The sequence below is a fragment of the Meridianimarinicoccus marinus genome (assembly GCF_040689105.1).
GTDB lineage: Bacteria > Pseudomonadota > Alphaproteobacteria > Rhodobacterales > Rhodobacteraceae > Meridianimarinicoccus > Meridianimarinicoccus marinus.
The window spans coordinates 220,620-269,227 of sequence record NZ_JBFBVU010000003.1 but is presented as its reverse complement, the minus strand read 5'-3'; the positions used below and the strand labels follow the sequence as shown (position 1 = coordinate 269,227).

The window sequence follows — 48,608 nt, the reverse complement described above, 5'->3', positions numbered from 1 at the left end:
GGGATGGCGGGATCCGCGAGTTCCTCTGCGACGAGCAATGTGACGCCGACCTCATCGAACGCATCATGGCCGACGAGTAATACCGGTGAGGCAAGACGGCCCTCGGCGTAGCTTTACGTTGAAACAGGCAATGGGACGCGAGGGCGATCTTTGGCAAACGGTTGACCCCCAGGGGCCACGGGCAGGGGCGCGGCAACTTTTTCTTGTCAAAAATACTCAACCCGGCGCAACCGCATCCACCAACACCATGCGCATTCAATATCGCGATGCACAGGCCAAGGGCTGTTTGCACCCGGACACCCGCAGCGTAAGACGCGCGGGTGTCCGGCCCGGATCAATCCGCGCGAGTGCTCAGCGCGGCCAGACCGTTCAGAACGTCGATGGCATAGGCCAGCTGATAGTCCCGCTTACGCAGGTCGGCGGCGGCCTTGGCGCGGGCCTCGTCCTCTTCCAACTGGCGCATCTCGTCGTCGCTGATCGAGTCGTTGCCGAGCGAGCCGCGCAGGTCGGCCTCGCTGCGGGTGTGCGCATCGTCCTCGGTCTGATCGTCCAGCTCTTCCGTACGCGGCGGCTGTTCCACGATGATGTCGGGCGACACGCCAAGCGCCTGGATCGACCGGCCGGACGGCGTGTAATAGCGCGCGGTGGTCAGGCGCATGGCGCCGTCGCCGCGCAGGGGCATGACCGTCTGGACCGAACCCTTGCCGAAGCTCTTGGTGCCGACGACGATGGCGCGGCGGTGATCCTGCAGGGCGCCGGCGACGATCTCGGACGCCGAAGCCGAACCGCCGTTGATCAGCACCACAAGGGGCTTGCCTTCGGCCAGATCGCCTTCGGTGGCGTTGTAGCGCTCGCTGTCCTGAATATCGCGGCCACGGGTCGAGACGATCTCGCCCGCGTCGAGGAAGGCGTCGGACACGCGGATTGCCTGGGTCAGCAGACCGCCGGGGTTGTTGCGCAGGTCCAGCACGATGCCCGAGACATTCTCGATCCCGCCCAGCTCCTCGACCGAATTTTTCAGGCCTTCCTGCAGATTCGGGAAGGTCTGGTCGTTGAAGGTGGTGATGCGCAGCACCACCGCGTCGCCCTCGGTGCGGGCGCGGACGGCGGTCAGCTTGATGGTGTCGCGGGTGATCGACACGTCGAAGGCCTCGTCCAGCCCTTCGCGCACCACGGTGATGATGATCTCGGACCCGACCGGCCCGCGCATCAGCTCCACTGCCTCGTCAAGGTTCAGACCCAGCACACTTTCGCCATCCACATGGGTGATGAAATCGCCGGCTTCGATGCCCGCCTCGTCGGCAGGGGTGTCATCTATGGGCGAGACCACCTTGACAAAGCCGTTTTCCTGCGTGACCTCGATGCCCAGCCCGCCAAACTGGCCGCGGGTCTGCACGCGCATGTCATCGGCATCCTTGGGCGACAGATAGGAGGAATGGGGATCGAGCGAGGTGAGCATGCCGTTGATCGCCGCTTCGATCAGATCGGTCTCGTCCACTTCCTCGACGTATTGCGCGCGGATGCGTTCGAAAATATCGCCGAACAGGTCGAGTTGTTCATAGACCGTGCGCGCCTCACTTTGTTCCTGCGCCAGAAGCGGGCCGGCCACCTGCGTGGTCAGAACGGCCCCGGCAAGGGTGCCTCCGATCGCGGCCATCACGAAAGATCTCATCTGCGGGCGGTCCTTTCCTGTCCGGATCCCAGCGGGACCCCTTTGGGATCATATAATGCCTATTCCAAAAGGGGGCGCCAGTTCCAACCGCGCCTCCGGTCACAATTCCGTGGATTTCCGCCTCTCTAGCGGCGGATCAGGCTTTGACCGGTCATTTCCTCGGGCTGGGGCAGGCCCATCAACTCCAGCAGAGTGGGGGCCAAATCGGCCAGGCGGCCGTTTTCCAGCCGCGCGCCCACCGGGCCGCCGACCAGGGCCACGGGCACCGGGTTGATGGTATGGGCGGTGTGCGGGCCGCCGGTTTCCGGGTCCACCATGGTTTCGCAATTGCCGTGATCGGCGGTCACAATCATCGCGCCACCCGCCTTGTCCAGCGCCGCGGTGACGGCAGCCAGGCCCCGGTCCACGGCCTCGCAAGCCTTTTTGGCGGCGTCCAGATCGCCGGTGTGGCCGACCATATCGGGATTGGCGTAATTGGTGACGATCAGGTCATAGCCCGCCTCGATCGCCTCGACGAATTTCGCGGTCACCTCGGCGGCCGACATTTCCGGGGCAAGATCATAGGTGGCCACCTTGGGCGAGGGCGGCATGGACCGGTCTTCGCCCACTTCCGGGGTTTCCTTGCCGCCGTTGAGGAAGAAGGTCACATGGGGGTACTTCTCGGTCTCGGCCAGGCGGAATTGCGTGCGGCCATGCTTGGCGACCCAAGCCCCCAGCGTGTTGATGATGGAGCGTTTGGGAAACACCGTCTTGAACCACGCGTTGTGGTCGTCGGAGTATTCCACCATGCCCAGCAACGCGGCCCAGTCGGGACGGGCGCCGATGTCGAAGTCGGTAAAATCGGGCTGGGCGATGGCGCGCAGGATCTCGCGCGCGCGGTCGCCGCGGAAGTTCAGGCAGAAGAAGCCGTCGCCGTCGCGGGCACCGGCGAAATCGCCGATCACGGTGGCTGGGATGAACTCGTCATTGGCGCCCGTGTCATAGGACTGGGTGACGGCGGTGACCGCATCCGGGGCGGCCTTGCCCGTGGCGAGCACCATGGCGTCATAGGCAGAGGCGACCCGTTCCCACCTGTTGTCGCGGTCCATGGCATAGTAGCGGCCGATGACCGTGGCGATGGTGGCCCCCTCGGGCAGGGCGTCTGACAATTGCGCCATGAAGCCGGCGGCGGATTGTGGTGGCACGTCGCGGCCATCGGTGATGGCATGCAGCGCCACCGGCACCCCCAGATCGGTCAGGGCACAGCAGGCGGCGACCACGTGATCGATGTGGCCATGCACGCCGCCGTCCGAGATCACGCCCATCAGATGCGCGGTGCCGCCGCTGGCCTTCAGGGTCTCGGCAAAGGCGACAAGGGCCGGGGTCTTGGCGAAGGAGCCATCCTCGACCGCCAGATCGATCTGGCCCAGATCCATGGCGACGACCCGGCCCGCCCCGATATTGGTATGGCCAACCTCGGAATTGCCCATCTGGCCGCTGGGCAGGCCCACATCGGGGCCGTGGGTTGTGAGCTGGGCGGTGGGACAGCTGGCCATGATCCGGTCGAAGGTCGGAGTGTCGGCCAGCGCCGGGGCGTTGGCGGTGCTGTCGGGATTTGCGCCCCAGCCATCAAGAATGCACAGGACAACGGGTTTCTGGGTGGACATGGGGGCACTCCTTCGATCGGCACGCGTTGGCCTTCATATAGCGGTCCGGGCTGCATTGTGCGAGGGGCAAGGGGAGGCTCCCGCCGCCTGGACGATCTGGCGATCGCAAGCCGTTGGGCTGGGCAGGCGCGGGCTGCGCCCGCGCCTGCGGGTGCACGGAAGCGGTATGCGGGCTAGGGGACGGCTTGTGTGTGGGGTATTGCTGAGAGGCCGTTTGCGGGCAGGTCTGCCACAAACAGGCCATCGCAAGGATGGGGGCGAGTCGCGCCCGCCTCAAGGCCGCTCGTGCCTCGGGCCTTGACCCGGCCCCGACTCACTGGCCCGGTCAATCGGCGGTATCGGCGGTATCGGCGGTATCGGCGGTATCGGCGGTATCGGCGGTATCGGCGGTATCGGCGGTATCGGCGCGGCCCAGGTGTTTCTCGCCGCGCGCCTTGGCGAGCGCGATCTGCTTCTGGCGTTCGCGGAAGCGGGCCTTGTCGGCCGGGGAGGTTTCCGCGAGGCACTGGTGGCAGGAGACGCCTTCCTCGAATTCAGGCCGGTCGCGATCCTCCGGCAAGATCGGGCGGCGGCAGGCATGGCACAACTGGTGCGGGCCTTCGGCCAGACCGTGGCCGACACTGACCCGCCCGTCGAAGACGAAGCATTCGCCCTGCCAGAGGCTGTCCTCGGCGGGCACTTCTTCAAGGTATTTCAGGATGCCGCCCTTGAGGTGGTAGACGTCGTCCACCCCTTCGCCCAGCAGGTAGTTGGTGGATTTTTCGCAGCGGATACCGCCGGTGCAGAACATGGCGATGCGCTTGTTGTGGAAGCGATCCTTGTTGGCCGCCCACCAGGCCGGAAACTCGCGAAAGCTGGTGGTTTCGGGATCGACGGCATTCTCGAAAGTGCCGATGGCGACCTCATAGTCGTTGCGGGTGTCGATGACCGCCACATCAGGGGCCGAGATCAGCGCGTTCCAGTCCTGTGGGTCCACGTAGTGGCCGGTGCCGGCCAGCGGGTCGACCTGCGGTTGGCCCATGGTCACGATCTCGCGCTTCAGGCGCACCTTCATGCGACCGAAAGGTTGCGCGCTGGCGGTGCTTTCCTTCCACTCCAGATCGGCACATCCGGGCAGGGCGCGGATATGGGCCAGCACCGCGTCAATGCCGTTGCGCGGCCCGGCGATGGTGCCATTGATCCCCTCATGCGCGATCAGCAGCGAGCCTGTGACGTCCTTCTCGGCGCAAAGCGTCCGGAGCGCCGGGCGCAAGGCGTCTGGGTCATCGAAACGGGTGAAGTGATAGAGGGCAGCCACGATATACATGCGCTGCCATCTACGCCTCTGCCACCATGGAAACAAGGGCATCGGTTGACCCATCGCAGCGCGTTCCATAGTCAGGAAGCAGACAAGGAGACCTGCCATGCGGCCAGACAGCGACGCCCTGATCGTGATCGATGTGCAAAACGACTTCTGCGAGGGCGGGGCGCTGGCCGTGCCCGGCGGGTCGGACGTCGTGGCGCCGATCAATGCGCTGATGGCCGAGTTTCCCGTGGTGGTGCTGTCGCAGGACTGGCACCCGGCGGATCATGCGTCTTTCGCCAGCCAGCACCCGGGCCGCACCCCGTTCCAGATGATCGACATGCCCTATGGGCCGCAGGTGTTGTGGCCGGATCATTGTGTGCAGGTGAGCAGGGGCGCGGATTTTCACCCGGATCTGGATGCCGACAGGGCGCAGATGATCGTGCGCAAAGGGTTCCGCCGCGAGATCGACAGCTATTCGGCGTTCTTCGAGAACGATCACGTCACGCCGACCGGTCTGGACGGCTATTTGCGGGCGCGCGGGGTCACCCGGTTGACCTTCGTCGGGCTGGCGCTGGATTTCTGCGTGCAGTTCTCGGCGGTGGATGCGGCGCAGGCGGGTTTCGAAGCCGAGGTGCGGCAGGACCTGTGCCGGGCCATCGATCTGGACGGCTCGCTGGCTGGCGCCCGGGCGGCGATGGCCGCCGCCGGTGTCGCGCTGATCTGAGGCCAAGCGACGCCCCTTGCGCTATCCCCTCAGGATTGCTCTAGTATTTCAGGGACAGGAGGGTCGGCCCATGGTGGATATCGCCACGCGCGTCTACAATCACAAATGGAAGATCGACCCGATCATCCGCTCGTTGATCGACACCGATTTCTACAAGCTGCTGATGTGTCAGTCGGTGTTTCGCAACAAGCCCGACACTCATGTGGAATTCAGCCTGATCAATCGCAGCCGGAATATCCGGCTGGCGGATGTGATCGACGAAGGCGAATTGCGAGAACAGCTGGATCATATTCGCAGCCTGTCGCTGAGCCGGGGCGAAAGCACCTGGCTGCGCGGCAACATGTTCTACGGCAAGCGCCAGATGTTCCGGCCCGATTTCATGGAGTGGTTCGAGAATTTCCGCCTGCCGCCCTATCATCTGGAAAAGCGAGACGGGCAGTACGAACTGACCTTCGAAGGCCGCTGGCCCGAAGTCATGCTGTGGGAAATCCCGGCGCTTTCGGTGTTGATGGAATTGCGCGGACGGGCGGTTCTGAATGCCATGGACCGCTTCGAATTGCAGGTGCTCTATGCGCGGGCCATGACCAAGCTTTGGGAAAAGGTGGAACTGTTGCGGCCTGAGCCGGACCTGCGTATTGCCGATTTCGGAACCCGCCGCCGCCATTCCTTCCTGTGGCAGGATTGGTGCGTGCGGGCCATGCGGGAAGGGCTGGGGGATCGCTTTGTCGGTACCTCGAATTGCTTGATCGCCATGCGCCGCGAATTGGAGGCCATCGGCACCAATGCCCATGAATTGCCCATGGTCTACAGCGCCCTGACCGACACGGACGAGGACTTGCGGCAAGCGCCCTATCGCGTCCTCGCCGATTGGCACGAGGAACACGAAGGCAATCTTCGCATCATCCTGCCCGATACCTATGGCAGTGACGGCTTTCTGAAAGAGGCGCCCGACTGGCTGGCGGGCTGGACCGGGATCCGCATCGACAGCGGCGATCCGGCCAGCGGCGCCGAAACGGCCATCGCCTGGTGGAAGGAACGCGGCGAGGATCCGCGTCAGAAGCTGGTGATCTTCTCGGACGGACTGGACGTCGACAAAATGCTGGAGCTTCAGGCCCGCTTTCGCGGGCGGGTGCGTGTGTCCTTCGGCTGGGGTACCCTGCTGACCAACGATTTCCGGGGACTGGTGGCCGAGGACGCGCTGGCGCCGTTTTCGCTGGTGTGCAAGGCGGTCAGCGCGGATGGCCGCCCAACGGTGAAGCTGAGCGACAATCCAAACAAGGCAATGGGTCCGGCGGATGAGGTGGCGCGTTACAAGCGCGTGTTCGACGTCGGTATCCAGAAGCCGCGCGCGGTCGTGGTCTGACCGCGATCAGGCGATCAGAAGATCGTCGGCCGAGGCGCCGCCTTCGATGGCGTCCTTGAACCATTGCGGCTGGCGGCCACGCCCACTCCACGTCAGGTCCGGGTTTTCCGGGTGTCGGTATTTCGCCGGACGGCTGACGCCGGATTTCTTGGCGTGATCCACGATCTCATTCAGCGAAAAACCGAATTCACGAACCTTGGCTTCCGCCGCGGCCAATGCTTCCTTGCGACGGCGTTCCTCGAAGGTTTCGATCGCCCGCCCGACTTTGGAGCGCAGAGATTTCAGTTCTGTCAGGGAAAGTTCGCTCAGATCGATATCCATGTGTCAGCCTTCTGTTTTCAAGATCACTTCAATTACAGGAGTGGAATAGAGTTTGGCAAGGTTCATTTTCCGTACATTGGAATTGTCTCGCACAAGAAAATGAATCAGTCGTTTATTCAGATTGCCAATTGAATTTACGATGGATCAGGACCTAAAGCTTTGAAAGTAATGCACTTGCAGCCAGAATGCGGGCGCCGGGAGTAGAGTTGTCCAGTGTAGTGTCACATGCGCCCGGTTGAAAAATTTCAACACATTCGCTTATGACGCCGTACAGAATCGCTGCTTTGTCGCTTTCCTTCAGCAAAATTCCGCCACTTTCATAAGATCGGCAGATGGCCTCGAATACCGATTCCAGTCGGTCCGGGTCTTTTTCAAGAGTCAGGAGTCGGCTGAGATCTCGAAGCCGGTCCCCGGTTCCGGCAGTGTCCATATCCGTCAGATAGAGCGTGTGATCAGCTTCGAGCGTTTCGGAAAGCTCAAGCTTGCCAAGACAAACACGGGACTCATCGCAGGACTTCGTCAAAGCCCCGGACAAGCGCGATAACAATTCCGCGATCTCGGTCTGGCCCTTGCTTTCGAAATGCGCGATGGCGGCATTGGGATCGAAATTGCGATCGGGATTCGACCTTGCCGGGAATGGCAACGGGTCAATGGACTCCGCACTCAGGTGGAAATCGGCCAGCAGTGCCGCCAGATCTCCATATGTGGCCAGGGCGGCATCGCGGTTTTCGGGAATTTGCACCGGGTGGCCGTGAATGGCCTGCTCCATCACGGCGACCGATGGGGCCTGTTTCAGGTGGACCACAAGGTCGCCGCTGCGGGTGCGTTGAGGCCAGGGACAGGCAAAGCCGGTGTCGGCCAGCGCCTCTTGCCAGCGGGCGCGGGCGGCGACCCGCTCGGCCTGCGCCTTGGGATAGAACTTCAGCCGGGCAGACAGGCGGGGGGTGAGACGGATTTCGAAGATGCGCCCAGACCCGGGCGAGGTTACGCGCGGTGCCTGTGTGTCGACCTGCCAGGCAGCGGCCACATCCTGTGCGAAAACGGCGTCATACATGGAATTCTCTCCGGTCGTCAGGGCACTGTTTGCGGGCGTCGGCACCGCAGGCAGGTCTTGTCCTACTCATCGGGTGCCACCTTTCCGCGCAGGGATTTCACCTGCCCGCGCTGGGTCTTGGCCTCCAACCGCCGCCGGATCGAGCCTTTCGTCGGCTTGGTCGGGCGCCGCCGTTTGGGCGCAACCAGCGCCTTGCGGACCAGATCGGCCAGCCGTTCGCGGGCAATCTCGCGGTTGCGGGCCTGGCTGCGGGTGTCCTCGACCCGCAGGATCAGCGCACCGTCATCGGTCCAGCGGCGTCCGGCCAGACGGCGCAGGCGGGTCTTGACCGGCGCGGGAAGATGCGGACTGCGGGCGGCTTCGAACCGCAGTTCAACAGCGCTGGACACCTTGTTCACATTCTGCCCCCCCGGCCCCGAGGACCGGGTGAAGTTCTCGGTGAACTCCCAGTCTTGCAGGGTGATGTCGGGCGAAATCTCAATCATGACCTGTGGACCGTTACGAAAAGGGCCGCCCTTGGGCGACCCTTCGAGACTGAAAGGAGGGGGTGAAATGGATCTTCATCCCCGGCCGGTGGGTATACCGCCCTACGACTTACTGTCGGGCTTGCCCCCGAAACCGGAATTCACACCTCTCTCCAATACCTCTCTTGACACTGGATCACCTCCTTCCGTTTGTTTCCGTTGGAGGAAAGCGTGCCACGATCCGGGAAAATGTCAAAGCAAAATCTCGCGAAGTGTCGGGGAAGGTGAACAGGGCAACTCAGGCCGGTTGCGCGGACAGGCGGGCCACGAGGGCGCGGAACGGCACAAGGGCCAGCAGCGCCAGCGCCAGTTTCACCATCCAGTCGGCCACGGCCAGCGACACCCACAGCGGGACCATCGGGCCCGCGCCCAGCAGCGGCAGAGCTTCATTGGCCCAGGACACATCGTTGCCGGGTTCCAGGAACACCAGGCTGGCGGAAAAGGCGAGGGTGAAGAACAACGCGGTATCCAGGCTGGATCCCAGCAGCGACGAGGCCAGCGGCGCGCGCCACCATTTGCCGCCGCGCAGGCGGTCGAAGATGGCCACGTCCAGCAGTTGCGCGGTCAGGAAAGCCGTACCCGACGCCAGCGCGATACGCAGGGTGACCAGCGGTCCGAATTCGCCGTGGATCTGGGTGCCGATCAGCGAACAGGCGATGCCGACAACGAAACCGGCCAGAACCACCTTGCGGGCCGGGCCGGGGCCATAGACGCGATTCATCACGTCGGTCACCAGGAAGGCCAGTGGATAGGTGAAGGCGCCCCATGTCAGCCATTGGCCGAACAGGAATTGCACCAGGATGTTTGAGGCAACGACGATGGCCGCCATGGCCATGATGCCGGGAAGCACGCGAGGGGTCATGTATCTGATCCGTTTTTGCAAGGTAGCGGAGACTTGGATCGCGAAGGCGAACGGGGCCATCTAGCCGCAATTGGTGCGACAATCAAGACCATCTCGCCACTCCGCCGGCAGGCGGTACTCGACGATCTCGGTGCGTTGCACGGATCTGAAGTTGTCGTCCGACACCATGGTCAGGCGAATGTCGCCGGCCTCATCCGCCCAGACCGCGAGGCCTTCCAGATTGTCATGGGTGCCGAAAAACGTCTCGAGCAGAAGCTGTTCGTCGGTCAGGCCGTTGGCTGTGAATGCGAAACTTCGGATGCGGCTGGCAAAACCCAGGATCGGGACATAGTGCCGTTCCAGCAGGTAGAGCCGCCCGTCCGGGCCCAGATCGGCGCCCACGGGCAGGAACTTTCCGTCGCGGCGCAGGGTATAGGGCACGCTCCAGCGCTTGTTTTCGAAACGGAAGACCGGGAACGGACGCTCCCATTCCCCCGACCGCTCGGGGATGGCGATGGGGCGGTTGCGCGGGTCCAATGCCAGCGCCTCGAAGCCCGAGTTTTCCTGCAACACGTCCAGCCAATCGCCGGGAGGCAGATCGCGGGTCACGCCGGTGTCGGCATCCAGAACGCCCACCGTGTGCGAGGCTTCCGAGGAATAATACAGAACCCCGTCCGGCACCTGCGCCAGCCCTTCGGTATCGGCCCCCTGGCTGATCCGGGTGCGCCCCTTGGTGTCGGTCAGGTCGATGGCCGGGGTCACGGTGACGCCTGACAGCTTGCCACCCTCGCGCTGCAACACGCCCCGAAACATCACCGCACGGTCCGAGAGGCTGATGAAGGCGCTGCCGTTCTGATCCAGTTCCAGCGCCGAAAGTCCGCCGAACCGCGGCTCGCTCGGCATGCTGAGCATCAGTTCCCCTGCCGGGATCAGCACCCCTTGCGGCACCGGCGCCACGGCGGGCAACAGGGCGGCGGCGGCCAGCGCAGGCAGGCAGCGTTTCAGAAATGTGCGGCGCGTTCGGGTCATGCGGGGTCCAGGGTCACAGGGATACGTGCAGCCCTGTCTGACCCTTCAGGCGTGCCGAGACAAGCGCTGCGCCCTCAATTTGCTGCCAGGATCCAGCGGCACTGCTTGGGAAGATCGGCGAGGGTGAAATCGCGCACGTTCTTTTTCTTCGGGGCGGGCTTGGCCGGTTTGCTGTCGGGTTTCTTGGTGGGGGCCAGCGCCTCGGTCACCCACCAGTTCAGCGTGTCGTCGCAGCCGCTGCCGCCCTTGGACAGATCTTTCACCGAGGGTTTCTGGGTCACGCAGCCTTTGCTGCCCTTGGGGCATTTCAGCCGCACGTGGAAATGAAAGTCATGGCCCCAGTACGGCCGGATCTTCTGCAACCACTTCTTGTCACTGCGCGAGGACGCCTTGCACAGCTGGATCTTCACAGGCGGGGTCACGAAAATGCGGTCCACCGCCGGATCGCGCGCAGCAGCTTCCAGAATGGCGGCGTGCTGCGGGGTGTAATTGCCGTTGACGCGGCGCTGATCCTTGGTTCGTACCGAGATCGAGCTGATCTTCTCGCGCTGGTTGCGGCTTAGCTTCAGCGATTTCGCCGGCAGCATCCAGATGTCGATATCCAGTCCGATCTGGTGGCTTTGGTGGCCCGAGAGCATCGGCCCACCCCGCGGCTGGCTGATATCCCCGATATACAAGCCCTTCCAGCCGGGCTGTTTCGCGGCCTGAGCGCTGAGCCGTTCGATGAACTCGATGGCTTCGGGATGGCCCCAGTTGCGATTGCGCGACAGGCGCATCGCCTGCCATGTGGGGCCGGTTTCGGGAAGCTGCACCATCCCGGCGGCGCAGCCCTTGGCATAGCTGCCGATGCTGTGCGGCTTGTGCGGAGAGGCCGTCTTGGCCGTTCCGAACATGGCATTCGCTTTCTGCTGGGCGCTGGCGGGGTTGGCCAGCGACAGAAGCGGGATCAGGAAGGCGGTCAGGATGGCCTTGCGGACGACTGTCATGGGTCACTGCTCTCCGTCACTTTTGACCCAGCCTAACACGATCAGCCCGCCGATAAAGAGGGCTAGCAAAGGTGTGATCCCCAGCTGCTGGCTGCCGGTGAGGTCTGTGGTGACCGCCACCAGGATCGGCGCGGCAAAAGAGGTCGCCTTGCCCGCCAGCGCGTACAATCCGAATTCCCGCGTGGCGTGGCCCTTTTCGGCCTGAAACACCATCATCGTCCGCGACGAGGCCTGAAGCGCCCCGCCCGCCGCCCCGATCACCACGCCGACGCCGTAAAAGGCGAGGTCGGGCAGGCGGCTGCTGGCCTCGACCGCGACGCCGAACACCGAGGCGCGCGAGATGAAGATCGCGGCCAGCGTCGCGCCGATCAGGCACAGGATCGACACCACGATCACCGGCATCGGGCCGAAGCGTTCGTCGCACATGCCACCGACCCAGGCCACCACGGTCGCCGAGACCACGGCGAGGATGCCGAACACGCCCACGTCGATCACCGACCAGTTCAGCACCCCGGCTGCATAGACGCCGCCGAAGAAATACAACCCGTTCAGCGCGTCGCGGTACAGCATCGAGGCAATCAGATAGTTCCGCAGGCTGGCCCGATGGCGCAAGCCGCGCAGCATGTCTTTCAGGTCGGGCCATGCGGCGCGCGCGGCTTCCAGAACCGTCGCGATGGGCGGCGGCTTGGGGGCATGTACCCAGGCGAAGAAAGGGACCATGAAGATCATGAACCACAGCGCAGTGAACGGGCCGACCGCGCGGGTGCCCTCGCGCATGCTGGCATCCAGACCGAAGGGCGGGTCCAGCCCGATCAGGGTCTTCCCGGTGCTGGCGCTGTCGGCCAAAAACAGCAGCATGAAGACAAGCGCAAGCAACCCGCCCAGATAGCCGAAGGCCCAGCCATTGCCCGACACCCGCCCGATCTTACCCTTGGGCGCAAGGTCGGGCAGCATCGCGTTGGTGAAAATGGTGGCAAACTCCATCCCCAGAAGCCCCAGGCCGAAGAAGGCCAGCGTCATCCACAGGTTGAAACTGTCGGGGGCCGCGGCCCAAAGGCTCCACGCGCCGATCACGTAACAAGCCGAGAACACCCAGATGAACAGCATCCGCGTGCCTGGACCGGTGCGATCGGCGATGGATCCCAGAAGCGGCGCCAGCAGGGCGATCACCACCCCGGCCGCGCCCACGCCGTACCCCCAGGCGGATTGCGCGGCGGTGCCGTCGCCCACCAGTTCGGTCACATAGGGGCCGAAAATAAAGGTCAGCAACAGGGTGTTATACGGCTGACTGGCCCAATCGAAAAAATACCAGCCCCAGATACGGCGGCTGTTCATCTGAAACTGCATTGCGGTTACCCCTGCACGCCGCGACTATGCCGTGCGGGCGCGGGGGTCGCAATGGTCAGGCGGCGCGTGCCTGCATTTGCGTGGGCGTATCTTGCATCGGCGGCCAAGGCCGCAGGGCGTCGGCCTCGGCCCAGGCGCGCACCCAATCGGGCAGCCTCGGCGCGGGCATCGGGCGGCCGAAGGCGGCCAGCACCCGGTCGGTGCGCACCAGCCCGTTCCGATCAGTGACCGCCATGCGGATCAGCACATGCGAGGTGCAGTCCGCCCCCTTCCACATGGCGTGTTCGAGATAGACGAACTTTTCGTCCCAGCCGACACAGCGCGAGGTCATGCGGAGCCGGTCGAACATCCGCACGCGCTTGCGATAGCGGACCGAGGAGCCGGCCACGGTCAGCATCCAGCCTTCGCGGCGAATGATGCGCACGAACCCGGTGCGCCCGGCCAGCACCAGACGGCCCAGGTCGAACAGGGTCAGCACGCGGCCGTTGTTCATCTCCAACCACATGTCCAGATCCCAGGGCCAGCAGATGTGATGCGAGACATGGGTGTCGAAGATGTCCAGCGGCGGCGCGTTTCTGAACTTCCAGAATTCTTTCGACATGCGCAGGAATGGATACATGGCAGACCTCCTGCCCCGGAATTGGGCGCGGGCGCGGTTGACGTCAACGGAAACGTCGCGGCACAAAGGCGCGCGGCTTGTCCTTTGCGGCCCGATTGCCTACTTCCGGTGCAGGTCCGTACAAAGGAAGTTTCCATGACGTCGATACTGCAAATCCTGCTGCTCATCCTGGATGTGGCCTGGTTCATCATGATCGCGCATATCATCATGAGCTGGCTGATCAGCTTTCAGGTGCTCAATCTGGGGCAGGATCTGGTGCGGCAGATCTGGTACGGGCTGAACCGCCTGCTGGAACCGATCTATGGCCCGATCCGGCGCATCCTGCCCGACATGGGCACGCTGGACCTGGCGCCGCTGGTGGCGCTTCTGGCGGTCTATGCCATTCGCATCGTGCTGATGAACAACGCCGCAATGTTCTACTGATTTCCCGGCCTCTGGCGTCTTGCACCACAAGGGGTGGTGTGGGATTGTGGCGGCAACCACAATCAAAGCGGTCGAGGCATGGCAGACGAGGCAGGCGAGCAGCTTGACGCGCTTTTGGCGCGGGTGTTCGGATTCAACGCGTTCCGACCCGGTCAGCGCGAGATTGTCGAGGCGGTGATCGCCGGGCGTGACACGCTGGCGATCATGCCCACTGGCGGCGGCAAATCCCTGTGTTTCCAGCTTCCTGCCCTGTGCCGCGACGGGGTGACGGTGGTGATCTCGCCGCTGATTGCCCTGATGCGCGACCAGGTTCGCTCGCTGCGCGAGGCGGGCGTTGTGGCCGGGGCGCTGACCTCGGGCAATACCGATGAAGAAACCGAGGCGGTGTTTCAGGCTTTGGACGACGGCTCGCTCAAGTTGCTGTATCTGGCCCCCGAACGGCTGGCCGCCACTGGCACCCAGGCCATGCTGCGCCGCATCGGCGTGTCGATGATCGCCGTGGACGAGGCGCATTGCGTCAGCCAATGGGGCCATGACTTCCGCCCCGACTACCTGCGGATCGGCGAATTGCGCGCCGAACTGGGGGTGCCGGTCGCGGCCTTCACCGCCACCGCCGATGCAGAAACCCGAGCCGAGATCGTCACCCGCCTGTTCGGCGGCGGCACACCGGACAGCTTTTTGCGCGGCTTCGACCGGCCGAACATCCACCTGGCCTTCGCCCCCAAGAACAGCCCGCGCCGCCAGATCATGGAGTTCGCCGCCGCGCGCCGGGGCCAGTCGGGCATTGTCTATTGCGGCACGCGAGCCAAGACCGAAAGCCTCGCCCGCGCGCTGGAGGCTGATGGCCATCTGGCCTGCGCCTATCACGGTGGCATGGCGGCCGAGGATCGCCGGCTGGTCGAAACCCGGTTCCAGCGCGACGACGGGTTGATCGTGGTGGCCACGGTGGCCTTCGGCATGGGCATCGACAAGCCCGATATCCGCTGGGTGGCCCATGCGGATCTGCCGAAATCCATCGAAGCCTACTATCAGGAAATCGGTCGCGCCGGGCGCGATGGCGCGCCCGCCGAAACCCTGACCCTGTTCGGCGCCGATGACATCCGCTTTCGCCGCACCCAGATCGACGAAAGCCCGGCGCCTTCCGACCGCCGCAGCGCCGATCATGGCCGCCTGAACGCGCTTCTGGGGCTGGCCGAGGCGCACGCGTGCCGCCGCAAGACCCTGCTGGGCTACTTCGGCGAGGAGTCCTCCGCCTGCGGGCATTGCGACCTCTGCGACCGTCCGCCGGAACTGATCGACGGCACCGATGCGGTGCGCAAGGCGCTGTCCGCGGCGCTGAGGACCGAGGAACGCTTTGGCGCCGGGCATCTGATCGACATTTTGACCGGCACCGCCACCGATAAAGTGCGCGAGCGCGGCCATGACGGGCTGCCGACCTTCGGGGTGGGCAGGGAGTTCTCGAAATCCCAGTGGCAGGCGCTGTTCCGGCAGATGATGGGGCTGGACCTGATGCGCCCCGACCCCGAACGCTATGGCGCGCTGCGCATGACCGAGGCCGCGCGCCCGGTGCTGAAGGGCGAACAGTCCGTGACCCTGCGCAAGGATGCCATGGCGCGGACGGCCGAGCGGCGCCCGGCGGTCAAGGCGCTGGTGTCCGAGGCCGATGCGCCGCTGCTGTCGGCGCTGAAAGCCAAGCGGCGGGCGCTGGCCGAGGCCGCAAATGTCCCGGCCTATGTGATTTTCCCCGACCGCACCCTGATCGAAATGGCCGAGACCCGCCCGCGCAGTCTGGATGACATGGCGCGGGTCAACGGGGTCGGCGCGAAGAAGCTGGAACGCTATGGCGCGCTGTTCCTAGAGGTGATCGCGGGCGAGGCCCCCACCGAGCAGCACCCGGCGCGGCGCAAGCTGGCGGGCCGCGACTCCGGGCCCCTGTTCGACAAGTTGCAGGAAGCGCAGGCGGCCCTGTTGCGGGGGGCGATGGGCACGGAAAAACCGCTCAGCTGCTCGGCGGGTGAACTGGCCAAGGTCGCCGCGGCGCGGCCTTCGGATGCGGATCGATTGGCGGCGCTGATCGGCCCGGCCAAGACCGAACGCTTTGGCCCGGCCTTTCTGACCCTGCTGCACGCCGCTGAATGACTAGACAAGCGTTGCGAACCGCCTAGGTCCCTGCGCAGAAGGAAAGGAATGCCGATGCTGGTTGTTGTCTCTCCCGCGAAGCGTCTGGACTGGGCAGCGGTCGATGCGCCCGTCGCCACTGCGCCCGATTTTCAGGGTGACGCGACCTATCTGGCCGGGGTCGCCGGGAAGTTGTCGAAACCGCAGCTTGAAAAGCTGATGTCCATCAGCCCCAAGCTGGCCGCATTGAACCATGACCGGTTCCGCGCGTTCCATGCCGCGCCCGAGGCTGACGTCACGCGGCCCGCGATGCACGCCTTTGCCGGGGATACCTATCAGGGGTTGGACGCGGCCAGCCTCGATGCGGATGCGCAGTCCTATGCGCGGGATCACCTGCGGATCCTGTCGGGTTTGTACGGCGTGTTGCGTCCCTTCGACGGCATCCAGCCCTATCGCCTTGAAATGGGATCGCGGCTGAAGACCCGCGCCGGCGGGACGCTTTATGCCTATTGGGGCGACCGGATTGCCGGGGCGCTGGCGGCCCAAGCCGAGGTTACGGGCAGCCGCGTGTTGGTGAATTGCGCCAGTGTCGAGTATTTCTCGGCGGTGGATCTGGCGGCATTGAACCTGCCGGTGGTGACACCGGTTTTCATGGAGACGCGCGGCGGCGCCCCCAGGATCGTCAGCTTCTACGCCAAGAAGGCCCGTGGGGCGATGGCGCGCTTCATCGTGGAAAACCGGTTGCGCGATGCCGAAGCCCTGCGTGATTTCAACACAGGTGGCTATGCCTATGATGCCGGGCGCAGCACCCCCGACAAACCGGTATTTCTGCGCGACGAGGCGGCGGCGCTGGCGGCCTAGCCCGCCGTCACCGACAGGCCGCCCGGTGCAAGTTCTTCGATCTTGTCGCAGATGGCGGTCTTGCGCAGGGGTTTGGTCAGGTAGTGGTCGATACCTGCCGCCATGATCTCATCGGCATCGCCGGCCATGGCGTGGGCGGTCAAGGCACAGATCGGGGTGCGGGGCGCGCCGGTGTTCGCCTCGATCTCGCGGATCTTTTGCGTTGCTTCCTTACCATCCATCTCGGGCATCGAGATGTCCATGAAGATCATGTGCGGGCGGAAATCCTGATAGGCGGCGACGGCTTCACGCCCGTTGTTGGCAAACCGTAGGTCGATGGCCAGATCCTGCACCATCTTGCGGAATACCAGTTGGTTGGTGCGATTGTCCTCGGCGGCCAGCACCCGCAGGAGATCCGCAGATTCGGTCGGCTCGGTCGCGACGGACTCGGGCACCGGCATCACGGGCGCGGGCGGTTCAGGCTCGGGCGTCGCGGCTGGCAGGGTCACCCCAAGGGCGCCGATCTTCTGGAACAGGTCGCGGCGCAACAGCGGCTTTTGCAGGATCGCGGTGACGCCTTGCATCCTTGGATCGCCGTCCAGCTGCCCCGGTTCCGAGCACAGCAACAGGATCGGTCCGCGTTCGCCCCGGTCCCGCAGCGCCTGCACCAGCGCCAGCCCGTCGGTGCCCGGCGGCTTGTGATCGCTGATGATCAGGTCGACACTGTTGGGCGGGTCGGCCAGCGCCTCCTCGGCCGAGCGGCGAGTCGTCACCCGCAAGCCCATCATGGAAAGCTGCCGGTCCAGGATCATGCGGTTGATGTCCTGTGCATCGATGACCAGCGCGGTGCGCAGATCGGTGTTGTGCGGCGGGGAGGGGGTGTCGGCGCCTTCGTCCAGCGGCAGGGTAATGCGAAACCCGAAGCAGGAGCCTTCACCTTCGACCGATTCGACCCAGAGCTCGCCCCCCATCAGCGCCACCAGCTTCTGGGTGATGGCCAGCCCCAGTCCGGTGCCTTCGAACTTGCGATTGCGCTCGTCCTCCACCTGGTTGAACTCGCCGAAGATGTGATCGACCTTGTCCGCGGGAATGCCGATGCCGGTGTCCTCGACCGTGATGTGCAGTCTTTGCTGATCTGACCCGTCCTCGTCACCGATGCCGGTCACGCGGATCATGACGTGGCCTTGGGTGGTGAATTTCACCGCGTTGCCCAGAAGGTTGGTCAGGATCTGCCGGATGCGCCCCGGATCGCCCACATAACGGGTCGGCAGGAACATGTCGAAATCGAGCATCAGCTCGATCCCCTTTTCCTGCACAGAAGGCTTCAGCAGCAGCAGCACCTCGGTGATCGTGCGTTCCAGGTCGAAGGGTTCGGGCTGCAGCGTCAGCTTCTCGGCCTCGATCTTGGAGTAATCCAGCACGTCGTTGATGATCACCAGCAGAGTCTCGCCCGAGCCGCGGATGGTTTCGGCGAACAGGCGCTGTTCCTCGGTCAGGTCGGTGTCGCACAGCAGGTCGGCCATGCCGATGACTCCGTTCATCGGGGTGCGGATCTCGTGGCTCATGTTGGCGAGGAAGGCGGATTTGGCGCGGCTGGCGGATTCGGCGCGGGTGCGTTCCTCCTTCAGCTTTTCCTCGTAGCGGATGGTTTCGGTGATGTTCAGGGCCAGGCTGACCATGTCGCCGTCGCGGGCGCGCCGGTCCAGGAACTTGACATAGCGTTCGTCCCACAGTTTGACCGTCAGTGGTTCGATCCGGTCCTGCTGCCAGCGTCCCGCCATCCGGGCCTGCCACGCCGATGGGTCCTCGAACCCGATATCGACCAGCCCCTCTTCGACAACGATTTCAAGAATATCCTGATAGGTGGCCCCGGGCCGGATGCATTCCAGCCCGTCGAACATGGCCATATAGGCGCGGTTGGCGATCACCAGCTGGTTGCGCGCGTTGAACACGGCAAACCCGTCCTGGATGGTTTCCAGGGCTTCCCACAGCCGCCGTTCGGCCTTGTCCGCCTGCTTGTTGGCTTTCTGAAGATCGGCGCGAACCTGGGTGTTCTCGCCCTTCAGTTCCTCGGCCTCGGTGCGATAGGTCTGCGCCTCGGCGCTTTTGACAACCACCTGGTCGGACAGCTTGCGGGCGTGTTCCGACAACTGGCGGTTGGCCGAGAACAATTCCTTGCTCTTGTGCTCCAGCAGCCGTTCGGCGGCCAGACGGGCGCGCCGTTCCTGCGCCAGAAGCGCGGATAAGTCCGGGCCGCCATGTTCCGTCATGCTTCACTCGTTCCATCAACCAGCGATGATCGTGGAACAGGAAGGTGAACAGACCCTGAACGCGGCCCGGACTCAGAGGGTTTTAGAGGCGTTCGAAGGCGATCGCGATGCCTTGGCCGCCGCCGATGCACATGGTGCACAGCGCGCGTTTGCCGCCGGTGCGCTCAAGCTCGTACAGCGCCTTGACGATCAGGATGGCACCGGTGGCGCCGACCGGGTGACCGAGGGCAATGGCGCCGCCATTGGGGTTCACCTTGGCCGGATCGAAACCGAGACCCTTGTTCACGGCCAGAGCCTGTGCCGCGAAGGCCTCGTTGCTTTCGATCACGTCGAAGTCGTCGGCGGTCAGGCCGGTCTTCTCCAGCAGCTTCTGCACGGCCGGAACCGGGCCGATGCCCATGACCTCGGGACGCACACCGGCGTGCGCATAGCCCAGGATCCTGGCTTTCGGCTTCAGACCGGCGGCCTCGGCGGCGTCGGCACGGGCCAGAACGATGGCAGCAGCCCCGTCGTTGATGCCCGAGGCGTTGCCGGCGGTGACAGATCCGTCCTTCTTGAACACGGCACGCAGTCCGCCCAGTTTTTCAAGCGTGGTGCCCTTGGGGTGTTCGTCGGTGGCGAAATCGACCATGTCGCGCTTCACCTTGACCTGCACCGGCACGATCTGGCTTTCGAAACGGCCCTCGGCGATGGCCTTGGCGGCGCGCTCCTGGCTTTCCAGCGCGAAAGCGTCCTGCTGTTCGCGGGTGATCTGGTTCTGGGCGGCCACGTTTTCGGCGGTGACGCCCATGTGGCCGGTGCCGAAGGGGCAGGTCAGGGTGCCGACCATCATGTCGACGGCGGTGGTGTCGCCCATCTTCTGACCCCAGCGTGCTGCGGGCAGAACATAGGGTCCGCGCGACATATTCTCGGCGCCGCCGGCCAGACCGAAGTCGGCATCTCCCAGCGCCAGCGACTGGATCACCGAAATGGCGGCCTGCATGCCCGAGCCGCACAGGCGGTTCACGTTCAGCGCCGGGGTTTCTTGCGGAATGCCCGCTTCCATCGCGGTGACGCGCGACAGGTACATGTCCCGCGGTTCGGCATTGATGACGTGGCCCATGACCACATGGCCGATCTTCTCGGGTGCAACGCCAGAGCGTTCGATTGCGGCCTTGGCCGCGGTGGCGCCGAGCGTGGTGGCCGGAGTGTTGGCCAGGCTGCCGCCGAAAGTGCCGATGGCGGTACGTGCGCCATCCAGAATTACGATATCGGACATCAGGAATCCCCCCTTGGGTCCATTGGTGAAAATACCTCGATCAGAGTGATCTCGGGTGGCACGCCGAAGCGGAACGGAAAGCCGGAATAACCCAGGCCTGTGGACACGATCATGTGCCGGTCCTCTTCGACAATATGACCGATCGCGTAACGATCGCCATATCTGGAAGGTGTTGCGGGACGTCGCCCGAACACCGTGAACTGGCCGCCATGAGTATGCCCGCTGATCTGCAGCATGGGCCGGGGGTCACCCGCTGCAAAGTAATCGGGCTCATGGGCCAGCAGTATCGAGGGCGCGCCTTGAGGGACTTTTGAAAAGGCGGCCTCGGCATCCGCATACCCCATCCGCCGTTTGCCCCGACCGCGTTGCGTGTCGAGGGAAACCAGCCAGAAAGGATATCCGGAATGGGAAAGCTCGACCGCATCGTTGCGGACAAGCTGCATGTCGTTGTCGGCGAAAGCCTGGATGATGCTGTTGCTCTGGCCGTTGCTGGCGCGGTCCAGCGGGCAGTCCTCGCGGTCATGGTTGCCCATGATCGCATGAACGCCCAGCGGCGCGGTCAGCGGCTTGAACAGCGGCACGATTTCATCGGCCACCAGATGATCGCACATCATCTTGCGATCGGGCAGCAGGTCGCCGGCCAGCACGATCAGATCGGCCTCCAACGTGCTGGTGTAGGCGACGATCTGCGCGATCCGTTCGGGCGAAACCCAGGGCCGGCAGACGTGCGGATCGGCCAGCACCGCGATGCGCAGGGCCGGGGCTTTCCAGTCGGGCAGCGCCAGCCTGTGCAGGGTCAGACCCGGCAAACCCCACAGCCCGACACGGCCCTTGGCGGGCCGGGCGGGCGGCGCCGGGGCCCAGGGGGCCCGCGCCAGCGATGTGGACAGTTTGCACATGCGAAACACGGATCATGTCCGGACGCCTGCCACAAGTCGCGAGTTGCCGCAGAGGCACATGTGACGCACATCAAGGCAGACGCCGCTGCCGGACCCGGGCCGGGCATGTAAAAAGGGCCCTGGAGCTTGCCGGGGCGCTTGTGATCAGGTCGCGGGGGCCTGTGGTCAGGCCGTTGCGAAGTGCAGCGGGCGAACCTGCTGGAACATGCCGGTGGCGGTCAGCTTGTCCAGAACATCGACCGGGGGCTGTTCGTCGAGATACAGCAGCGCGATGGCGTCGCCGCCCGCCTCGGTTCGACCCAGGGTAAAGTTGGCGATGTTGACGTTGTTCTCGCCCAGCGTCTTGCCCAGGGTGCCGATGATCCCGGCCACATCGTTGTTGGTGGTGTAGAGCATGTGCTCGCCCACCTCGGCGTCGATGTTGATGCCCTTGATCTGGATGAAGCGCGGCTTGCCGTCGCTGAACACGGTGCCGGCGATGGTGCGGGTCTTGGCCTCGGTCTCGATGGTCAGCTTGATGTAGGCATCGAAGACGCCCGACTTCTTCTGCGTGGTGCGCGAGATCTGGATGCCGCGCTCCTCGGCGATGACCGGGGCGGAGACCATGTTCACATCCGGGTTGGTGGCCTTCATGAAGCCCGCAATCGCGGCACAGTTCAGCGCGTCGAGGTTCATTTCCGCAACGCGGCCGTCATAGAGGATGTTGATCGCCTTGACCGGTTCGTCCGAGATCTGGCCGACGAATGCGCCCAGATCCTCGGCCAGCTTGACCCAGGGGCCCATCACGGCGGCTTCCTCGGCGGTGACCGACGGCATGTTCAGTGCGTTCTGCACGGCGCCAGTCAGCAGGTAGTCGGCCATCTGTTCGGCCACCTGCAGGGCGACATTTTCCTGCGCCTCGGTGGTGGCCGCGCCCAGGTGCGGGGTGCAGACCACGTTGGGCAGGTTGAACAGCGGATTCTCGGTCGCCGGTTCCACCGAGAACACGTCGAAGGCGGCCCCGGCCACATGACCCGACTTCAGCGCCTCGGCGAGGGCGACCTCGTCCACCAGACCGCCACGGGCGCAGTTGATGATACGCACGCCCTTCTTGGTCTTGGCGATGGCCTCGCGCGACAGGATGTTGGCGGTCTTCTCGGTTTTCGGGACGTGCAGAGTGATGAAATCGGCGCGGGCCAGAAGCTCGTCGAGGCTGACCTTGGTCACGCCCAGTTTCTTGGCGCGTTCGTCGCCAAGGAAGGGATCATAGGCGATGACCTTCATCTTCAGGCCGACGGCGCGGTCGCAGACGATGCCGCCGATGTTGCCGGCACCGATGACGCCCAGGGTCTTGCCGGTCAGCTCGACGCCCATGAACTTGGACTTTTCCCATTTGCCGGCGTGGGTCGAGGCGCTGGCCTCGGGGATCTGGCGGGCCACGGCGAACATCATCGCGATGGCGTGCTCGGCGGTTGTGATCATGTTGCCGAAGGGCGTGTTCATCACGATCACGCCTTGCTTCGAGGCCACCGGAATGTCGACATTGTCGACCCCGATGCCGGCGCGGCCCACGACCTTGAGGTTGGTGGCGGCTGCGAGAACCTTCTCGGTGACCTTGGTGGCCGAGCGGATGGCGAGGCCGTCATACTGGCCGATGACCTCGAGCAGACGCTCCTTGTCCTTGCCGAGGCCGGGTTCGAAATCGACCTCGATGCCGCGGTCGCGGAAGATCTGGACGGCGGTTTCGCTGAGTTTGTCGGAGACGAGAACTTTGGGTGCCATGGGGCGGTCCTTCGTGAATTTTCGGCGGCTGGAAACCGTCTGGCTTGCGTCTGGCCGGTGTATGGCAGGCGAAACCGTCGGGGATGGCCGCAGGATCAGGGGGAAAGGGCGGGACCGGGGGCGCTGCCCCCGGACCCCCGGAGTGTTTCTGACAAGAAAAAGATCAGGCGGTTTCGGAGAGGGCCGCGAGTTCTGCTTCATAGGCCCATTCGATCCAGGGCATCAGGGCGGCCACATCGGCAGCTTCCACCGTGCCGCCGCACCAGATGCGCAGGCCCGCCGGGGCGTCGCGATAGGCGCCCAGGTCGAGACCGGCGTTTTCCGCTTCCAGCCGCTTGGTCACCGCCTTGGCGAAGGCCGCGGTGTCGGCGATGGCCGGGTTGGTGAACTTCAGGCAGACGCTGGTGGTCGAGCGGGTGGCCGGGTCGGTGGCCAGGAAGTCGATCCAGTCGCGGCTGGCGACGAAGGCGTCGATGGCCGCGAAATTGGCATCGGCACGGGCGATCAGGCCCTTCAGGCCGCCGACGGATTTCGCCCAGTTCAGGGCCACAAGGTAGTCTTCGACGCAGAGCATCGAGGGGGTGTTGATGGTGGCGCCGGTAAAGATGCCGTCGATCAGCTTGCCGCCCTTGGTCAGGCGGAAGATCTTGGGCAGCGGCCAGGCGGGGGTGTAGCTTTCGAGCCGTTCGACCGCGCGCGGGCTGAGGATCAGCATGCCGTGGGCCGCTTCGCCGCCCAGAACCTTCTGCCAGGAGAAGGTGGTGACATCGAGCTTGTCCCAGGGCAGGTCCATGGCGAAACAGGCCGAGGTGGCGTCACAGAGGGTAAGACCGGCGCGGTCGGCCGGGATCACCTCGCCCGAGGCCACGCGCACGCCAGAGGTGGTGCCGTTCCAGGTGAAGACCACGTCCTGGTCATAGTCCAGCGCGGTCATGTCCACGATCTCGCCATAGTCGGCGATATGGGTGGTGGCCTCGATCTTCAGCTGCTTGACCACATCGGTGACCCAGCCGGCGCCGAAGCTTTCCCAGGCGACCATCTGGACCGGGCGTTCGCCCAACAGCGACCACATGGCCATTTCCATGGCGCCGGTGTCGGAGGCGGGCACGATGCCGATCTTGTAGTCGGCGGGGATGCCGAGGATCTCGCGGGTGGTTTCGATCGCCTCTTTCAGCTTCGCCTTGCCGATGGCGGCACGGTGCGAGCGGCCCAGCGGGGCATCTTTCAGGGCGTCGAGGGTAAAGTCAGGGTTCTTCGCGCAGGGGCCCGAAGAAAAACGCGGGTTAGCCGGCCGCGTGGCCGGAGTCGATGTGACCATTGCTGGTATCCTTACAGATATCTGCCCCTCGTTGGGGAGGGGTGTCCCGCTGCGGGCACTACGACTCCCCTGTAAAAAAAGCAAGTACCAATAGCGTCTTCAATACAGGTTCGTGCAAAGCCGTGCAGAACGATACAAGAACAAACCGGTTTGTGCGACACAAAATTGACACAAAACATTCTCGGAAAATTCTCGTGTAAGCAGAAGAATGCCCCGGTGCAGAGGCAACCGGAGCCAATAGGAAAGAAAAGGCTCTCAGCTTTCGATCAACCGGTTCGAATGGATCAAGGCCGTGTTGCAGGTCGAGGGCTTGTCGCCGACCGCCAAGACCGTTGCGGGTGCCCTGGCCATCCAGTTTGCCAATGATGAGACCGGTCGCCTCAACCCGTCACAGGCGACCCTTGCCGACTATCTCAAGGTTCACCGAGACACCTTCAAACGCGCCCTGCGTAAGCCGCGGAACGCCGGTTGGCTCATGTCGTTCGGCGACGGTGGACACGGCAATGCCCCGGAAATGCGGCTGCTCAGCCCCTCGAAGATCGTGCCGTTCCGACGCGAAAAGGGGGGAGAAATTGCCCCGGTCAACGCCCCTGAAAGGGGGGCGGATTTGCCCCCCCAACGTACAAAAAGGGGGGGAGGATTTGCAGCGAAAGGGGGGAGGAATTACCCCCCGCTATATAAGGATAAACAATCTTTAGAACAAAAGGGTGCAGCCCTTGATCAGTTCGCCTCTACCAGGTTCGAGGGGAACGCCTTTGACGGGCTTGTCGTGATCCCTTCGAGGAAGTGGGATGGCTTGAACGAATGGGCCGAGTGGCTCGCGGGCAAGGGCTTCCCGGAGCTGTGCAATCGCCCGGTCATCCATCGCGGGGAAAATGGGGAACGGTTCTACCGCCTGCCTTCGAAGAAGCCACCGACAACCGAAAGGGGGCAGCGCCAAGCCGTTGAGTTCTTCGCAGCGCTGGTTGATGGCGGTGAGGTGCTCCATGCAGCGCAGTGATCGACGTCAGGCCCAACGCCCCAGCGAACAGATCGCAGAGTTGGTGCAGCGCATTGGCGGCAAGGTTTTGTGCACGCTTCTGGACATTTCCTCTGGCGCGCTGAGCGAGTTGAAGGCCAAGGGCATCGCGGTTCACCTGGGCCATGATGCCTACGACCTGTGCGCCACGATGGGCGGCTATGTCCGCCACCTGAGGGCCATGGCGGCACAGTGGGGCAACGAGGATCAGGCCGCCAACCTGACTGCAGAGAGGGCGCAACACGCTTCTGTCGCGGCGCTTTGCCGGTGGATCGCTGAAGGTGGTTGCGGCCAAGGCATCGCGCAACCTGCGCCGGCACAACGTGCGATTCCTGCTGATGGATGAGGTCGACGGGATGGCGCCGACGCCCGAAGGATCGCCCCTGATGCTGGCCGAAAAGCGCACGCTGGGCTTTCCGGACCGCAAGATCATCCTTGGATCAACGCCTGTGCTGGAAGACACCAGCCACGTCTTGCGCGCCTACGCCCAGTCGGATCAGCGGATATTCGAGGTGCCTTGCCCGGATTGCGGCACCTTCACCGAGATCCAATGGGGGCAGATCAGCTAGCCCGAAGGCGATCCCGGCGCGGCCTTCTGGTGCTGCCCGCATTGCGCGGCCGAGATTGCCGAACGGCACAAGCCGGACATGGTCGCCGCCGGTCATTGGCGCGCCACGCGGCCCGAGATCGAAGGCCACGCGGGCTTTCGCATGAATGCCCTGATCAGCCAGGGGCAGTCACAGGCCGTTGAGTTCCTTCGCGCCCAGGATCGCGAGATTGCCGCCGGTGCTGGCCTGACCTTCGAGGCGCTGACCGGCGACCTGGGCGACGCGAACTACAGCTCCGCCCGCGTCGGACTGTTGGAGTTCCGCCGCCGCGCCGAAATGCTGCAACGCAACCTGATCGAAGGCCAGTTCCTGCGCCCGCTGTGGCGGCGCTGGATCGACATTCAGGTGCTTGCCGGGGCGATCCCCCCGGACCCGGCCTCACTCAGCGACTATCGCGACGTGCGCTTCGTGCCGCCGGGCTGGCAGTGGGTCGATCCGCGCAACGAGGCCGAAGCCGATATCGCCGCCATCAACGCCGGTTTGAAAAGCCGCGAAGTGGTGGTTGCCGCCCGTGGCCGCGACATTGACGAGCTGAATGCCGAGATCGATCGCGACCAGGTCCGCCAATCCGAAGGGGCAAAAGAATGACCATTCAACTTCGTGCGGCCACGCCGCGACCGACCAGCTTTGACCCGGACGCCCGCACCATCGAGGCCATTGTTTCCACGGGGGCCGACACGGTGCGCCCCGGCTTCATCGAGCGGCTGGACCTTACCGGCGCGGACATTCCCGCCTGATAGGCGGGCCCGTCCTGGACGGCCACCGCAGCGGCACCACAAGCGACCAGCTGGGCGTTGTCGAGAAGGCAGAGATCCGCCCCGAAGGGCTTTGGGTCCAGCTTCGGTTCCGCAGCAGCGAAGCGGCACAACAGGTCACGGCGGACATTTCAGACGGCACGCTGCGCGCCCTGTCCGTTGGATATACGGTTTCCGAGTGGCTGGACGGACGCGAGGGCAAGAACCGAACCCGCACCGCCAAGAAGTGGACACTGCTTGAGGTGTCTATCGTCACGATGCCCGCCGATCCCGGTGCGCATTTCAGAAATGGAGACGGCCCTATGAGCCAGCAAGAACAAATCACCGAGCAACAGGACCAGGGCGACGTAATGACCCGCGCGCAGATGAACGCGGAGAAGCGCCGCAGCTTGAGAAGGTCTCCGAAGGGGGCGAGTTCAAGCACGGCACCATCGAGGAATCTGCCGAGCTTTACTGCGTCGACACCTTCGGCAAGATCTTCGGCATCTCGCGCCAGGCGCTGATCAATGACGACCTGGGCGCTTTCACGCAGATCCCGGCCAAGATGGGCACTGCCGCTCGCGCCTTCGAGGCGCAGCAACTGGTGGCCAAGCTGATCGCAAACCCGAACATGAGCGACGGCGATCCGGTCTTCGATGCCAACCACGCCAATGTCACGGCAGCAGCAGCGCCCAGCCTGACGACGCTCAGCGCCGCACGGCTGGCCATGCGCAAGCAGACCGGCCTTGCTGGCGAGACGATCGACGTGACGCCGCGCTTCGTGGTGGTTCCACCGGATCTGGAAACCACCGCCGAACAGGTTCTGGCCGAGATCGCCGCGACCAAGACGGCGGACGCCAACCCGTTCGCCAACCTGACCCTGATCGTTGAGCCGCGCCTCACCGATCCCGCCGCCTGGTATGTCGCCGCTGATCCGGCTGTGATCGACGGGCTGGAATACGCCTATCTGGAAGGCGCGCCGGGGCCGCAGATCGAAACCCGGCAGGGCTTCGAGGTGGACGGCGTACAGATCAAGGTGCGCCTCGACTTCGGCGCGGGGTGGGTCGATCACCGCGGCTGGCACAAGGTGGGCTGATAGCCGTCTCTGCAACCGAACTGGACGCCCTTCGTGACGCGCTGATCAAGGCCCGCGCGAAGAGCGTGCGCGGCGTCCAGATGGGAGACGAGCGGCTTGAATACCGCTCAGATGCCGAGGGCCGCAGCCATCGCGGACCTTGATGCCCGCATCCGAAGCGCCTCACGCACCCGCCCGTCAACCGTGCGGTTTTCCAGCTCGAAGGGGTTTGACGCATGGACCGTATCTGGGAAACCAACGACTTGGCCCGCGATCCGGGGTATGACGGTGCGACGCCAGCCTTCTGGAAGTTCTGCGAAGACAAGGGATTGAAGCCTATCCACGGCAAGCCCTTCGCTTTTGATGCAAGGTACGTTTCTCATGGAGGCTATGAAGTGTCGCTCAACCTCTACCCGCGCGGACGGATCTGGCACTATAGCGGCACCATTGACGGGCAGCGGCTTCGAGGATCTACAAAGACGTCTGACAAGGAAAAAGCCAAAAGGGTCGCGGCGGAAATCGAGCACCTCGCGTGGCAGCGTCGTTTTGATGGACCGGGCGCGGGGCTGACCATGGCCCAGGTCTTTATGGCGTACCTGGACGCGGGCAGATCAGACCGCTTCCTGTTGAAGCTGGCCGAATACTGGAAGGATACGCCTGTCGAGAAGATCAAAGCTGAGACGATCCGCCGAGCCGCGCGAGAAATTTATCCGAACGCAGGCGAACCGACATGGAATCGACAAGTGATCAAGCCCACGCAAGCCGCGATCAACTATGCCGCCGAACTTGGCTGGTGTCAGAAAATCTCAGTGAAGCGATACACCGAAAACCCCGAGGAAAAGACCCCGGCCACGTTGGAATGGGTAACGGCCTTCGCTGAACAGGCTATCAGGGATGGCCTGCCGCATTTGGGGGCGCTTTGCCTGTTCATGTTCGGCACGGCCGCGCGGGTAGGCGAATCCTGCCGTCTTGTCTGGGGCGACGTGGATTTGTCCGCCGGGACCGCGATCCTGCGGTTGTTCAAACCCACACCATGGACGCGCACGGCGCACTTGCCGCCCGAGGTGGTCGCGGCGTTGGCGAATATCCCGTCGAACCGAAAACAGGAAGACTGGGTGTTCGGGTCTGCGGGGCGTGGCAGCGTCCGGGGGCCGTGGAACAACGTCTGCAAGCGGGCTGAAATCGAACGGCTGACTCCGCACTGCTGCCGACACGGGTTCGCCACGTCGATGCTGCACAGGGGTTTTGACCCGAAGACCGTGGCCGAGCGCGGCGGCTGGAAAGATGCCACAACCGTTCTGCGGACTTACGCCCACGCCATGAGCGATCCGACCGTCACCAACGCGCTTTTTGACACGGAATTGACGCAGCGCAACGGCAATAATCACGCAACTAACTGTAATAAAAGGAAGAAAATGCCATGACTTCTGCCCCTCGTTGGGAGGGGTGTCCCGCTGCCGCGTATAGTAGGGCTGGGATCGGCCTGGCAAGGGGGATCTTGGGCCAGCGGCGGTTTCGACCGTCTAGGCCGGCGGGTCGGGAATCCTGTTCTTAGGGCGCGGACCGATTCGGTGATACGGTTTGCCCGTTCATAAGGGGAGAAATGAGATGTTGAAGCAGATTTTTGGAGTATTGGGGGCCGTTCTTCCGATCTCGGGCGCGATGGCCGAAACGCCGGTGGAACGCGGCGCCTATCTTGTCGAGGGGCCGGCGGCCTGCGGCAACTGTCACACCGCGCCGATGCCGGGGGCGCCGGCCTATGGCGGCGCGGAGATTCCCGAGCACGGCTTCGTGGCGCAGGTACCGAACATCACCCCGGCCAGCCGCATTGCGGATTGGAGTGACGCGGAGCTGGCCCGCGCGATCCGCGAGGGCATCCGGCCCGACGGATCGGTGATCGGTCCGCCGATGCCCATCGGTCTGTACCGGCAGTTGAGCGATTCCGATCTGGCCGCCATCGTGGCCTATGTCCGCACGCTGGAGCCGGTCGAAACCCCGTTCAAGGCCACCGAGTATCCCTTCGATCTGCCGCCCGCCTATGGGCCGCCCATCGACAGTGTGGCGGAGATGGCGCCAGAGGTGTCGGTGGAATATGGCGCCTATCTGGCGGGGCCGGTGGCGCATTGCATCGAATGCCATTCGCTGAAGGACGGACGCCCGGACATCGCGGGCAACCTTGGCGGCGGCGGCCATGCCTGGGAGGGGCCCTGGGGCGTCTCGGTCGCGGCCAATCTGACCAGCCACGCGGATGGCTTGGCGAATTACAGCGATGCCGAGATCAAGGCGATGATCTCGCAGGGGGTGCGGCCCGACGGGTCGCCGATGAAGCCGCCCATGGGCTATCCGTATTATGCGCGGATGAGCGAGACCGACCTGGATGCCATCGTGATGTATCTGCGGACCTTGCCGCCGCTGCCGGACGCGCAATAGCGCCTCAGAGCGGCTGCAGCGGCACCGATTCCAGCGTCTGTTTCAGCAGGCGGGCGCTGTCGGCCAGCGCGGCCTGTTCGCTTGTGTCGAGGTCGGGCACCAGTTCCGCCTCGACCCCGTCGCGGCCCAGAACGCGGGGCAGCGACAGGGGCACGCCGTGGACGCCGACGATCTGCGTGGTCATGGTGGACACAGAATGGACCGAGCGTTCGTTGCCGTTGATCGCGGCCACCAGTCGGGCCAGCGCCGCGCCGATGCCGTGATAGGTCGCACCCTTGCCTTCGATGATGGCATAGGCGGCGCGGCGGACGCCGGTGTCGATCTTTTCCCGGATCTCTAAGGTCAGCGGGCGGCCGGTCTGGGCGGCGGCGGCATCCAGCGTCAGGGCGCCGACGCGGGCCGAGGACCAGGCCAGAACCTCGCTGTCGCCATGTTCGCCCAGCACATAGGCATGGACCGAGCGCGGCGCCACATTCAGGGCGCGGGCCAGAAGATCGCGGAAGCGGGCGCTGTCGAGCGTGGTGCCGGAACCGATGACGCGCGCGGGGGGCTGGCCGGTCAATCGCGCGGTGATGCCGGTCATCACGTCCACCGGATTGGTGGCCACCAGCAGGATTGCCTGCGGTGCGACGGTCATGGTTTCGGACAGCACGGCACGAAACACGGCGGCATTGCGGCCGAGCAGATCAAGCCGTGTCTCGCCGGGTTTCTGTGACACGCCGGCGGCGATGATGATGACAGAGGCGCCGGCCAGATCGGCATAGCCGCCCGAGCGCACCTGCGTGGCGGCGGCAAAGGGCATGGCGTGGGCAATATCGTCGGCCTGCGCGCGCGCAAGGGCCGCGTTCTGATCGACCAGGACGATTTCGGAAACATGGCCCATCAGGGCCACGGCATAGGCGGCGGTGGATCCCACCATTCCCGCGCCAACGATTCCCAATTTCATGGCGGTTCCCCTGTTTCGGCGCCGTTAGCGCAATCAAGACAGGGGTACGACAGCCGCGGACAAAGCGTCAGGCGGCGCAAGGTCACGGGCCAACACTCGGCCCGTGCGGTTCAGCGACGGACGATGCTGACGGGCGAGTAGAAGGTGCTGGTGAGGCGTTCGCCCCAGATCTTGACCAGAGCTTCATAGGTAATACGTGGAATCGGCATGGGTGCCTCCGGTTTGCGACTGATATGTTAGGTAACTAAATTAAAATGTTTGCGCATGCAATAGTACTAAAGTTGCACGCTGAATTTTCCAGACACTGTGTCCGCAGCGCATGCGTGTCGACTGGCGCTTGTCAGAGGCCGTCATTTCACCACAGTCCGGCCAATTGCGCGACACGGCCTCTGGCCTGCCGTGGCCGTGCGTGATCTATGGCGCGGCAAGCCAAGGATGGAGCCGTTTCGATGCAAGTTGTCACCCTTCTGACCTCTCCCGCTGCCCCGGCGCTGGATCGCGCCACGGTCGAGGCGCTGCGCGATGCCTGGGGCGGCGGCGAAGCGCGCTGGCTGGCGGAAGGCGAGGCGGCGGAGTTCACGGTAACCGCCCTGCCCAACAACTTCTGGCAGGTCTGGGAAGATCTTCAGACGCGCCGCATCGACATGCTGGGCCAGCCCCTGGCGGGGCGCGAGAAGAAGATGCTGCTGGCCGATATGGACAGCACCATGATCGATCAGGAATGTATCGACGAACTGGCCGATCTGGCCGGGGTCGGGGACCGGGTCAGCGAGATCACCGCGCGGGCGATGAACGGAGAGCTGGATTTCGAAGGAGCGCTGACCGAGCGTCTGGGCCTGCTGACCGGGCTGGACGCTGGGATTGTCGACCGGGTCTATGTCGACCGCATCACGCTGGCCGCCGGGGGCAAGGCGCTGGTGGCGACGATGAAGGCGCGCGGGGCCTATGCGGCGCTGGTGTCGGGCGGGTTCACGGCCTTCACCGAAAAGGTCGCCGCCGATCTGGGGTTTGACGAGCATCGCGCCAATGTGCTGGGCGTGGCAGGGGGCAAGCTGACCGGCGTGCCGGTGCAGCCGATCCTGGGGCGCGAGGCCAAGATCGCCGCGCTGGAAGACATCACCGCCCGTCTGGGCCTGTCGGAAGCACAGGTGATGGCCGTGGGCGACGGCGCCAACGACCTTGGCATGCTGGGCCGTGCCGGGGCCGGGGTGGCGCTGCATGCCAAGCCGTCGGTTGCCGCGCAATGCGACCTGCGGATCAACCATGGCGATCTGACGGCGCTGCTCTATATCCAAGGCGTGGCCCGGTCTGAATTTGTCGGCTGAGACCGGCTCACATCCCCGCGATTGCTCTTTCGGGGGGGCAGTCTTTTGGTTAAGCTGACCGGCGAGGAAACGGGGCCGGCAGGCCGGGTCAACCGGCAAACGCGCCCCGTACGAAGCAGAGTGCTGGAGGCGAAGGGTGATGAACGCAGCGATCCGGTCAGGTCTGGCAGCGGTCCTTTGTATGGCCGCAAGCATGGCCATGGCGCAGAACGAGGCCACGCGTGTGGCGGCGAAGTCGGACTGGAGCATTTTTGCCGAGGAAGACCCCAAACAGTGCTGGGTTGTCTCGGCCCCCAGGGAAACGGTGAACACGCGGGACGGGCGCGTCGTGGCGGTGCGCCGTGGCGATATCTACATGTTCGTGTCGTTCTGGCCGGGCAGCGACAAGCTGGGCGAGGTGTCCTTCCAGGGCGGCTATCCTTTCGCGCCGGGCTCGACCGTGGCCATGCAGGTGGGTGATTCGAAATTCGAGCTGTTCACCGATGGCGAAATGGCCTGGGCGGCCACGCCCGAGGATGATCGCCGCATCGCCACCGCCCTGAAGCGGGGCGTCGAGGCGGTGATCACCGGACGGTCGTCGCGCGGCACCACCACCAAGGACACTTTCTCGCTGATCGGCTTTACCGCCGCTTACGACGACGCGATGACCCGCTGCGGCGGCTGATCGCGTATCCCGGCCCTTGACCCTGTCGCCCCTGCACACAGGTTTGGGGGCGTTAGCCTGTGGATACTTTTCAAAACCGCTGTGAGGCGCTATGTAGCGGTCTGCCCTGTCCGAAAGATCCGCCATGACCGCCACCGCGCCCATCACGCAAGACGTTCTGACCCTGCCGCGCAAGCTGCCGCAGGACGGCAAGATGAACCTTGTCGGCCTGACCCGTCCGGCCCTGCAAGAGGCGCTGGTGGTTGCCGGCACGCCCGAGCGTCAGGGCAAGATGCGGATGAACCAGGTCTGGCAGTGGATCTATCAGAAGGGTGCGCGCGACTTCGACCTGATGACCAATCTGGCGAAACCCTATCGCGCGCTGCTGGCCGAGAACTTCGTGGTCGAGGTGCCCGAGATCGTCAGCAAGCAGGTGTCGGACGACGGCACCCGGAAATACCTTGTCCGCATCGCCGGGGGACATGAGGTCGAGACCGTCTATATCCCCGAGGAAGATCGCGGCACCCTGTGCGTGTCCAGCCAGGTCGGCTGCACCCTGACCTGTTCGTTCTGCCACACCGGCACGCAAAAGCTGGTGCGCAATCTGACGCCGGGCGAGATCGTCGGCCAGATCCTGCTGGCGCGCGACGATCTGGGCGAATGGCCGGAACCGGGTCGCAATCCCAAGGATGAAACGCGGCTGCTGTCCAACATCGTGCTGATGGGCATGGGCGAACCGCTGTACAATTTCGAAGCCGTGCGCGACGCCATGAAGATCGCCATGGATCCCGAGGGCATCAGCCTGAGCCGTCGCCGCATCACCCTGTCCACCAGCGGCGTGGTGCCCGAGATCGCCCGCACCGCCGAGGAAATCGGCTGCATGCTGGCGATCAGCTTCCATGCCACCACCGACGAGGTGCGCGACCGGCTGGTGCCGATCAACAAGAAATGGAACATCGCCGAGCTTCTGGACAGCCTGCGCGCCTATCCCAAGCTCAGCAATTCCGAGCGGATCACCTTTGAATACGTGATGCTGCAAGGGGTGAACGACAGCGACGAAGACGCCCGCCGTTTGATCAAATTGATCGAGGGCATCCCGGCCAAGATCAACCTGATCCCCTTCAACGAATGGCCCGGTGCGCCCTACAAGCGGTCGTCGAACAACCGCATCCGGGCCTTCGCCGACATCATCTACAAGGCCGGCTACGCCAGCCCGATCCGCACCCCGCGTGGCGAGGATATCATGGCGGCCTGCGGGCAGCTCAAATCCGCCTCCGAACGGGCCCGCAACGCCCGCCGCGCGGATCAATCCGCCGCCGAATAGCGCGCGCGCCAAGCCCCTGACTTGCTGCCCGACCGGCGCCGCGCGACCTTCGCGCCGGCGCCGGTGTGCGTTTTGGGGGACGGATTCGGGCAAACTGACCCAGTGGCAGGTTTCGCGCTGGCTTTTTCGGTAAAATTGGTAAATTAAAGTTACCAGTACGACGGAGTCACGGAATCCCCGCAGGGGCGGCGGGTCCGGCCCCGGAAGAGGAGCGCCGAATGGGTCTGAACCAATGTCATAATTTTCACGACTTCCGAAAGCTGGCCAAGCGCCGGCTGCCGGGGCCGATCTTTAACTATATCGACGGCGGCGCCGACGATGAGGTGACGCTGCGCCAGAACACCAGCAGCATCGAAACCTGCGATCTGGTGCCCAACGTGCTGCGCGGGGTTGGCGACGTGGATCTGTCGGTGACGGTGATGGGGCAGAAACTGGCGATGCCCTTCTATTGTTCGCCCACGGCACTGCAACGCCTGTTCCACCACGAGGGCGAGCGCGCCGTGGCGGCGGCGGCGGCGAAATACGGCACCATGTTCGGGGTCTCGTCGCTGGGCACCGTCAGCCTCGAGGAGCTGCGCAAGAAGCACGACACCCCGCAGGTCTATCAGTTCTATTTCCACAAGGATCGCGGGCTGAACAAGGTGATGATGGATCGCGCCAAGGCGGCCGGGGTCGAGGTGATGATGCTGACCGTGGACAGCATCACCGGCGGCAACCGCGAACGCGACCTGCGCACCGGGTTCTCGATTCCGTTCAAACTGACTCTGAACGGCATGTACGAATTCGCGCGCAAGCCCATGTGGGGCATCAACTATGTCACCCACGAAAGCTTCAAGCTGCCGCAACTGGATGATCACGTGGACATGAGCGGCGGCGCCAAGTCGATCGGCAGCTATTTCACCGACATGCTGGACCCGACGATGACCTGGGATGACGTGGCCGAAATGGTGCGCGACTGGGACGGGCAGTTCTGCCTGAAGGGCATCATGTCGGTGGCCGACGCCCGGCGCGCGGTCGAGATCGGCTGCACCGGCATCATCCTGTCGAACCACGGCGGGCGGCAGCTGGACGGCTCGCGCACACCGTTCGACCAATTGTCAGAGATTGTGGATGCGGTGGGCGATGAGATCGACGTCATCATGGACAGCGGCATCCAGCGCGGCACCCATGTGCTCAAGGCGCTGTCGCTGGGCGCCAAGGCCGTCGGCGGCGGCAGGTTCTACCTGTATCCGCTGGCCGCGGCCGGGCAGCCGGGGGTCGAGCGCGCGCTCGGCCTGATGAAGGCCGAGCTTGAGCGCGGCATGCGGCTGATGGGCTGCACCTCGGTGTCCGAGTTGAGCCGCGACAATCTGCGGTTCCGGTGAGCGTGGTCCTTCGGGCCGGACCCTGACCATAGCCGGACCTGCCAGGTGGTGGCTCCGGCGCCTTGGCCTCAGACCCGCAGCATCGATCCGAAGATCGTGTCGGAGTGCTTTTCCAGATAGATCCGCAGCCATGGCGTGAACCGCGCCGGGCGGCGGGCAACCTCGGCCATCAGGTCATAGAGGCCGATCCATTCCACCTGCATCACCTCGTGCGGATTGGGCGTGACCTTCAGGCTTTTCGAGGCGGTGGCCATGAAGATGTCGACCTCCTCGTGCTCGATCATGCCGTTGCCCACCTGCGCGCGGTATTCCACGCGGTCGCGCTTGGCCGGGTAGATGCCGGTGATGCCCAGTTCTTCCTTCAGGCGGCGCACGGCGCAATCGGCGGGGCTTTCGCCCCATTTGGGATGGGTGCAGCAGGTGTTCGCCCACAGCCCCGGCGTATGGTATTTCGACATCGCCCGGCGCTGGATCAGGATGTTCTGCCCATCGACGATGAACACCGACACGGCCTTGTGCCGGAGACCGCGCTTGTGCACCTCCAGCTTCTCGACCGGCGTCAGGGTGCCGTCTACCCAGGCGGGAATCATGTCTGTCATCGGTCTGGGTCAGATGCGATCGGGCTGCGGGTCTGGCGAGGGCTGTTGGCAATGATGTAAGCGTGTTGTCGCGCATCTTGCACGAAGGCATCATGACACAGGGGCGGCGCGACGCGGGGCATGGTCCCAAGGTCGTGTTGAACGCCGGCGGAATCCGCGCGATTTCAAGGCTCAGATCACCGGACACCGGTGCAGACACCCACCGAAAGGAGCCCGCCATGAACACCCCCCTTGTCGCTGCCGCCCTTGCGACCCTGTGCGCCACACCGCTGCTGGCCGAAGGCGATGTTACCACCGGCGAAAAGGCCTTTCGCAAATGTGTCGCCTGCCATGTGGTGGTGAACGACGCAGGCGAAACGCTTGCGGGTAAGAAGGCCAGCACCGGCCCGAACCTTTACGGGGTTGCCGGACGCGCGGCCAGCACGGTCGAAGGCTTCAAGTATTCCGCACCGGCCCTGCAACTGGGCGAAGCCGGGGTGGTCTGGGACGAAGCCAACTTCACTGCATTCGTGCAGGATCCCACCGCCTATCTGCGCGCCACGCTGGACGATGGTGCGGCGCGGTCGAAGATGACCTTCAGGGTGCGCAAGGAACAGGAAGCCGCCGACCTCTATGCCTATCTGGCCAGCCTGTCGGACTGAGACGGCGCGCGCCAATTCCCTTCTTCTTGGCGGAAATACTCAAACTGCGCCGCGCAGCGGCGCCCGGCCCAACGCCTCGCGGCCGCCAGGTCGGAAGGGGGCGGGAGCCTTCCCGTCGGGAGTCCAAATCCCGGTTACGGGCGCCGCCGCCGCGGCCCCGGCGTGCGCGACCTGAAATCAGGCGGCCGCCGGGCCACCCAGCCGATGAATTTCGCCAGCCGGGGATGGCCGCGCAGGGCCTCGACGGTGTTGTAGTTGCGTGCCAGCTCGGCCTCTGTCAGGGTCGCGTGAATTTCGGAATGGCAGATCTGGTGCAACAGTACCGTCGGGCCTCCCTTGCCGCCTTTGAGCTTCGGGATCAGGTGGTGACGGCTTTGCGGCACCCCCTTCGGGATCGGGCGGCCGCACAGCGGGCACAGCGGTTCGGTCGGATCGGTCATGGGGCAAGGATGGCGCATCGTGGCCGCAGGACAAGAGCAGGTTGAGGCACTGATCATCGGCGCGGGCCCGGCCGGGATGATGGCTGCCGAGGTGCTTGCGCAGGCAGGCCACCGCGTGGTGCTGGTCGAGGCCAAACCATCGATCGCGCGCAAGCTGCTGATGGCGGGCAAATCCGGGCTGAACCTGACCAAGGCCGAAGATCCGGCGCGGTTCCTCGCCGCCTATGGCACAGCCGCCGACTGGCTGGCGCCGCTGCTGGCGGGCTTCGGTCCCGAGGCGGTGCAGGATTGGGCGCGCGGGCTGGGCCAGCCGGTGTTCACCGGCTCCACCGGTCGGGTGTTTCCCAAGGTGATGAAAGCCTCCCCGCTGGTGCGGGCCTGGGCCGCGCGGCTGGGCGCGCTGGGGGTCGAGAGGCGCACGCGCTGGCGTTGGACCGGTTGGGATGGCGCGGCGGTGCTGTTCGACACGCCCGAAGGGCCGCGCCGGGTGCTGGCGGATGCGACCGTGCTGGCGCTTGGCGGGGCAAGCTGGGCGCGGCTGGGGTCCGACGGTGCCTGGGCCGGGATTCTGGCGGGTGCGGGCGTGACCCCGACCCCCTTCGCCCCGGCCAACGCCGGCATCTGCATCCATTGGTCGCCGCATATGTCCCGCCATTTCGGCACCCCGGTGAAGGGCGCGGCCCTGCGCGCCGGACCGGTGCTGTCGCGCGGCGAATTCGTGATCTCGGCGCGCGGGCTGGAAGGCGGCGGGGTCTATCCGCTCAGTCCGCAGATGCGGGCGGGAGCCCGGCTTCACGTCGATCTTCTGCCCGATCGCACGGCGGCGTGGATCACCGAAAGACTGGCGCGCCCGCGCGGCAAGGCCACGGTGGCCGCCCATCTGCGCAAGAGCCTGAAGCTGGATCCCGCACGGCTGGCCCTGTTGCAGGAGTTCGGCCGCCCGCTGCCCGACACTCCCGAGGCGCTGGCGCGCTGCCTCAAGGCACTGCCCATAGCCCACACCGGTCTGCGCCCGCTGGACGAGGCGATATCCACAGCCGGGGGCGTGCCGCGTGCAGCCCTGGACGACGGGCTGATGCTGACGGCCCGTCCCGGCACCTTCTGCGCCGGGGAAATGCTGGACTGGGAAGCGCCCACCGGCGGCTATCTGCTGACCGGCTGTCTTGCCACGGGGCGTCACGCCGGACGCGCCGCCGCGGCGTGGCTGTCGGGCGGAACGCTGGACGCAAGCGTCGAGATCAGCCCGCGTCTGAGTTGAGTGCCGCCTGCCCGCGCGCCACCGCCGCCTTGTAGGCCGGTCGCGCCTGCATCCGCGCCAGATAATCGTCCAGCTCCGGCAGGTTCAGGTCGAATTTCGCCACATTGGCCCAGTTCAGGCAATGGGCGGCAAGGATGTCAGGGACGGTCAGAACCTCGCCCATCAGGCAGGGACCGTCGCCGATGCGCCGCGCCAGCGCCTTGGCCGAGCGTCGCATCTCCCACCGCAGGCTGTCCTTGATGGCGGGCATCCGGTGTTCCTCAGGCAGGATGAAACTGTGCCGCGCGGCGGTCCACAGCGCCGCATCGAACTGGTCCAGCAGGAAATGCGTCAGCCCGTCCTGGCGGGCGCGCTCCATCGAGCCTGCAGGATAGGTCAGAACCTCGTGCCGGTCGGACAGAAAGTTCAGGATCGCGGTGCTGTCGGTCAGCGGCTCGCCCTCGACCAGAAGGATCGGTACCTTGCCCAGATCGTTGTGGGCGACGACCCGGTCCGATTGCGGCGGCGCCGGGATCAGATCATAGTCCAGCCCCGCTTCCTCCAGCATCCAGATCACGCGGAAGGTGCGGGTGCGCGGCAGTCCGATCACGGTGTACATGGTTCAACGTCTCCCCAGATATGTCAGACGGAACAGGGCCCGTTCCATCAATGCGGCCTGCGGCGCCGTGGCCCCGGCCGCGCGCAGCGCCAGATCGGTTTCAACCAGCACCGCCAGCGCCTCTTCCAGCCGTGCGGCCCCCCAGTGCTGGGCCTGCCGCTGCATGGCGTTGCGGCGCGGGCCGAACAGCGGCGGCCGCAGCCGGGCGACGCCCTCGGACACGCCGCCGGGATGGGCGGCGATCATGTGCAGGGTACGGAAATGCATCAGCGCCCCGATGCACAGGGTCACCGGCGCGACGCCCTGATCCTTCAGCCGCCGCAGTGTGGTGGCCAGCGCATCGGCGCGTCCGCCCGCCACCACCGCCAGAAGCTGATCGACTTCGGCCTCGGTGGACAGGGGGGCGATGGCGGCAATATCCTCGCCGCTGACCGGCGCGGGATCGTTCAGCTTGTACAGCGCCAGTTTTTCCACGTTCTGGGCGAAATCGCCGGGGTCGAGGGTTTCGGCCAGCGCCACCAGATCGTCCATCGCCGCGCGCGGCAGATCCCGCAGCCCGGCCTGCGCCAGTGCAGCCTCGATCTCAACGCGGTTGGGTGGATCGGCATAGACCGCTGCTGCATAGACCGACTTGTGCGTCTCGAACAGCTTGCGCAGGGCCGAGGATTTTTTCAGGTTGCCGGCGGTCACGACGATCTGCGCATCGCCGGGCTGCCAGGCCTCCAGCGCGGATGTCACGGCACCGGCCAGACTGTCGGGGGCCATGTCCACGAAGACCACGCGCGGGCCGGGAAAGAACCCCGCCGCGCGGGTCGCATCCCCCAGCGCCGCCGGATCGCCGCGCAGATCGCCGGGGGCCAGCCGGGTCAGCCGCATCTCGGCCTCGCCTTCAGGCCCCACAAGCGCGGCGATGACCTGCTGGCGTTTCAGCGCCACGCGCATGGCGTCGGGACCATAGATCAGCAGCCCCGCCTTCTTCGGGTCCGGGCGGGCAAAATACCCGGCCGCATCCCGTGCAGATAGTTTCACCGCGACAACTCCGGCCCGGCGATCAGGCGCGACATGATCTTGTCGGCCAGGATCACCGTCAGGCGGTCATAGCCGTCACGCTCGGCCGCCTGCGTGGACACCGAAATGCCCGACGAGTTGTAGCTGGAAAACCCGTCCACCCGCCCCGACATGGCAACGCCGCCGGTCGAAGTGTCGACCAGCTGATAGGTCGCCACGCCGATCAGGTTGAACTGGTTGGTGCTTTGCGCGGTGGTGATCGCCACCCGTTCGGAGCGGGTGCGCAGGGTATAGCTCAGCCGGTAGCGCGGCGATTGCGGCGGCCCCAGCCGATCCTGCAACGCCTGCCCCAGAGAAAACTCCACATTGCCGTTCTGGAAGGCCACATCGACGTTGCCCGACAGGGCCGCGCCCTGTCCGCCAGGCGCGTAAACCGGCGTGAATTCACAGGCCGAGGCCACAAGAACCGCCGCCAGCGCGGCCAGAGTGCCGCGCCTTGTCGGCCCGGGGCTGGTCTCAGACCACCACATTGACGATGCGCCCCGGCACCACGATCAGCTTTTTTGGCGCGCCGCCGGCCAGGGCCTTCAGCACCGCCTCATGGGCCAGCACCACGGCCTCGATCTCGGCCTTGGGCATGTCCTTGGCGACCGAGATCTCGGCCTTGCGCTTGCCGTTGATCTGGATCGGCAGGGTCACATTGGCCTCGACCAGCAGCGCCGGATCGGCCTTCGGCCAGGCGGCTTGCGCGACAAGCCCTTCGCCCTTCAGCATCGACCAGATTTCCTCGGCCAGATGCGGGGTCATCGGCGACATCAGTTGCGCCATCACCCGCAGCGCGCGGGCCCGGTCGGCCTCGAGCGCCTTGGATTTGTGCAGCGTGTTGGTGAACCCATAAAGCTTGGCCACCGAAGTGTTGAAGGCAAAGCCCTCGATCCCCTCGGTCACGTCGCGGATGGCACGGGCGGTGGCGCGAGCCAGATCGTCGTCGCCGATCTCGCCGCCGGCCTCGGCATGGGCGGCCAGCTCGCTGGCCATGCGCCAGACCCGCGACAGATGCTTGAAGGCGCTTTCGGCCCCGGCTGCGGTCCACTCCACGTCGCGCTCAGGCGGGCTGTCGGACAGCATGAACCAGCGCGCTGTGTCGGCGCCGAAACCGGCTACGATGGCCACCGGATCGACGACATTCTTCTTGGATTTGGACATCTTGGCCGAGGGAATCACCTCGACCTCGGTGCCATCCGCCAGCTTGCCGTCCTGCACATCTGTCGGCAGGTGATAAACCGGGCGGCCCCGGTCATCTCGGGTCTGATAGATCTCATGGGTGACCATGCCTTGCGTGAACAGCGCGTTGAACGGCTCCTTCGCGCTGTCAGGCAGATGCCCGCAGATCGCCATGGCGCGAGCGAAGAACCGCGAATACAGCAGATGCAGAATCGCGTGTTCGATGCCGCCGATATACTGGTCGACGTTCATCCAGTAGTCCGCCTCGGCCCGGTCGGTGGGCGTCACCGCCCCCGGCGAGGTGAACCGCGCGTAATACCATGAACTGTCCACAAAGGTGTCCATGGTGTCCGTTTCGCGCTTGGCGGGCGCGCCGCAGGCGGGGCAGGGCACATCGCGCCAGGTCGGATGCCGGTCCAGCGGATTGCCGGGCTTGTCGAAACTGACATCCTCGGGTAGGCGGACCGGCAGGTTTTCCTTTTTCTCCGGCACCACGCCGCAGGTCTCGCAATGCACCACCGGGATCGGACAGCCCCAGTAGCGCTGCCGCGACAGCCCCCAGTCGCGCAGCCGGAACTGGGTCACGCCCTCGCCCCATCCGGCGGATTCCGCCGCCGCGATGGCCGCTGCAACTCCTTCCTCGCCGGTTTTCGGATCGCCCGCGAAAGCCATGACATAACGCACAGCTTCGGTTTTCGCGGGCACGAATGCTTCTTTTTCTTGGTCCAAATACTCAGGCCCGGCCTCCGCGGGCGCATCGGCGGGCACGAAGACCGATTTGATCGGCAGGCCGTATTTGCGCGAGAACTCGAAATCGCGCTGGTCATGGGCCGGGCAGGCAAAGACCGCGCCGGTGCCATAGTCCATCAGGATGAAATTGGCGATCCAGACCGGCAATTCCCAAGACGGATCAAGGGGGTGGCGTGCCTTCAACCCTGTGTCGAAGCCTTTCTTCTCGGCGGTTTCCAGATCCGCCTCCGAGGTGCCCATGCGCCGGCATTCGGCACAGAAGGCGGCGATTTCGGGGTTCTCGGCTTCCAGCGCACGGGCCAGCGGATGGTCGGGCGAAATGCCGACGAAGCTGGCCCCCATCAGCGTGTCGGGCCGGGTGGTGAAGACCTCGATCTTCTCCTGCCCGCCGGCGGGCGCGGTCAGGTCGAAGGCGAACTTCAGGCCCTGGCTTCGGCCGATCCAGTTGGCCTGCATGGTGCGCACCTTCTCGGGCCAGTCGGTCAGCCCGTCCAGCGCGGTGAGCAATTCCTCGGAATGCTCCGAGATGCGGAAGAACCACTGCGTCAGCTCCTTGCGCTCGACCAGCGCGCCCGAGCGCCAGCCGCGCCCGTTTTCCACCTGCTCGTTGGCCAGAACGGTCATGTCCACCGGATCCCAGTTCACCACCGCGTTCTTGCGATACACCAGACCCTTGTCGAGGAAGTCGATGAACAGCGCCTGCTGCTGGCCATAGTATTCGGGATCGCAGGTGGCGAATTCGCGCGACCAGTCCAGCGACAGCCCGAGGCTGGCGAATTGCTGCTTCATGTTGGCGATATTGGCATAGGTCCATTCGCCGGGATGGATCTTGCGCTCCATAGCGGCGTTTTCCGCCGGCAGGCCGAAGGCGTCCCAGCCCATCGGATGCATCACCGAGAATCCCTGCGCCGCCTTGTAGCGCGCCACCACGTCGCCCATGGCGTAGTTGCGCACATGGCCCATGTGCAGCGCGCCCGAGGGGTAGGGGAACATCTCGAGCACGTAATACTTGGGACGGCCCGGGTCGGCCTTGGCCCGGAACACCTCGGCCTCGTCCCAGGCCTGCTGCCATTTTGCTTCGATGGTGGCGGCGTCGTATCGCGACATGGGCTGATCTTTCTGATTCTTGGTCTTGGTCACACCGGCCGGACGCTGCCGCCCCGAAACCGGCGTTACAGGTTCTGGTCGCGGATGCGCAGCATACGGGCGTGGGTCAGGATCGCGTCTTCCACCGCGCGCACGGTGTCCGGCGAAGCCGGGCCCGAGCGTGACGACAACGCCAGGTTCAGCGACCGGGCATCCAGCGCCGGGTCCTGCACATAGACGGTGGCGCGATAGGCGCGGCTGCCGCCGGGCGGTGTGCCATAGCCCATCACGATGACGCCGGAAAACGGATCCGAGGCCTCGACCGGCATGAAGTCCAGCACCTCCAGCGCGGCGGTCCACAGGTAGCGGTTCACTTCCAGCGTGACATTGGGGTCGTCGACATTCTGGAACAGGTCCCACAGGGTCGAGTCGGGCACCGGATCATCCCCGGCCAGAGGCACCTCGGTCACCTGCTGCCCGGTCGGGCCACAGGATGCCAGCCCGGCACAGATCAATACCGTGCACAGCAAGGGGCGACTGGGTTTAAAGGTCATGCGCGTCGTTCCTGATCCTGATGTCCTGCAATCCCTAGCCGACCCCCTTGCCGCGGACAAGCCAAAGGCCGCAGCATCCGCTTGCCGTACCGCCGCGGCGCCGGTTTCACTGTGGCAAAGCTGCACCAATTCGGGATCATGATTTGCGGTTGCTTTCGGTGCTTCTTGTTTTGGGCGGCGGAAAGCGAGAGATAGGGTCCAGCTCAAACGGGTGCTCCCGATTTGAGGACCACCTTTATCTACGAGGGAACCGATGAAAAAGATTCTTCTTGCCTCGACCGCACTGGTCGTAACCGCGGGTATCGCAGCCGCAGATGTCAAAGTTTCGGGCGACGGCCGTATGGGTGTTGTCTACTACGATGACGCATTCGCACGTGTCGACAACTACGGCGAAGAGCAGAACTGGCAGTTCAACAGCCGGATCCGCATCAAGTTCGCAGCTTCGGGTGAAACCGACGGCGGCATGACCTTTGGCGGCTCGATCCGTGCAGACAACTCCATCGGTGGCAAAAGCGGCACCGAAGGCGAAGTCTTCATCTCGTCCGACACTTTCGGCACCCTGGCAATGGGTGACGTGGACGGCGCAGCCGAGACCGTTGTTGGCGACCTGGCCATGATCTCGCTGCAGGGTCTGTTCGACCAGAACGAAATGCTGTACCTGTTCGGCGCCAACGATCCGTCGGCTCTGTACACCTACGCCTGGGAAGGCCTGACCCTGGGTCTGTCGCTGTCGGACGACCAGGAATACTCGGTTGGTGCCGGCTGGGACGGTGGCATGTGGGGCGTTGGCCTCGGCTACGAATACCTGCCTGAAGGCGGTACCGTGCAGATCTCGATCGACGGCACCGACTACGACATCTTCACCAACGTGGGCGAAGACACCGAGCAGGTGATCGGTCAGGCCTATGTGACCTTCGCGAACATCACTCTGAAGGGTGCTTACGGTCAGATCTCGCAGGGCAGCCAGGACGCTGACCAGTACGGTGTGTCGGCCATCGGCGACTTCGGTCAGTTCTCGGTCGCAGCCTACTACCGCGTCCTTGAAGGTCTGAAGGGTGCAACCTCGACCATTGGTACCATCACCGACGACAAGCTGGAAAACTACGGTCTGGGTGCTTCCTACGACCTGGGCGGCGGCGCATCGCTGGTTGGCGGTATCGCGTCGGTCTTCGGCGGCGACACCACCGGCGACTTCGGTCTGAAGTTCGCGTTCTAATCTGAACACGATCTTGATTGGGAGAGCGGGCCTTCGGGTCCGCTCTTTCCTTTTGTGCGCCTGCATGTTTGAACATTCCCGACTGTTCAGGAAGCCATGAGACGCCCATGCCTCTTGCCGAAATAACTGCCCGCATCCACAAGGCCGAAGCCGCTGCCGGCCGGCCGCAGGGCAGCACCACACTGATCGCCATTTCGAAGGTTCAGCCGCTGGAACGCGTGACCGCGGTACTGGACGAAGGCCACCGGGTGTTCGGCGAGAACCGCGTGCAGGAAGCTACCGGACGCTGGACCCCGCTGCTGGAGCAGTACGACCGGCTGGACCTGCATCTGGTCGGGCCGCTGCAATCGAACAAGCTGCGCCCAGCAGTGGAACTGTTCGGCACCATCCATTCACTGGACCGCGAGAAACTGGCGCGCAAACTGGCCGATCTGGCGCAGGAGCGCGGGCATTGCCCGAAGCTGTTCGTGCAGGTCAACACCGGGGCCGAGCCGCAGAAGGCCGGGGTTCTGCCCGAGGCCTTGGATGCTTTCGTCGGGGCCTGCCGCGCCATGGATCTGACACTGGACGGGTTGATGTGCATCCCGCCGGTGGACGAGGAACCCTCGCTGCACTTCGCGCTGCTGCGCAAGATGGCCGAGCGCAACGGGCTGACCGGCCTGTCCATGGGCATGAGCGCCGATTTCGAACAGGCCATCGCACTGGGTGCCTCCCATGTGCGCGTCGGCTCGGCCCTGTTCGGCGCCCGCGTTTCAGCCGGATAGGCGCCCCGCTCAGGCCGAGGGCAGATCCTGCAGGCTGGGCGCGATGTGCGACAACGCCGGGCTGAGCGGAAACAGGCAGGCCTGAAGCGCGTGGTAGATGTCGGGCTTGCCATTGAACTGCGTCGCGGTCGGTTGGCCCTTGTCGTCCACCTCGTGAAACCAGCCGCCGTGGTCCGTATCGATGAAATGGGACGCGGCGAACTGCCAGAGCTGGCGGTAGCGGGTTTCGTCCTGGCGGTTGCGCTCCATTTTCAGCAAGGCGGCGTAGGCGCCGATGGCCTCGGTCACCGGCCACCAGTAGCGATCCCGGATGCCGGGGCTGCCGCCATGCTTCAGGGTGTAAAAGATCCCGCCGCGGTCGCTGTCCCAGGCATCTTCGAAGGCCGTGTCGATCAGCTTGCGTGCGGTCTGTGGGGCGCGGTCGTCGGTGCGCCCGGTCAGATCCCAGTATTGCAGCAGCAGTCGCCCCATTTCGAAGGAATGGCCGGGGGTGGTGCCTGCGGGGCGGAACATCGGATCGCCGGAATAGTCCCGGTCGACCGACCAGTCGCCGGTGTAATGCTCGGGGATGCGCCAGCCGTTTTCCGGCGCCTTGCCGTACAGGAAGAACGCGAAGATGCTTCCGGCCCGGTCCAGATAGACCTGCCGTCCCGTGGCTTCATAGGCGGTCATCAGCCCCTCGGCCCCGTGCATGTTGGCGTTCATGCCGCGATAATCGGAAAACGGGGTCCAGTCGCGGTTGTATTCGTCGCTCAGCAGCCCCGGCGCGTTTTCCCAATAGCGCTGGTCCAGAACCTCGGTGACATCGGCGATCAGCCGGTCGGCATCCGGATGCCCCACCATCCGCGCGCTCGACCCGGCCAGAAGCACATGGACATGTCCATAGGCCAGCTTGCGCGGGTCGGCCGCGGTCTGCCCGTCGATGCCCCAAAGATAGCCGCCGTGCTGGCGGTCGCGGTGGCTGTTCCACAGCAGATCCATGCCGCGGTCGATGATCGCGTCGCCATCCTCGCGCCCCAGCAATTTGCCCAGGGCATAGGAATGGACAAGCCGGGTGGTCAGATGCAGCTCCTGCAGCGTGCTTGGCAACGGGCTGCCGTCCACCGCCAGGTTCTGAAAGCCGGGTCCGGGGCCAAGGGCGGCACGATGGAAATCCAGCAGCGCCCCGGCCTGATTGCGCAGCCAGCGGCGATGCTCGGGCGTGTCGATCCAGAACAGGTCGGGGTCGGCGGGGCCGGCGGATGCAAGGTCGGTCATCGGGCACTCTTTCTGGCAAAAGCGGGCGCCAGCACAGGGGGCCGGCACGGATTCGCGAGCAAGGATACCCAAGCCCTCGCGGAATGAAACCGCAATCCGACGTGACGGTCGCGGGGTCCGAACCGGGCCCTTGCCGTCGTCAACTCGCCCATAACACGAACAAGGCGCGCGAATCTGCGTCAACACCCCCCGGATCGGCCCAAGCCCGGTTGCGCGACTCTGCCCGGCAAGGCACGCTGGAGATACCTGTTTGTTGCCAGCTCAGGACCAGACCCATGAGACTTCAGACTCCGGTTGCCGAGATGGTCGCCGCCGCACGCGCCCGGATTACCGAGATCGAGACGCCGGACCTGATTGCGCGTCTTGGGGATCCGGACCTGATTGTCGTGGATATCCGCGATGTGCGCGAACGACAGAGGTCGGGTTATATCCCCGGCAGTTTCCATGCGCCGCGCGGCATGGTGGAATTCTGGGTCGATCCCGACAGCCCGTATTTCAAGACGATCTTCGGCCAGCAGGATAAAAGCTTTGTCTTCCATTGTGCCTCGGGGTGGCGGTCGGCGCTGACCGTGGCCACCCTGCAGGACATGGGATTTGACGCGGCGCATCTGCGTGAGGGATTTTCCACCTGGGAAAAGCACGGCGGACCGGTGGAGTTTCCGGCGTCGCGCAAGGTAGAGCCGGGCTGACCGCGCCACGGATGCCGCCGCCATGACCCCGCAACTGGATCATATCGTGCTGGGCTGCGCCCGGCTGGATCGGGGCGCCGACGCCCTGCGCGACAGGCTGGGCGTGACCCTGCCCGACGGCGGCCAGCATCCGGCGATGAGTACACACAACCGGCTGACCCGGCTGGGGGAGGCGGCTTATTTCGAACTGATCGCGGTCGATCCCGAAGCCCCCGATCCGGGGCGGCCGCGCTGGTTCTCGCTGGATGATCCGGGCACGCAGGCCCGTCTGGCCGCGCGCCCCCGCGCGTTGTGCTGGGTAGTGGCGGTTGATGATCTGGAGGCCGTGGTGGCCCGCAGCCCGGTCGATCTGGGCGAGGTGCTGAGCCTGTCCCGTGGCGATCTGACGTGGCGGCTGACCGTGCCGCGCGATGGGCACCTGCCCGAAGGCGGGCTGCTGCCGGCCTTCATCGAATGGCCCGGTGGGCGAAGCCCTGCAAGCCGCCTGCCGGATCAGGGATTGAATCTAACCGCCATCCACCTGCGCCACCCCGCGCCCGAGGGGTTCGGCCAGACGCTGGAGGCGCTTGGCCTGTTGCCGCTGGTGCAGCTTCATTCCGGCCCGCGCGCCCTGTCCTTCGAGATCGAAAGCCCGACAGGCCCCGTTACGCTGGACTGACCCCGCGCCTAGTTGGAGCAGCTGGGCAGGGTGTCGAAGAAATCCGGCCCCACATGCACGCCCGTGGTGATGATCGAGTTGTAGTCCCCGCTCAGCACGTT

General features: G+C 64.9%; 50 protein-coding genes (1 of these 50 only partly in view). 24 read left to right on the top strand and 26 right to left on the bottom strand.

Going from position 1 to position 48,608, the window contains the following annotated elements; genetic code table 11:
* Positions 1-334: 334 nt before the first annotated feature.
* The 3 genes from AB0T83_RS04835 to trhO all read right to left on the bottom strand — a co-directional run bounded on the left by AB0T83_RS04835 (position 335) and on the right by trhO (position 4,624).
* The gene (locus AB0T83_RS04835) at positions 335-1,672 is read right to left on the bottom strand and encodes a S41 family peptidase (protein WP_366191914.1); all 1,338 of its coding nucleotides are present in this window, start codon (positions 1,670-1,672) and stop codon (positions 335-337) included.
* Between the two features lie 125 nt (positions 1,673-1,797).
* Complete coding sequence (gpmI, locus tag AB0T83_RS04830) at positions 1,798-3,318, bottom strand: 2,3-bisphosphoglycerate-independent phosphoglycerate mutase (RefSeq protein WP_366191913.1); 1,521 nt, start codon at positions 3,316-3,318, stop codon at positions 1,798-1,800.
* A 325-nt stretch (positions 3,319-3,643) separates the two neighbouring features.
* Positions 3,644-4,624, bottom strand: a complete 981-nt coding sequence (gene trhO / locus AB0T83_RS04825) for an oxygen-dependent tRNA uridine(34) hydroxylase TrhO (RefSeq protein WP_366191912.1) — start codon at positions 4,622-4,624, stop codon at positions 3,644-3,646.
* Between the two features lie 97 nt (positions 4,625-4,721).
* Between trhO and pncA the strand changes: the two genes are divergently transcribed.
* Positions 4,722-5,327: a bifunctional nicotinamidase/pyrazinamidase gene (pncA, locus tag AB0T83_RS04820; protein ID WP_366191911.1), complete on the top strand. Its 606-nt coding sequence runs from the start codon at positions 4,722-4,724 to the stop codon at positions 5,325-5,327.
* 70 nt (positions 5,328-5,397) lie between these two features.
* Positions 5,398-6,690: a nicotinate phosphoribosyltransferase gene (gene pncB, locus AB0T83_RS04815; protein ID WP_366191910.1), complete on the top strand. Its 1,293-nt coding sequence runs from the start codon at positions 5,398-5,400 to the stop codon at positions 6,688-6,690.
* A gap of 6 nt (positions 6,691-6,696) precedes the next feature.
* Here the strand turns inward: pncB and AB0T83_RS04810 are convergent, their stop codons facing one another.
* From AB0T83_RS04810 to AB0T83_RS04775, 8 genes are all read right to left on the bottom strand, one after another.
* Positions 6,697-7,011 carry an H-NS histone family protein gene (locus tag AB0T83_RS04810; protein ID WP_366191909.1) on the bottom strand — a complete coding sequence of 105 codons (315 nt, stop codon included), beginning with the start codon at positions 7,009-7,011 and terminating at the stop codon, positions 6,697-6,699.
* A 151-nt stretch (positions 7,012-7,162) separates the two neighbouring features.
* On the bottom strand, positions 7,163-8,065 hold the full coding sequence (locus AB0T83_RS04805) for a phosphotransferase (RefSeq protein ID WP_366191908.1): 903 nt from the start codon (positions 8,063-8,065) through the stop codon (positions 7,163-7,165).
* Positions 8,066-8,127: 62 nt separating this feature from the next.
* Positions 8,128-8,550 (bottom strand): alternative ribosome rescue aminoacyl-tRNA hydrolase ArfB, encoded by a 423-nt coding sequence (arfB, locus tag AB0T83_RS04800; protein WP_366191907.1) that lies wholly within the window; start codon positions 8,548-8,550, stop codon positions 8,128-8,130.
* A 277-nt stretch (positions 8,551-8,827) separates the two neighbouring features.
* The gene (locus tag AB0T83_RS04795; RefSeq protein ID WP_366191906.1) at positions 8,828-9,451 is read right to left on the bottom strand and encodes a queuosine precursor transporter; all 624 of its coding nucleotides are present in this window, start codon (positions 9,449-9,451) and stop codon (positions 8,828-8,830) included.
* Between the two features lie 60 nt (positions 9,452-9,511).
* The gene (locus AB0T83_RS04790; protein WP_366191905.1) at positions 9,512-10,459 is read right to left on the bottom strand and encodes an esterase-like activity of phytase family protein; all 948 of its coding nucleotides are present in this window, start codon (positions 10,457-10,459) and stop codon (positions 9,512-9,514) included.
* Between the two features lie 74 nt (positions 10,460-10,533).
* Positions 10,534-11,445 (bottom strand): penicillin-insensitive murein endopeptidase, encoded by a 912-nt coding sequence (mepA, locus tag AB0T83_RS04785; protein WP_366191904.1) that lies wholly within the window; start codon positions 11,443-11,445, stop codon positions 10,534-10,536.
* A gap of 3 nt (positions 11,446-11,448) precedes the next feature.
* Positions 11,449-12,792, bottom strand: a complete 1,344-nt coding sequence (locus AB0T83_RS04780; protein WP_366191903.1) for an MFS transporter — start codon at positions 12,790-12,792, stop codon at positions 11,449-11,451.
* A 55-nt stretch (positions 12,793-12,847) separates the two neighbouring features.
* A complete protein-coding gene (locus tag AB0T83_RS04775) occupies positions 12,848-13,411 on the bottom strand; it encodes an acyl-CoA thioesterase (RefSeq protein WP_366191902.1) in 564 nt (187 codons plus the stop codon).
* A gap of 135 nt (positions 13,412-13,546) precedes the next feature.
* Between AB0T83_RS04775 and AB0T83_RS04770 the strand changes: the two genes are divergently transcribed.
* The 3 genes from AB0T83_RS04770 (at position 13,547) to yaaA (ending at position 16,813) form a co-directional block, all read left to right on the top strand.
* On the top strand, positions 13,547-13,834 hold the full coding sequence (locus AB0T83_RS04770; protein WP_366191901.1) for a YggT family protein: 288 nt from the start codon (positions 13,547-13,549) through the stop codon (positions 13,832-13,834).
* Between the two features lie 78 nt (positions 13,835-13,912).
* The gene (gene recQ, locus AB0T83_RS04765) at positions 13,913-15,973 is read left to right on the top strand and encodes a DNA helicase RecQ (protein ID WP_366191900.1); all 2,061 of its coding nucleotides are present in this window, start codon (positions 13,913-13,915) and stop codon (positions 15,971-15,973) included.
* A 54-nt stretch (positions 15,974-16,027) separates the two neighbouring features.
* Positions 16,028-16,813 carry a peroxide stress protein YaaA gene (yaaA, locus tag AB0T83_RS04760; RefSeq protein ID WP_366191920.1) on the top strand — a complete coding sequence of 262 codons (786 nt, stop codon included), beginning with the start codon at positions 16,028-16,030 and terminating at the stop codon, positions 16,811-16,813.
* Here yaaA and AB0T83_RS04755 read toward each other — a convergent pair.
* The 5 genes from AB0T83_RS04755 to AB0T83_RS04735 all read right to left on the bottom strand — a co-directional run bounded on the left by AB0T83_RS04755 (position 16,810) and on the right by AB0T83_RS04735 (position 24,298).
* Positions 16,810-19,062, bottom strand: coding sequence for a response regulator (locus AB0T83_RS04755; RefSeq protein WP_366191899.1), 2,253 nt, complete (start codon positions 19,060-19,062; stop codon positions 16,810-16,812). The genes yaaA and AB0T83_RS04755 overlap by 4 nt on opposite strands.
* 82 nt (positions 19,063-19,144) lie before the next feature.
* Complete coding sequence (locus tag AB0T83_RS04750; RefSeq protein WP_366191898.1) at positions 19,145-20,320, bottom strand: acetyl-CoA C-acyltransferase family protein; 1,176 nt, start codon at positions 20,318-20,320, stop codon at positions 19,145-19,147.
* On the bottom strand, positions 20,320-21,219 hold the full coding sequence (locus tag AB0T83_RS04745) for a metallophosphoesterase (RefSeq protein WP_366191897.1): 900 nt from the start codon (positions 21,217-21,219) through the stop codon (positions 20,320-20,322). The genes AB0T83_RS04750 and AB0T83_RS04745 overlap by 1 nt, the downstream gene beginning before the upstream one ends.
* Before the next feature lie 165 nt (positions 21,220-21,384).
* On the bottom strand, positions 21,385-22,980 hold the full coding sequence (gene serA / locus AB0T83_RS04740) for a phosphoglycerate dehydrogenase (protein ID WP_366191896.1): 1,596 nt from the start codon (positions 22,978-22,980) through the stop codon (positions 21,385-21,387).
* Positions 22,981-23,143: 163 nt separating this feature from the next.
* Positions 23,144-24,298: a phosphoserine transaminase gene (locus AB0T83_RS04735; protein ID WP_366191895.1), complete on the bottom strand. Its 1,155-nt coding sequence runs from the start codon at positions 24,296-24,298 to the stop codon at positions 23,144-23,146.
* 292 nt (positions 24,299-24,590) lie between these two features.
* Here AB0T83_RS04735 and AB0T83_RS04730 point away from each other — a divergent pair, with 292 nt between their 5' ends.
* From AB0T83_RS04730 to AB0T83_RS04690, 9 genes are all read left to right on the top strand, one after another.
* Positions 24,591-25,298 carry a helix-turn-helix domain-containing protein gene (locus AB0T83_RS04730; protein WP_366191894.1) on the top strand — a complete coding sequence of 236 codons (708 nt, stop codon included), beginning with the start codon at positions 24,591-24,593 and terminating at the stop codon, positions 25,296-25,298.
* On the top strand, positions 25,285-25,662 hold the full coding sequence (locus tag AB0T83_RS04725) for a hypothetical protein (RefSeq protein WP_366191893.1): 378 nt from the start codon (positions 25,285-25,287) through the stop codon (positions 25,660-25,662). Before AB0T83_RS04730 ends, AB0T83_RS04725 begins: the two co-directional genes overlap by 14 nt.
* Complete coding sequence (locus AB0T83_RS04720) at positions 25,598-25,885, top strand: phage terminase large subunit family protein (RefSeq protein WP_366191892.1); 288 nt, start codon at positions 25,598-25,600, stop codon at positions 25,883-25,885. The genes AB0T83_RS04725 and AB0T83_RS04720 overlap by 65 nt, the downstream gene beginning before the upstream one ends.
* 78 nt (positions 25,886-25,963) lie before the next feature.
* Positions 25,964-26,512, top strand: coding sequence for a phage portal protein (locus AB0T83_RS04715; protein ID WP_366191891.1), 549 nt, complete (start codon positions 25,964-25,966; stop codon positions 26,510-26,512).
* Complete coding sequence (locus AB0T83_RS04710) at positions 26,509-26,661, top strand: hypothetical protein (RefSeq protein WP_366191890.1); 153 nt, start codon at positions 26,509-26,511, stop codon at positions 26,659-26,661. The genes AB0T83_RS04715 and AB0T83_RS04710 overlap by 4 nt, the downstream gene beginning before the upstream one ends.
* On the top strand, positions 26,658-27,182 hold the full coding sequence (locus AB0T83_RS04705; RefSeq protein ID WP_366191919.1) for an HK97 family phage prohead protease: 525 nt from the start codon (positions 26,658-26,660) through the stop codon (positions 27,180-27,182). The genes AB0T83_RS04710 and AB0T83_RS04705 overlap by 4 nt, the downstream gene beginning before the upstream one ends.
* Positions 27,110-27,754: a phage major capsid protein gene (locus AB0T83_RS04700; RefSeq protein WP_494516539.1), complete on the top strand. Its 645-nt coding sequence runs from the start codon at positions 27,110-27,112 to the stop codon at positions 27,752-27,754. Before AB0T83_RS04705 ends, AB0T83_RS04700 begins: the two co-directional genes overlap by 73 nt.
* Before the next feature lie 215 nt (positions 27,755-27,969).
* Positions 27,970-29,157 (top strand): tyrosine-type recombinase/integrase, encoded by a 1,188-nt coding sequence (locus AB0T83_RS04695; protein WP_366191888.1) that lies wholly within the window; start codon positions 27,970-27,972, stop codon positions 29,155-29,157.
* A 184-nt stretch (positions 29,158-29,341) separates the two neighbouring features.
* Positions 29,342-30,163: a c-type cytochrome gene (locus AB0T83_RS04690; protein WP_366191887.1), complete on the top strand. Its 822-nt coding sequence runs from the start codon at positions 29,342-29,344 to the stop codon at positions 30,161-30,163.
* A 4-nt stretch (positions 30,164-30,167) separates the two neighbouring features.
* On the opposite strand, the gene AB0T83_RS04685 is transcribed toward AB0T83_RS04690, so the two are convergent.
* Complete coding sequence (locus AB0T83_RS04685; RefSeq protein ID WP_366191886.1) at positions 30,168-31,109, bottom strand: L-lactate dehydrogenase; 942 nt, start codon at positions 31,107-31,109, stop codon at positions 30,168-30,170.
* Between the two features lie 449 nt (positions 31,110-31,558).
* On the opposite strand from AB0T83_RS04685, the gene serB reads away from it, so the two are divergent.
* The 4 genes from serB to AB0T83_RS04665 all read left to right on the top strand — a co-directional run bounded on the left by serB (position 31,559) and on the right by AB0T83_RS04665 (position 35,765).
* The gene (serB, locus tag AB0T83_RS04680; protein ID WP_366191885.1) at positions 31,559-32,434 is read left to right on the top strand and encodes a phosphoserine phosphatase SerB; all 876 of its coding nucleotides are present in this window, start codon (positions 31,559-31,561) and stop codon (positions 32,432-32,434) included.
* A gap of 139 nt (positions 32,435-32,573) precedes the next feature.
* Positions 32,574-33,098, top strand: coding sequence for an invasion associated locus B family protein (locus AB0T83_RS04675; RefSeq protein WP_435891139.1), 525 nt, complete (start codon positions 32,574-32,576; stop codon positions 33,096-33,098).
* A gap of 124 nt (positions 33,099-33,222) precedes the next feature.
* Positions 33,223-34,401: a dual-specificity RNA methyltransferase RlmN gene (rlmN, locus tag AB0T83_RS04670; protein ID WP_366191884.1), complete on the top strand. Its 1,179-nt coding sequence runs from the start codon at positions 33,223-33,225 to the stop codon at positions 34,399-34,401.
* 218 nt (positions 34,402-34,619) lie between these two features.
* Positions 34,620-35,765, top strand: coding sequence for an alpha-hydroxy acid oxidase (locus tag AB0T83_RS04665; protein ID WP_366191883.1), 1,146 nt, complete (start codon positions 34,620-34,622; stop codon positions 35,763-35,765).
* Between the two features lie 68 nt (positions 35,766-35,833).
* Here AB0T83_RS04665 and idi read toward each other — a convergent pair whose 3' ends face one another.
* On the bottom strand, positions 35,834-36,364 hold the full coding sequence (gene idi / locus AB0T83_RS04660; protein ID WP_366191882.1) for an isopentenyl-diphosphate Delta-isomerase: 531 nt from the start codon (positions 36,362-36,364) through the stop codon (positions 35,834-35,836).
* 218 nt (positions 36,365-36,582) lie between these two features.
* Between idi and AB0T83_RS04655 the strand changes: the two genes are divergently transcribed.
* The gene (locus tag AB0T83_RS04655) at positions 36,583-37,005 is read left to right on the top strand and encodes a c-type cytochrome (RefSeq protein WP_366191881.1); all 423 of its coding nucleotides are present in this window, start codon (positions 36,583-36,585) and stop codon (positions 37,003-37,005) included.
* 134 nt (positions 37,006-37,139) lie between these two features.
* On the opposite strand, the gene AB0T83_RS04650 is transcribed toward AB0T83_RS04655, so the two are convergent.
* The gene (locus AB0T83_RS04650; protein WP_366191880.1) at positions 37,140-37,445 is read right to left on the bottom strand and encodes an HNH endonuclease; all 306 of its coding nucleotides are present in this window, start codon (positions 37,443-37,445) and stop codon (positions 37,140-37,142) included.
* A gap of 19 nt (positions 37,446-37,464) precedes the next feature.
* Here AB0T83_RS04650 and AB0T83_RS04645 point away from each other — a divergent pair, with 19 nt between their 5' ends.
* A complete protein-coding gene (locus AB0T83_RS04645) occupies positions 37,465-38,703 on the top strand; it encodes a TIGR03862 family flavoprotein (RefSeq protein WP_366191879.1) in 1,239 nt (412 codons plus the stop codon).
* Here AB0T83_RS04645 and AB0T83_RS04640 read toward each other — a convergent pair.
* From AB0T83_RS04640 to AB0T83_RS04620, 5 genes are all read right to left on the bottom strand, one after another.
* A complete protein-coding gene (locus AB0T83_RS04640) occupies positions 38,684-39,301 on the bottom strand; it encodes a glutathione S-transferase family protein (protein ID WP_366191878.1) in 618 nt (205 codons plus the stop codon). The genes AB0T83_RS04645 and AB0T83_RS04640 overlap by 20 nt on opposite strands.
* Before the next feature lie 3 nt (positions 39,302-39,304).
* Entirely contained in the window at positions 39,305-40,330 is a 1,026-nt protein-coding gene (gene holA, locus AB0T83_RS04635; protein ID WP_366191877.1) for a DNA polymerase III subunit delta, read from the bottom strand.
* Positions 40,327-40,839, bottom strand: a complete 513-nt coding sequence (gene lptE / locus AB0T83_RS04630; RefSeq protein ID WP_366191876.1) for an LPS assembly lipoprotein LptE — start codon at positions 40,837-40,839, stop codon at positions 40,327-40,329. Before lptE ends, holA begins: the two co-directional genes overlap by 4 nt.
* A complete protein-coding gene (leuS, locus tag AB0T83_RS04625; RefSeq protein ID WP_366191875.1) occupies positions 40,826-43,390 on the bottom strand; it encodes a leucine--tRNA ligase in 2,565 nt (854 codons plus the stop codon). The genes lptE and leuS overlap by 14 nt, the downstream gene beginning before the upstream one ends.
* 65 nt (positions 43,391-43,455) lie before the next feature.
* Positions 43,456-43,923 carry a DUF3576 domain-containing protein gene (locus AB0T83_RS04620; protein WP_366191874.1) on the bottom strand — a complete coding sequence of 156 codons (468 nt, stop codon included), beginning with the start codon at positions 43,921-43,923 and terminating at the stop codon, positions 43,456-43,458.
* A gap of 253 nt (positions 43,924-44,176) precedes the next feature.
* Here AB0T83_RS04620 and AB0T83_RS04615 point away from each other — a divergent pair, with 253 nt between their 5' ends.
* Complete coding sequence (locus AB0T83_RS04615; protein WP_366191873.1) at positions 44,177-45,139, top strand: porin; 963 nt, start codon at positions 44,177-44,179, stop codon at positions 45,137-45,139.
* A 107-nt stretch (positions 45,140-45,246) separates the two neighbouring features.
* Positions 45,247-45,903, top strand: coding sequence for a YggS family pyridoxal phosphate-dependent enzyme (locus AB0T83_RS04610; RefSeq protein ID WP_366191872.1), 657 nt, complete (start codon positions 45,247-45,249; stop codon positions 45,901-45,903).
* A gap of 9 nt (positions 45,904-45,912) precedes the next feature.
* On the opposite strand, the gene AB0T83_RS04605 is transcribed toward AB0T83_RS04610, so the two are convergent.
* Entirely contained in the window at positions 45,913-47,160 is a 1,248-nt protein-coding gene (locus AB0T83_RS04605) for an AGE family epimerase/isomerase (RefSeq protein WP_366191871.1), read from the bottom strand.
* 275 nt (positions 47,161-47,435) lie between these two features.
* Between AB0T83_RS04605 and AB0T83_RS04600 the strand changes: the two genes are divergently transcribed.
* Together AB0T83_RS04600 and AB0T83_RS04595 are read left to right on the top strand one after the other, a co-directional pair.
* Positions 47,436-47,849 carry a rhodanese-like domain-containing protein gene (locus AB0T83_RS04600; protein WP_366191870.1) on the top strand — a complete coding sequence of 138 codons (414 nt, stop codon included), beginning with the start codon at positions 47,436-47,438 and terminating at the stop codon, positions 47,847-47,849.
* 22 nt (positions 47,850-47,871) lie between these two features.
* Positions 47,872-48,507 (top strand): VOC family protein, encoded by a 636-nt coding sequence (locus AB0T83_RS04595; protein WP_366191869.1) that lies wholly within the window; start codon positions 47,872-47,874, stop codon positions 48,505-48,507.
* An 8-nt stretch (positions 48,508-48,515) separates the two neighbouring features.
* Here AB0T83_RS04595 and AB0T83_RS04590 read toward each other — a convergent pair whose 3' ends face one another.
* Positions 48,516-48,608 carry the 3' end of an arylsulfotransferase family protein gene (locus tag AB0T83_RS04590; protein WP_366191868.1) on the bottom strand. The gene runs 1,164 nt beyond the window's last position, so only the last 93 of its 1,257 coding nucleotides appear in the window; the start codon falls outside the window, past its right edge; the stop codon is at positions 48,516-48,518.

What these genes read in the sequence shown, in the direction of transcription:
- AB0T83_RS04835 (WP_366191914.1), bottom strand. Translation starts at nt 1,672, where the DNA reads ATGAGATCTTTCGTGATGGCCGCGATCGGAGGCACCCTTGCCGGGGCC.
- gpmI (WP_366191913.1), bottom strand. Translation starts at nt 3,318, where the DNA reads ATGTCCACCCAGAAACCCGTTGTCCTGTGCATTCTTGATGGCTGGGGC.
- trhO (WP_366191912.1), bottom strand. Translation starts at nt 4,624, where the DNA reads ATGTATATCGTGGCTGCCCTCTATCACTTCACCCGTTTCGATGACCCA.
- pncA (WP_366191911.1), top strand. Translation starts at nt 4,722, where the DNA reads ATGCGGCCAGACAGCGACGCCCTGATCGTGATCGATGTGCAAAACGAC.
- pncB (WP_366191910.1), top strand. Translation starts at nt 5,398, where the DNA reads ATGGTGGATATCGCCACGCGCGTCTACAATCACAAATGGAAGATCGAC.
- AB0T83_RS04810 (WP_366191909.1), bottom strand. Translation starts at nt 7,011, where the DNA reads ATGGATATCGATCTGAGCGAACTTTCCCTGACAGAACTGAAATCTCTG.
- AB0T83_RS04805 (WP_366191908.1), bottom strand. Translation starts at nt 8,065, where the DNA reads ATGTATGACGCCGTTTTCGCACAGGATGTGGCCGCTGCCTGGCAGGTC.
- arfB (WP_366191907.1), bottom strand. Translation starts at nt 8,550, where the DNA reads ATGATTGAGATTTCGCCCGACATCACCCTGCAAGACTGGGAGTTCACC.
- AB0T83_RS04795 (WP_366191906.1), bottom strand. Translation starts at nt 9,451, where the DNA reads ATGACCCCTCGCGTGCTTCCCGGCATCATGGCCATGGCGGCCATCGTC.
- AB0T83_RS04790 (WP_366191905.1), bottom strand. Translation starts at nt 10,459, where the DNA reads ATGACCCGAACGCGCCGCACATTTCTGAAACGCTGCCTGCCTGCGCTG.
- mepA (WP_366191904.1), bottom strand. Translation starts at nt 11,445, where the DNA reads ATGACAGTCGTCCGCAAGGCCATCCTGACCGCCTTCCTGATCCCGCTT.
- AB0T83_RS04780 (WP_366191903.1), bottom strand. Translation starts at nt 12,792, where the DNA reads ATGCAGTTTCAGATGAACAGCCGCCGTATCTGGGGCTGGTATTTTTTC.
- AB0T83_RS04775 (WP_366191902.1), bottom strand. Translation starts at nt 13,411, where the DNA reads ATGTATCCATTCCTGCGCATGTCGAAAGAATTCTGGAAGTTCAGAAAC.
- AB0T83_RS04770 (WP_366191901.1), top strand. Translation starts at nt 13,547, where the DNA reads ATGACGTCGATACTGCAAATCCTGCTGCTCATCCTGGATGTGGCCTGG.
- recQ (WP_366191900.1), top strand. Translation starts at nt 13,913, where the DNA reads ATGGCAGACGAGGCAGGCGAGCAGCTTGACGCGCTTTTGGCGCGGGTG.
- yaaA (WP_366191920.1), top strand. Translation starts at nt 16,028, where the DNA reads ATGCTGGTTGTTGTCTCTCCCGCGAAGCGTCTGGACTGGGCAGCGGTC.
- AB0T83_RS04755 (WP_366191899.1), bottom strand. Translation starts at nt 19,062, where the DNA reads ATGACGGAACATGGCGGCCCGGACTTATCCGCGCTTCTGGCGCAGGAA.
- AB0T83_RS04750 (WP_366191898.1), bottom strand. Translation starts at nt 20,320, where the DNA reads ATGTCCGATATCGTAATTCTGGATGGCGCACGTACCGCCATCGGCACT.
- AB0T83_RS04745 (WP_366191897.1), bottom strand. Translation starts at nt 21,219, where the DNA reads ATGTGCAAACTGTCCACATCGCTGGCGCGGGCCCCCTGGGCCCCGGCG.
- serA (WP_366191896.1), bottom strand. Translation starts at nt 22,980, where the DNA reads ATGGCACCCAAAGTTCTCGTCTCCGACAAACTCAGCGAAACCGCCGTC.
- AB0T83_RS04735 (WP_366191895.1), bottom strand. Translation starts at nt 24,298, where the DNA reads ATGGTCACATCGACTCCGGCCACGCGGCCGGCTAACCCGCGTTTTTCT.
- AB0T83_RS04725 (WP_366191893.1), top strand. Translation starts at nt 25,285, where the DNA reads ATGCAGCGCAGTGATCGACGTCAGGCCCAACGCCCCAGCGAACAGATC.
- AB0T83_RS04715 (WP_366191891.1), top strand. Translation starts at nt 25,964, where the DNA reads ATGGTCGCCGCCGGTCATTGGCGCGCCACGCGGCCCGAGATCGAAGGC.
- AB0T83_RS04710 (WP_366191890.1), top strand. Translation starts at nt 26,509, where the DNA reads ATGACCATTCAACTTCGTGCGGCCACGCCGCGACCGACCAGCTTTGAC.
- AB0T83_RS04695 (WP_366191888.1), top strand. Translation starts at nt 27,970, where the DNA reads ATGGACCGTATCTGGGAAACCAACGACTTGGCCCGCGATCCGGGGTAT.
- AB0T83_RS04690 (WP_366191887.1), top strand. Translation starts at nt 29,342, where the DNA reads ATGTTGAAGCAGATTTTTGGAGTATTGGGGGCCGTTCTTCCGATCTCG.
- AB0T83_RS04685 (WP_366191886.1), bottom strand. Translation starts at nt 31,109, where the DNA reads ATGAAATTGGGAATCGTTGGCGCGGGAATGGTGGGATCCACCGCCGCC.
- serB (WP_366191885.1), top strand. Translation starts at nt 31,559, where the DNA reads ATGCAAGTTGTCACCCTTCTGACCTCTCCCGCTGCCCCGGCGCTGGAT.
- AB0T83_RS04675 (WP_435891139.1), top strand. Translation starts at nt 32,574, where the DNA reads ATGAACGCAGCGATCCGGTCAGGTCTGGCAGCGGTCCTTTGTATGGCC.
- rlmN (WP_366191884.1), top strand. Translation starts at nt 33,223, where the DNA reads ATGACCGCCACCGCGCCCATCACGCAAGACGTTCTGACCCTGCCGCGC.
- AB0T83_RS04665 (WP_366191883.1), top strand. Translation starts at nt 34,620, where the DNA reads ATGGGTCTGAACCAATGTCATAATTTTCACGACTTCCGAAAGCTGGCC.
- idi (WP_366191882.1), bottom strand. Translation starts at nt 36,364, where the DNA reads ATGACAGACATGATTCCCGCCTGGGTAGACGGCACCCTGACGCCGGTC.
- AB0T83_RS04655 (WP_366191881.1), top strand. Translation starts at nt 36,583, where the DNA reads ATGAACACCCCCCTTGTCGCTGCCGCCCTTGCGACCCTGTGCGCCACA.
- AB0T83_RS04650 (WP_366191880.1), bottom strand. Translation starts at nt 37,445, where the DNA reads ATGACCGATCCGACCGAACCGCTGTGCCCGCTGTGCGGCCGCCCGATC.
- AB0T83_RS04640 (WP_366191878.1), bottom strand. Translation starts at nt 39,301, where the DNA reads ATGTACACCGTGATCGGACTGCCGCGCACCCGCACCTTCCGCGTGATC.
- lptE (WP_366191876.1), bottom strand. Translation starts at nt 40,839, where the DNA reads ATGTGGTGGTCTGAGACCAGCCCCGGGCCGACAAGGCGCGGCACTCTG.
- leuS (WP_366191875.1), bottom strand. Translation starts at nt 43,390, where the DNA reads ATGTCGCGATACGACGCCGCCACCATCGAAGCAAAATGGCAGCAGGCC.
- AB0T83_RS04620 (WP_366191874.1), bottom strand. Translation starts at nt 43,923, where the DNA reads ATGACCTTTAAACCCAGTCGCCCCTTGCTGTGCACGGTATTGATCTGT.
- AB0T83_RS04615 (WP_366191873.1), top strand. Translation starts at nt 44,177, where the DNA reads ATGAAAAAGATTCTTCTTGCCTCGACCGCACTGGTCGTAACCGCGGGT.
- AB0T83_RS04610 (WP_366191872.1), top strand. Translation starts at nt 45,247, where the DNA reads ATGCCTCTTGCCGAAATAACTGCCCGCATCCACAAGGCCGAAGCCGCT.
- AB0T83_RS04605 (WP_366191871.1), bottom strand. Translation starts at nt 47,160, where the DNA reads ATGACCGACCTTGCATCCGCCGGCCCCGCCGACCCCGACCTGTTCTGG.
- AB0T83_RS04600 (WP_366191870.1), top strand. Translation starts at nt 47,436, where the DNA reads ATGAGACTTCAGACTCCGGTTGCCGAGATGGTCGCCGCCGCACGCGCC.
- AB0T83_RS04595 (WP_366191869.1), top strand. Translation starts at nt 47,872, where the DNA reads ATGACCCCGCAACTGGATCATATCGTGCTGGGCTGCGCCCGGCTGGAT.